Annotated in this window: 53 protein-coding genes, 1 tRNA gene and 1 pseudogene (2 of these 55 only partly in view); 26 read left to right on the forward strand and 29 right to left on the reverse strand. The window is 64.0% G+C overall.

From position 1 onward, the window contains the following. The 7 genes from ubiB to G3N59_RS14945 all read right to left on the reverse strand — a co-directional run. Window positions 1–301, reverse strand: the beginning of a protein-coding gene (gene ubiB, locus G3N59_RS14915) for a ubiquinone biosynthesis regulatory protein kinase UbiB (protein WP_205983389.1). Its footprint begins 1,283 nt before the window's first position; only the first 301 of its 1,584 coding nucleotides appear in the window; the start codon lies at window positions 299–301; its stop codon lies off the left edge, out of view. Window positions 302–304: 3 nt separating this feature from the next. After that, window positions 305–967: an SCP2 sterol-binding domain-containing protein gene (locus G3N59_RS14920; RefSeq protein ID WP_205983390.1), complete on the reverse strand. Its 663-nt coding sequence runs from the start codon at window positions 965–967 to the stop codon at window positions 305–307. A 136-nt stretch (window positions 968–1,103) separates the two neighbouring features. Then, entirely contained in the window at window positions 1,104–2,099 is a 996-nt protein-coding gene (locus G3N59_RS14925; protein WP_205983391.1) for a TIM44-like domain-containing protein, read from the reverse strand. A 36-nt stretch (window positions 2,100–2,135) separates the two neighbouring features. Beyond that, window positions 2,136–2,867, reverse strand: a complete 732-nt coding sequence (gene ubiE, locus G3N59_RS14930) for a bifunctional demethylmenaquinone methyltransferase/2-methoxy-6-polyprenyl-1,4-benzoquinol methylase UbiE (RefSeq protein ID WP_205983392.1) — start codon at window positions 2,865–2,867, stop codon at window positions 2,136–2,138. A gap of 101 nt (window positions 2,868–2,968) precedes the next feature. Then, window positions 2,969–3,382: a DUF971 domain-containing protein gene (locus tag G3N59_RS14935; RefSeq protein ID WP_205983393.1), complete on the reverse strand. Its 414-nt coding sequence runs from the start codon at window positions 3,380–3,382 to the stop codon at window positions 2,969–2,971. Between the two features lie 46 nt (window positions 3,383–3,428). Beyond that, a complete protein-coding gene (locus G3N59_RS14940) occupies window positions 3,429–3,863 on the reverse strand; it encodes an HIT family protein (RefSeq protein ID WP_205983394.1) in 435 nt (144 codons plus the stop codon). A gap of 42 nt (window positions 3,864–3,905) precedes the next feature. Continuing rightward, window positions 3,906–7,952 (reverse strand): FAD/FMN-binding oxidoreductase, encoded by a 4,047-nt coding sequence (locus G3N59_RS14945; RefSeq protein ID WP_205983395.1) that lies wholly within the window; start codon window positions 7,950–7,952, stop codon window positions 3,906–3,908. 639 nt (window positions 7,953–8,591) lie between these two features. Between G3N59_RS14945 and ilvA the strand changes: the two genes are divergently transcribed. The 3 genes and pseudogenes from ilvA to queF all read left to right on the forward strand — a co-directional run bounded on the left by ilvA (window position 8,592) and on the right by queF (window position 11,931). Continuing rightward, window positions 8,592–10,118: a threonine ammonia-lyase, biosynthetic gene (gene ilvA / locus G3N59_RS14950; RefSeq protein WP_241023451.1), complete on the forward strand. Its 1,527-nt coding sequence runs from the start codon at window positions 8,592–8,594 to the stop codon at window positions 10,116–10,118. Window positions 10,119–10,141: 23 nt separating this feature from the next. Beyond that, window positions 10,142–11,029: pseudogene (locus G3N59_RS14955) on the forward strand (5'-nucleotidase); the annotation flags it as partial. Window positions 11,030–11,106: 77 nt separating this feature from the next. After that, on the forward strand, window positions 11,107–11,931 hold the full coding sequence (gene queF, locus G3N59_RS14960; RefSeq protein WP_205983397.1) for an NADPH-dependent 7-cyano-7-deazaguanine reductase QueF: 825 nt from the start codon (window positions 11,107–11,109) through the stop codon (window positions 11,929–11,931). 74 nt (window positions 11,932–12,005) lie between these two features. Here queF and mtgA read toward each other — a convergent pair whose 3' ends face one another. From mtgA to mpl, 5 genes are all read right to left on the reverse strand, one after another. After that, on the reverse strand, window positions 12,006–12,806 hold the full coding sequence (mtgA, locus tag G3N59_RS14965; protein ID WP_205983398.1) for a monofunctional biosynthetic peptidoglycan transglycosylase: 801 nt from the start codon (window positions 12,804–12,806) through the stop codon (window positions 12,006–12,008). A gap of 19 nt (window positions 12,807–12,825) precedes the next feature. Beyond that, on the reverse strand, window positions 12,826–13,671 hold the full coding sequence (gene aroE, locus G3N59_RS14970; RefSeq protein WP_205983399.1) for a shikimate dehydrogenase: 846 nt from the start codon (window positions 13,669–13,671) through the stop codon (window positions 12,826–12,828). After that, the gene (locus G3N59_RS14975; protein ID WP_205983400.1) at window positions 13,668–15,815 is read right to left on the reverse strand and encodes an RNB domain-containing ribonuclease; all 2,148 of its coding nucleotides are present in this window, start codon (window positions 15,813–15,815) and stop codon (window positions 13,668–13,670) included. Before G3N59_RS14975 ends, aroE begins: the two co-directional genes overlap by 4 nt. A 118-nt stretch (window positions 15,816–15,933) precedes the next feature. After that, window positions 15,934–16,509 (reverse strand): YqiA/YcfP family alpha/beta fold hydrolase, encoded by a 576-nt coding sequence (locus tag G3N59_RS14980; RefSeq protein ID WP_205983401.1) that lies wholly within the window; start codon window positions 16,507–16,509, stop codon window positions 15,934–15,936. Beyond that, entirely contained in the window at window positions 16,506–17,909 is a 1,404-nt protein-coding gene (mpl, locus tag G3N59_RS14985; protein ID WP_205983402.1) for a UDP-N-acetylmuramate:L-alanyl-gamma-D-glutamyl-meso-diaminopimelate ligase, read from the reverse strand. The genes G3N59_RS14980 and mpl overlap by 4 nt, the downstream gene beginning before the upstream one ends. Window positions 17,910–18,155: 246 nt before the next feature. On the opposite strand from mpl, the gene G3N59_RS14990 reads away from it, so the two are divergent. The 10 genes from G3N59_RS14990 to G3N59_RS15035 all read left to right on the forward strand — a co-directional run bounded on the left by G3N59_RS14990 (window position 18,156) and on the right by G3N59_RS15035 (window position 26,751). Further along, entirely contained in the window at window positions 18,156–18,797 is a 642-nt protein-coding gene (locus tag G3N59_RS14990) for a UDP-N-acetylmuramate--alanine ligase (protein WP_205983403.1), read from the forward strand. Between the two features lie 20 nt (window positions 18,798–18,817). Continuing rightward, complete coding sequence (locus G3N59_RS14995; RefSeq protein WP_205983404.1) at window positions 18,818–19,384, forward strand: TlpA disulfide reductase family protein; 567 nt, start codon at window positions 18,818–18,820, stop codon at window positions 19,382–19,384. Window positions 19,385–19,578: 194 nt separating this feature from the next. Continuing rightward, window positions 19,579–20,031: a type II 3-dehydroquinate dehydratase gene (gene aroQ, locus G3N59_RS15000; protein WP_205983405.1), complete on the forward strand. Its 453-nt coding sequence runs from the start codon at window positions 19,579–19,581 to the stop codon at window positions 20,029–20,031. Window positions 20,032–20,133: 102 nt separating this feature from the next. Then, window positions 20,134–20,601: an acetyl-CoA carboxylase biotin carboxyl carrier protein gene (accB, locus tag G3N59_RS15005; RefSeq protein WP_205983406.1), complete on the forward strand. Its 468-nt coding sequence runs from the start codon at window positions 20,134–20,136 to the stop codon at window positions 20,599–20,601. Between the two features lie 188 nt (window positions 20,602–20,789). After that, a complete protein-coding gene (gene accC / locus G3N59_RS15010) occupies window positions 20,790–22,157 on the forward strand; it encodes an acetyl-CoA carboxylase biotin carboxylase subunit (protein WP_205983407.1) in 1,368 nt (455 codons plus the stop codon). A gap of 3 nt (window positions 22,158–22,160) precedes the next feature. Continuing rightward, window positions 22,161–23,057 (forward strand): 50S ribosomal protein L11 methyltransferase, encoded by an 897-nt coding sequence (prmA, locus tag G3N59_RS15015; protein ID WP_205983408.1) that lies wholly within the window; start codon window positions 22,161–22,163, stop codon window positions 23,055–23,057. A gap of 119 nt (window positions 23,058–23,176) precedes the next feature. Next, window positions 23,177–24,601 carry a zinc-ribbon and DUF3426 domain-containing protein gene (locus G3N59_RS15020; RefSeq protein WP_205983409.1) on the forward strand — a complete coding sequence of 475 codons (1,425 nt, stop codon included), beginning with the start codon at window positions 23,177–23,179 and terminating at the stop codon, window positions 24,599–24,601. A gap of 111 nt (window positions 24,602–24,712) precedes the next feature. Further along, entirely contained in the window at window positions 24,713–25,213 is a 501-nt protein-coding gene (gene tpx / locus G3N59_RS15025) for a thiol peroxidase (RefSeq protein WP_205983410.1), read from the forward strand. A 76-nt stretch (window positions 25,214–25,289) separates the two neighbouring features. Beyond that, window positions 25,290–26,231: a carbohydrate kinase family protein gene (locus G3N59_RS15030; RefSeq protein ID WP_205983411.1), complete on the forward strand. Its 942-nt coding sequence runs from the start codon at window positions 25,290–25,292 to the stop codon at window positions 26,229–26,231. Window positions 26,232–26,274: 43 nt separating this feature from the next. Continuing rightward, complete coding sequence (locus G3N59_RS15035) at window positions 26,275–26,751, forward strand: glycine zipper 2TM domain-containing protein (RefSeq protein ID WP_205983412.1); 477 nt, start codon at window positions 26,275–26,277, stop codon at window positions 26,749–26,751. Between the two features lie 321 nt (window positions 26,752–27,072). Here G3N59_RS15035 and G3N59_RS15040 read toward each other — a convergent pair whose 3' ends face one another. The 7 genes from G3N59_RS15040 to ccsA all read right to left on the reverse strand — a co-directional run bounded on the left by G3N59_RS15040 (window position 27,073) and on the right by ccsA (window position 35,558). Further along, window positions 27,073–27,717, reverse strand: coding sequence for a histone H1-like repetitive region-containing protein (locus G3N59_RS15040; RefSeq protein WP_205983413.1), 645 nt, complete (start codon window positions 27,715–27,717; stop codon window positions 27,073–27,075). 28 nt (window positions 27,718–27,745) lie between these two features. Further along, window positions 27,746–28,063 carry a hypothetical protein gene (locus G3N59_RS37005; protein WP_241023452.1) on the reverse strand — a complete coding sequence of 106 codons (318 nt, stop codon included), beginning with the start codon at window positions 28,061–28,063 and terminating at the stop codon, window positions 27,746–27,748. Between the two features lie 94 nt (window positions 28,064–28,157). Next, a complete protein-coding gene (locus G3N59_RS15045) occupies window positions 28,158–29,381 on the reverse strand; it encodes a ribonucleotide-diphosphate reductase subunit beta (protein WP_205983414.1) in 1,224 nt (407 codons plus the stop codon). A 688-nt stretch (window positions 29,382–30,069) separates the two neighbouring features. Continuing rightward, window positions 30,070–33,051 (reverse strand): ribonucleoside-diphosphate reductase subunit alpha, encoded by a 2,982-nt coding sequence (locus tag G3N59_RS15050; protein ID WP_205983415.1) that lies wholly within the window; start codon window positions 33,049–33,051, stop codon window positions 30,070–30,072. 556 nt (window positions 33,052–33,607) lie between these two features. Next, complete coding sequence (gene ampD, locus G3N59_RS15055; RefSeq protein WP_205983416.1) at window positions 33,608–34,225, reverse strand: 1,6-anhydro-N-acetylmuramyl-L-alanine amidase AmpD; 618 nt, start codon at window positions 34,223–34,225, stop codon at window positions 33,608–33,610. Beyond that, window positions 34,222–34,551 carry a PP0621 family protein gene (locus G3N59_RS15060; protein ID WP_205983417.1) on the reverse strand — a complete coding sequence of 110 codons (330 nt, stop codon included), beginning with the start codon at window positions 34,549–34,551 and terminating at the stop codon, window positions 34,222–34,224. Before G3N59_RS15060 ends, ampD begins: the two co-directional genes overlap by 4 nt. Window positions 34,552–34,610: 59 nt before the next feature. Further along, window positions 34,611–35,558, reverse strand: a complete 948-nt coding sequence (gene ccsA / locus G3N59_RS15065) for a cytochrome c biogenesis protein CcsA (RefSeq protein ID WP_205983418.1) — start codon at window positions 35,556–35,558, stop codon at window positions 34,611–34,613. A 111-nt stretch (window positions 35,559–35,669) separates the two neighbouring features. Here ccsA and ffh point away from each other — a divergent pair, with 111 nt between their 5' ends. Then, window positions 35,670–37,037: a signal recognition particle protein gene (ffh, locus tag G3N59_RS15070; protein ID WP_027817969.1), complete on the forward strand. Its 1,368-nt coding sequence runs from the start codon at window positions 35,670–35,672 to the stop codon at window positions 37,035–37,037. A gap of 157 nt (window positions 37,038–37,194) precedes the next feature. Then, complete coding sequence (locus tag G3N59_RS15075; protein ID WP_205983419.1) at window positions 37,195–37,746, forward strand: hypoxanthine-guanine phosphoribosyltransferase; 552 nt, start codon at window positions 37,195–37,197, stop codon at window positions 37,744–37,746. Window positions 37,747–37,841: 95 nt separating this feature from the next. Here G3N59_RS15075 and G3N59_RS15080 read toward each other — a convergent pair whose 3' ends face one another. After that, complete coding sequence (locus G3N59_RS15080) at window positions 37,842–38,441, reverse strand: MarC family protein (protein ID WP_205983420.1); 600 nt, start codon at window positions 38,439–38,441, stop codon at window positions 37,842–37,844. Window positions 38,442–38,481: 40 nt separating this feature from the next. Then, window positions 38,482–40,218 carry a proline--tRNA ligase gene (locus tag G3N59_RS15085; RefSeq protein ID WP_205983421.1) on the reverse strand — a complete coding sequence of 579 codons (1,737 nt, stop codon included), beginning with the start codon at window positions 40,216–40,218 and terminating at the stop codon, window positions 38,482–38,484. Between the two features lie 241 nt (window positions 40,219–40,459). Between G3N59_RS15085 and G3N59_RS15090 the strand changes: the two genes are divergently transcribed. Both G3N59_RS15090 and G3N59_RS15095 read left to right on the forward strand, forming a co-directional pair. After that, window positions 40,460–41,134, forward strand: a complete 675-nt coding sequence (locus tag G3N59_RS15090) for an RNA pyrophosphohydrolase (protein ID WP_205983422.1) — start codon at window positions 40,460–40,462, stop codon at window positions 41,132–41,134. A 183-nt stretch (window positions 41,135–41,317) separates the two neighbouring features. Then, window positions 41,318–41,881 (forward strand): CNP1-like family protein, encoded by a 564-nt coding sequence (locus G3N59_RS15095; protein ID WP_205983423.1) that lies wholly within the window; start codon window positions 41,318–41,320, stop codon window positions 41,879–41,881. 90 nt (window positions 41,882–41,971) lie between these two features. Here the strand turns inward: G3N59_RS15095 and proB are convergent, their stop codons facing one another. The 4 genes from proB to rplU all read right to left on the reverse strand — a co-directional run bounded on the left by proB (window position 41,972) and on the right by rplU (window position 45,099). Then, entirely contained in the window at window positions 41,972–43,090 is a 1,119-nt protein-coding gene (proB, locus tag G3N59_RS15100; RefSeq protein WP_205983424.1) for a glutamate 5-kinase, read from the reverse strand. Between the two features lie 82 nt (window positions 43,091–43,172). Beyond that, window positions 43,173–44,288: an Obg family GTPase CgtA gene (gene cgtA, locus G3N59_RS15105; RefSeq protein WP_205983425.1), complete on the reverse strand. Its 1,116-nt coding sequence runs from the start codon at window positions 44,286–44,288 to the stop codon at window positions 43,173–43,175. 209 nt (window positions 44,289–44,497) lie between these two features. Next, window positions 44,498–44,761: a 50S ribosomal protein L27 gene (gene rpmA, locus G3N59_RS15110; protein ID WP_167069419.1), complete on the reverse strand. Its 264-nt coding sequence runs from the start codon at window positions 44,759–44,761 to the stop codon at window positions 44,498–44,500. 26 nt (window positions 44,762–44,787) lie between these two features. Continuing rightward, window positions 44,788–45,099, reverse strand: coding sequence for a 50S ribosomal protein L21 (gene rplU / locus G3N59_RS15115; RefSeq protein WP_007180329.1), 312 nt, complete (start codon window positions 45,097–45,099; stop codon window positions 44,788–44,790). A gap of 286 nt (window positions 45,100–45,385) precedes the next feature. Between rplU and G3N59_RS15120 the strand changes: the two genes are divergently transcribed. From G3N59_RS15120 to G3N59_RS15160, 9 genes are all read left to right on the forward strand, one after another. Next, a complete protein-coding gene (locus tag G3N59_RS15120) occupies window positions 45,386–46,378 on the forward strand; it encodes a polyprenyl synthetase family protein (RefSeq protein ID WP_205983426.1) in 993 nt (330 codons plus the stop codon). A gap of 40 nt (window positions 46,379–46,418) precedes the next feature. Next, window positions 46,419–46,495 (forward strand) — tRNA-Pro (locus G3N59_RS15125). A 199-nt stretch (window positions 46,496–46,694) separates the two neighbouring features. Beyond that, window positions 46,695–48,023 carry an HlyC/CorC family transporter gene (locus G3N59_RS15130; protein ID WP_205983427.1) on the forward strand — a complete coding sequence of 443 codons (1,329 nt, stop codon included), beginning with the start codon at window positions 46,695–46,697 and terminating at the stop codon, window positions 48,021–48,023. A gap of 110 nt (window positions 48,024–48,133) precedes the next feature. Continuing rightward, window positions 48,134–49,432 (forward strand): ATPase, T2SS/T4P/T4SS family, encoded by a 1,299-nt coding sequence (locus G3N59_RS15135; protein ID WP_205983428.1) that lies wholly within the window; start codon window positions 48,134–48,136, stop codon window positions 49,430–49,432. Next, window positions 49,429–50,655: a type II secretion system F family protein gene (locus G3N59_RS15140; protein WP_205983429.1), complete on the forward strand. Its 1,227-nt coding sequence runs from the start codon at window positions 49,429–49,431 to the stop codon at window positions 50,653–50,655. The genes G3N59_RS15135 and G3N59_RS15140 overlap by 4 nt, the downstream gene beginning before the upstream one ends. A 115-nt stretch (window positions 50,656–50,770) precedes the next feature. Continuing rightward, entirely contained in the window at window positions 50,771–51,667 is an 897-nt protein-coding gene (locus G3N59_RS15145; protein WP_205983470.1) for an A24 family peptidase, read from the forward strand. A 12-nt stretch (window positions 51,668–51,679) separates the two neighbouring features. After that, on the forward strand, window positions 51,680–52,282 hold the full coding sequence (coaE, locus tag G3N59_RS15150; RefSeq protein WP_205983430.1) for a dephospho-CoA kinase: 603 nt from the start codon (window positions 51,680–51,682) through the stop codon (window positions 52,280–52,282). 181 nt (window positions 52,283–52,463) lie between these two features. Next, complete coding sequence (gene zapD, locus G3N59_RS15155; protein WP_027817983.1) at window positions 52,464–53,219, forward strand: cell division protein ZapD; 756 nt, start codon at window positions 52,464–52,466, stop codon at window positions 53,217–53,219. 108 nt (window positions 53,220–53,327) lie between these two features. Further along, complete coding sequence (locus G3N59_RS15160) at window positions 53,328–53,525, forward strand: DNA gyrase inhibitor YacG (RefSeq protein ID WP_205983431.1); 198 nt, start codon at window positions 53,328–53,330, stop codon at window positions 53,523–53,525. Window positions 53,526–53,611: 86 nt separating this feature from the next. On the opposite strand, the gene G3N59_RS15165 is transcribed toward G3N59_RS15160, so the two are convergent. From G3N59_RS15165 to secA, 4 genes are all read right to left on the reverse strand, one after another. Continuing rightward, window positions 53,612–54,025, reverse strand: a complete 414-nt coding sequence (locus G3N59_RS15165) for an NUDIX domain-containing protein (RefSeq protein ID WP_205983432.1) — start codon at window positions 54,023–54,025, stop codon at window positions 53,612–53,614. After that, window positions 54,022–54,894: an ATP-binding protein gene (locus tag G3N59_RS15170; protein ID WP_205983433.1), complete on the reverse strand. Its 873-nt coding sequence runs from the start codon at window positions 54,892–54,894 to the stop codon at window positions 54,022–54,024. Before G3N59_RS15170 ends, G3N59_RS15165 begins: the two co-directional genes overlap by 4 nt. Before the next feature lie 31 nt (window positions 54,895–54,925). Continuing rightward, the gene (argJ, locus tag G3N59_RS15175) at window positions 54,926–56,167 is read right to left on the reverse strand and encodes a bifunctional glutamate N-acetyltransferase/amino-acid acetyltransferase ArgJ (protein WP_205983434.1); all 1,242 of its coding nucleotides are present in this window, start codon (window positions 56,165–56,167) and stop codon (window positions 54,926–54,928) included. A gap of 182 nt (window positions 56,168–56,349) precedes the next feature. Beyond that, window positions 56,350–56,602 carry the end of a preprotein translocase subunit SecA gene (gene secA / locus G3N59_RS15180; RefSeq protein WP_205983435.1) on the reverse strand. Its footprint extends 2,552 nt past the window's final position, so only the last 253 of its 2,805 coding nucleotides appear in the window; its start codon lies beyond the right edge, outside the window; its stop codon occupies window positions 56,350–56,352.

The raw sequence follows: 56,602 nt of genomic DNA on the forward strand, positions 1-56,602 counted from the left end.
TGGCCACCTGCGATTCGAACGGCGGCACCTGATCCTGCAGCTTGGCGAGTTCGTTGGCGATGTCGAGCGGCAGCAGATCGCGGCGCGTCGACAGCACCTGACCGAACTTCACGAAAATCGGGCCGAGGCTTTCGAGCGCGAGACGCAGACGCACGCCCGGCGGTTGATCGAATTTACGGCCGATGGTGGTGATACGCAGCAGCACTCTGACGCGCCGGTCATTGATCCGGCTCAACATCATTTCGTCGAGACCGAAGCGGATGACCGTAAAGAAAATCTTCAGGAAACGCAGAAAACGCATGTCTTAATTGCCTTGTAGCGGGCTCGGGCCGCGCGGCGCCGGGGTCTGAAGCTGGCCCTGGCTCGCGCTGCGCGCTTGTGTTTTTTGTTCAAGGCGCTCGATGCGCTTTTCGACGCGCGCCAGTGCATCGCGCGCGCGGGACAGCTCCGCATTGAAGCCGTCGAGCTCGGCGTGCCGCACGAGCTGCGGATTTTCGTCGAGCAGATATTCGGTGACGGAGCCCAGCACGTTGCGCCCGGTGCGCAGCGCCTGCTCGTGCGCGGCGCGCGCGAACGACGCAATGCGCGAGGCCGGCGCATCGCCGATCAGCTTCGCGAGATCCTCCTCGGGCTCCCAGCGCAGATGCTCGGCAAGCTTGCCGATGATCTGCGCGAATTCGGCGTCGCCCTCGATTTTCACGTGCTTCATGATGGCGGACTGGCCGCCCTGCACATACGAGGACAACGCGCCCGCAGGCAGCGAAAGCGCGACATCGGCGTGAGTTGCGTCCTGCTCCTCGACGGCGGCCAGATAGCCGTCAGGCTGCACGAGCAGCGTGAGCACCACGGGCGGACAGGACAGACGCGCGGTCTTGCCGGCGTATGGAGCGAGGCGGTCGCGGGCCCACGATTCGCGGGCGAGCAGGTGATTGACAGCGGCGGCGAAGGGCTTGGCGGCGAGAGTCATCGGCTTGGAAATAAAAAAACCCGCGCGGGCATCGAGCTCGCGCGGGTTCCTATTGTAGCGTTCGAGGCGCAAAGCCGCGCCGCCACAGGGCGCGGGCTGCCGGACCTCGCCCTGCCGTGCTAACCGCGCTAACCCATCAATGCGCTTCGACCTGCTGGATACCCGCGAGCAGCCAGCCTTCGCCCGTGCTGCGCGACTTCGACAGATTCCAGATCTCGACGAACGGCGCCGCCGCCGCGCCCGCCTCTTCGCGGATCAAACCGGAGAAGCGCACGCTCGCGAGGTATTCGTTGCCGCGCTCTTCCACGGCGAGCAGATCGGCGTTGAGCTGCACGACATCGGTCTGGTTGGTCTGCGCGCCGCGACCCGAGAGATCGACGCGGACTTCGGCGAACATTTCCGGCGTGGTGAATTCGCGGATGTCTTCGATATTGCCCACGTCCCACGCGGCCTGCAGGCGCACGAAGTACACCTTGGCGTTACGCAGGAAAGCTTCGGTGTCGAAACCGGCCGGCACGTCGGGCGCGTTGTTGATCTGCGGCGTGGTGAGCGGCTGCGCTTCGGGCGCGAGGTACTGGCCCGTGGGCGGCGTGGTGTAGCGCGGTTCCTGCGGCTGATAGCCACCCGCCTGATTCAGGCTGGCGCCACCGGTTTGATACGCCGGTTGCTGCGTATCGCGACGACGGCTCATGAACTTGCGGATCAGCCAGATGGCGACGAAAGCGATCAGCGCGATCACGATCATGTTGGCCATTGCGCCGGCGAACGCTTCGCCAAGGCCGAAGTGCGACAGCAGCGCCGCGATACCGAGACCTGCCGCGAGACCCGCGATAGGCCCGAGCCAGCGGTTACGCGCCGGTGCGGGCGTGGCTGCCGGCGCCGGTGCGCCGGGCTGGGCGCGCGCGCCCGCTTGCTGCGTGGGGCTGGGTTGTGCCGGCGGCGGCGTGGTGCTGCGCTGCGACGCCACCGAAGACTGACGGCCGAAGCTGCGGCCGCCACCCATGCGTTTTGCTTCGGCGTCGAGCGAAGCCAGGCTGCCCGCGACGATCGCGCCGATCACCGCGAAGGTGCCGATCCGCCTCGCCCAAGACATAGAAAGCTTATTGAAAGCAGTATTGCGAGTCTCGGACATGGCGGAATTTCCTTTAAAGACAGAGAGTTGGGAACATTAGTACTTTGTTCCGACGTGTAAGGCTACCACGCCAGCTGACAAATTGTAATATTTGACGGCGTCGAGGCCGACTTGTTCCATCATCGTCTTCAATGTTTCCTGATCCGGGTGCATGCGGATCGACTCGGCCAGATACTGGTAGCTCTCCGCGTCCTGGGCAAAACGCTGGCCCAGCCACGGCAGCACCTTGAACGAGTAGACGTCGTACGCCTTCTTCAGCGGCTCCCAGACCTTGGAGAATTCGAGCACCATCACGCGGCCGCCCGGCTTGATGACGCGGCGCATTTCCGCCAGCGCACGATCCTTGTGGGTCATGTTGCGCAAGCCAAAAGCCACCGTCACCAGGTCGAAGTAGTTATCCGGGAACGGAATTTTTTCGGCGTCGCAGAGCAGCGCGGGCGTGATCACGCCCTTGTCGATCAGGCGGTCGCGGCCCACGCGCAGCATCGATTCGTTGATGTCGGTGTGCCAGACTTCGCCGCTCGGGCCGGCCTTCTTCGCGAATGCCATCGACAGATCGCCGGTGCCGCCCGCGATATCGAGCACCTTCGCGCCCGGGCGGATGTTCGCCTGCGCGATCGTGAACGCCTTCCAGGCGCGGTGCAGCCCGCCCGACATCAGATCGTTCATCAGGTCGTAGTTCGAGGCGACCGAGTGGAACACGCCGGCCACCTTCTTCGCCTTGTCCTGTTCGTCGACTGTCTGATAGCCGAAGTGGGTTTTGCTCATCGCGCTCGTCCTTTCGCGGGTCTTGAGCCGGATCGTGTCCGGTTCTTTTTGATGGAGTGCGCCGCGCCCCTCGCGCGGCGGCTGGATCGTAACAGGAAGCGTCAGTGGCAGTGGCCGTGGGCGGCAGGTGCTGCTGCCATCGGCGCATCGCGCTCGACGCCCGCGGCCTTGAGCTTCGCGAAATACTCGGCCCAGAGCGCGTCCTGACGCGTCGCCAGCTCGTAAAGCTGGTCCCAGGAATAGATGCCGGTATTGTGGCCGTCGGAGAAAGTAGGCTGCAGCGCGTAGTGGCCGACGCCTTCGAGCGCCGTGATCGTCACTTCACGCTTGCCGGTCTGCAGCGTCTCCTGGCCCGGGCCGTGGCCGCGCACCTCGGCGGAGGGCGAAAAAACCCGCATCAGTTCGAACGGAATGCGGTAACTCTCGCCGTTCGCATACTGCAGTTCGAGCACGCGCGACAGCGCATGCACCACGACGCCGGTCGGCACCGGCGTATCGGATTTCAGTCCACTCATGATCGTCCCTGTTCGATCGATGCGATCCCGGGCCGCGCAGCGACGCTCACGAAGCCTGCGCCTGCTCCATTTCCTGGCGCACCGCCTCGCGCAGCAGCGTCGCCTGCGCACGGCGCTGGCCGAGCATCGCTTCGGACACCGTACGCTGGCGCGGCGACCAGACCGACATCGGAAAATGCGCGTCGTTGGTAAAGCGCGGAATCACGTGCCAATGCACATGCGGCACCTGGTTGCCGAGACTCGCCAGATTCACCTTCGACGGCTGCATGATGCGGCGCAACGCACGCTCGACCGCATAGACCGCGCGCATAAGGTGTTCCCGGTCCGCATCGGCGAGATCCGAGAACTCGGCGACATGCGTATTCCAGATCACCCGGCAAAAGCCGGGATAGTCGACTTCGGCGGTGGCGAGAACGACGCGCATACGCTCGTCTTCCCACAGCACTTCACCGCCTTCCTCATTACAGAATACGCATCCCATCGTCGTCCTCGAACCCGTGTTACGGAAAATTTGGCGCTAGCATTAAACCAGCACGCGCTCGATTCCGCCATTGTTCGCGTGGTTCACGTAGTCGGCCATCCAGTTTTCGCCGAGCACGTGACGGGCGATCTCCACCACGATGTAATCGGCTTCCACGTTGGCGTCCTCGTTGTAACGCGACAGACCCTGGAGGCAGGACGGGCACGACGTCAGAATCTTGACGTCCTGCGGCTTGCCCTGACCGCCCGCTTCCTGCGGCGTAGCCGGTTGCACGCCATTCGCACCGTTGCCGATGATCGGAATGTCGCGCAGCTTGGCTGCACCCTTGCGGATTTCCTCTTCCTTGCGGAAACGCACCTGCGTCGAAATGTCCGGGCGCGTCACCGCCAGCGTGCCCGACTCGCCGCAGCAACGATCGTTCTTCTCGATCTTGTAGCCGTCCTTCTCCGAACCCATCAGCTCATTGACGAGCTTGACCGGGTCGATCGTCTTGATCGGCGTGTGGCACGGGTCGTGGTACATGTAGCGCGTCCCCGACACGCCATCGAGCTTGATGCCCTTCTCGAGCAGGAACTCGTGGATGTCGATGATGCGGCAGCCCGGGAAGATCTTGTCGAATTCATAACCGGCGAGCTGGTCGTAGCACGTCCCGCACGACACCACGACAGTCTTGATGTCGAGGTAGTTGAGCGTGTTCGCCATGCGGTGGAACAGCACGCGGTTGTCCGTCACGATCTGCTCGGCCTTGTCGAACTGACCCGAGCCGCGCTGCGGATAACCGCAGCACAGATAGCCCGGCGGCAGCACGGTCTGCACGCCCGCTTCCCAGAGCATGGCTTGCGTGGCCAGCCCCACCTGCGAGAACAGACGCTCCGAACCGCAGCCCGGGAAGTAGAACACCGCTTCCGAATCCACGCTGGTGGTCTTCGGGTTGCGGATGATCGGCACGATCTTGTTGTCTTCGATGTCGAGCAGCGCGCGCGCCGTCTTCTTCGGCAGGTTGCCCGGCATCTTCTTGTTGACGAAGTGGATCACCTGCTCGACCACCGGCGCGCGGCCCGTGGTTGCGGGCGGATGCGCCGCCTGTTTCCTGACGAACTTCTTGAGCACGTCGTTGCCCAGACGCTGCGCCTTGTAGCCCACGCCCATCATCGCGGTACGCGCGAGATTAATGGTCTGCGGATTGGTGGCGTTGAGGAAGAACATGCCCGCCGCGTTACCCGCGTTGAACTTCTTCTTGCCCATCTTGCGCAGCAGATTGCGCATGTTCATCGTCACGTCGCCGAAGTCGATCTTGACCGGGCACGGCGTCACGCACTTATGGCAAACCGTGCAGTGGTCGGCTACGTCGTTGAACTCGTCCCAGTGCTTGATCGACACGCCGCGGCGCGTCTGCTCTTCGTACAGGAAGGCCTCGACCAGCAGCGAGGTCGCGAGAATCTTGTTGCGCGGGCTGTACAGCAGGTTCGCGCGCGGCACGTGCGTGGCGCACACCGGCTTGCACTTGCCGCAGCGCAGGCAGTCCTTGACCGATTCGGCGATCGCGCCAATATCGGACTGCTGCATGATCAGCGATTCGTAGCCCATCAGGCCGAACGACGGCGTGTAGGCGTTGCGCAGGTCGGCGCCTTCGAGCAGCTTGCCCTTGTTGAAGCGCCCTTCCGGGTCGACGCGCTGCTTGTAGGCGCGGAATTCGGCGATCTCGTCTTCGGTGAGGAATTCGAGCTTCGTAATGCCGATGCCGTGCTCGCCCGAGATCACGCCGTCCAGCGAACGCGCGAGCTTCATGATGCGCGCCACCGCGACGTGCGCGTCCTGCAGCATCTCGTAGTTGTCCGAGTTGACCGGCAGGTTGGTGTGCACGTTGCCGTCGCCGGCGTGCATGTGCAGCGCCACGAACACGCGCCCGCGCAGCACCTTCTTGTGGATCGCCTGAGCTTCGTCGAGGATCGGCTTGAAGGCGCCGCCGTTGAAGATCTGGCGCAGTTCCGCGCGGATTTCCTGCTTCCACGAGATGCGCACCGTGCGGTCCTGCGTCACGTGGAAGACGTTGACGTCGGCCTGCACGTCGCAGCGGTCGGCGAACTTTTCCGCCAGCGCTTCGTAGCCCAGTTGCACGAGATAGTGCTGCGCCTCGCGCAACGGCATGTCGAGCTTTTCGCCCACGAAGGTCCAGCGCTCGCGCACGCGCTTGAGCAGATCGAGCGCCTGCTGCACGCGGTCTTCGAGCAGTTCCGCCGACGGAATCTCGTTCGCGTCGTCGGTCTTGCCGAGCGGCAGCTTGCCGTCCTTGAAGAACGCTTCGAGCGCGTCGACCAGTTGCAGCTTGTTCTTGATCGACAGCTCGATGTTGATGCGCTCGATGCCGTCCGTGTATTCGCCCATGCGATCGAGCGGAATCACGACGTCTTCGTTGATCTTGAACGCGTTGGTGTGCTTTGCGATCGCGGCCGTGCGGCTACGGTCGAGCCAGAAGCGCTTGCGGGCTTCGGCCGACACCGCGACGAAACCTTCGCCGCTCTTGCCGTTGGCCATGCGGATGACTTCCGAGGTGGCGCTGGCCACGGCGTCGGCATCGTCACCGACGATATCGCCGATCAGCACCATCTTCGGAAACGCGTTGCGCTTGCTCTTGGTCGCGTAGCCGACGGCGCGCAGATAGCGCTCGTCCAGATGCTCCAGACCCGCGAGAATCGCGCCGCCCTGCTTCGAGGTCTCGAACAGGTAATCCTTGATTTCGACGATGCTCGGGATCGCTTCGCGCGCCTGGCCGAAGAACTCCAGACAGACCGTGCGCGTGTGCGCGGGCATCTTGTGCAGGACCCAGCGCGCCGACGTGATCAGACCGTCGCAGCCTTCCTTCTGGATGCCCGGCAGACCCGCGAGGAATTTATCGGTCACGTCCTTGCCGAGACCTTCCTTGCGGAACACGCGGCCGGCGATGTCGAGCGATTCCGTGCGCAGCAGCTTTTCGCCCGGCGCGTACTCGCCGTCGAACCACTTCAGTTCGAAACGCGCGACTTCGATGTCGTGAATCTTGCCCATGTTGTGGTCAAGACGCGTGACTTCGAGCCAGTTGCCCTGCGGATCGACCATGCGCCACCAGGCGAGATTGTCGAGCGCCGTGCCCCACAGCACGGCCTTCTTGCCGCCCGCGTTCATCGCCACATTGCCGCCGATGCACGAGGCATCGAGCGAAGTCGGATCGACGGCGAACACGAAGCCCGCCGCGTCCGCCGCTTCGGTCACGCGACGCGTCACGACGCCCGCGCCCGAGAAGATCGTCGCGACCTTGCGGTCGACGCCGGGCAGATCGGTCATCTCGACCGGGCCGAGCTGTTCGAGCTTTTCGGTGTTGATGACCGCCGAGAACGGCGTGAGCGGCACGGCGCCGCCCGTGTAACCGGTGCCGCCTCCGCGCGGAATCACGGTCAGACCGAGTTCGAAACACGCCTTGATGAGACCGGCGATTTCCGCTTCGGTGTCGGGCGTGAGGACCACGAACGGATATTCGACGCGCCAATCGGTCGCATCCGTCACGTGCGAAACACGCGCGATGCCGTCGAAACGAATGTTGTCCTTCTGCGTCTGCTTGCCCAGCACCTTGGTGGCGCGGCGGCGCAGCTCGGCCATCTTGTCGAATTCGGCGGCGAATGCTTCGATCGCGCGGCGCGCCGATGCAACCAGCGTTTCCACGCGCGTGGCGCGCTCCAGCCCGTCCTTGTCGTTATGCTCGACGAGGTCGGCGCGGCGGCGCTTTTCGATTTCGGCGATGCGGTGATTCAGCGCCTCGATCAGCAGCGCGCGGCGCTTGGGGTTATCGAGCAGATCGTCCTGCAGATACGGATTGCGGCGCACGACCCAGATATCGCCGAGCACTTCGTACAACATACGTGCCGAGCGGCCGGTGCGACGTTCGGCGCGCAGTTCGGCGAGCGCGTCCCATGCCTGTTCGCCTAGCAGACGAATGACAATTTCGCGATCCGAAAAGGACGTGTAGTTATACGGAATCTCGCGCAGGCGCGGTTCGATGTCGGCAGCCACGGCTGCGGCTGCGCCGTGAGGATCGAAAACTTGAGGTGCGTTCATGGTTGGACGACTCTTTGAGTCAGTCCCGCTCAGTGGGCTGCCAGATGGGCAAGCGGCCTGCATGACGGAAGCTGACGGGGCGCGTGGGGCGCTATTCTGAAATCGAGTCCGCCGGTGGCTCGCGGATGGCGTGCGGTGGCTGATAGCGGACGAAGGGGGTGGGGAAGCATGGCGGCAGCGCTCACGCCGATGGTTCCCCGGCGCTCGGACTTAGCGACACGATCGTGCGTGGCGGGCATGCCGCTGCGCCGCGGGGCGGGTCTCGCGCCGTGCGGGCATCAAATGGGCTGTCCGAGGTTGCCAGTGCATCTTCCGATCCTTGTTTCAAAAAGCGATTTTAACGCATGATCCGCACGCGCGCTGACGGTGCGCGGGAACCGTAGGGACATATAACTTTCATTTTTTGTCATTTGCACACCTTTCGCACACCCTTTGATTCGCCGTCCGGAAGGTCGGGCAATCGACGGCGGGCGCGTTTGCGTGCGCTCCGTATGCCCGCGCGGCCGCCCCGCCCTCGCAGCCAGCGCGCCGGCCGTTGGCGCTATCATTGATGTTTTCGCGTCTTTTGCCGCTTTTTCGGCATTTCGCGCGTTCTGCGCTTTCCCCCGATCACACTGCCGCGCCCGGCGCGCCCCTCGCATGGCCACCCAAGACGATTACCTGAAGAAAGTCCTCACCGCCCGTGTCTACGACGCCGCCCGCGTGACCGAACTCGAACGCGCACCGAATCTTTCGACGCGTCTACGCAACACGGTCCTGCTCAAGCGCGAGGACAACCAGCCGGTTTTCTCGTTCAAGCTGCGCGGCGCGTACAACAAGATGGCGCATCTGTCGGCGGAACAATTGCAGCGCGGCGTGATTACGGCTTCGGCGGGCAATCATGCTCAGGGCGTGGCGCTCTCGGCGGCGCGACTCGGCGTGAAAGCGGTGATCTGCGTGCCGGTGACCACGCCGCAGGTGAAAGTCGATGCCGTGCGCGCCCACGGCGGCTCGATGGTCGAAGTCGTGCAGGCGGGCGAATCCTACAGCGATGCCTACGCGCACGCCGTCAGTCTTCAGGAAGAACGCGGCCTGACCTTCGTGCATCCCTTCGACGATCCCTACGTGATCGCCGGTCAGGGCACGGTGGCGATGGAAATCCTCAGCAAGCATCAGGCCCCGATTCACGCGATCTTCGTGCCGATCGGCGGCGGCGGTCTGGCCGCAGGCGTGGCCGCGTACGTGAAGGCCGTGCGCCCGGAAATCCGCGTGATCGGCGTGCAGACGGACGATTCCTGCGCGATGGCGCAATCGCTGAAGGCGGGCAAGCGCGTCGAACTCAGCGAAGTCGGCCTTTTCTCGGACGGCACGGCGGTGAAACTCGTGGGCGAGGAAACCTTCCGCCTGTGCCAGGAATATCTCGATGACGTGCTGACCGTCGACACGGACGCCCTCTGCGCCGCGATCAAGGACGTTTTCCAGGACACGCGCAGCGTGCTCGAACCGGCCGGCGCATTGGCTGTCGCGGGCGCGAAGCAATACGCCGAACGCGAAGGCATCGACGGCAAAACGCTGATCGCCATCACCTCGGGCGCGAACATGAATTTCGACCGCATGCGCTTCGTGGCCGAGCGCGCCGAAGTCGGCGAAGCGCGCGAAGCCGTGTTCGCCGTGACGATCCCCGAAGAGCGCGGCAGCTTCAAGCGGTTCTGCGAACTGGTCGGCACGCGCAGCGTCACCGAATTCAATTACCGCATCGACGATGCCGAGCGCGCGCATATCTTCGTCGGCGTGCAGATTCGCAACCGCGGCGAATCAGCGCAGATCGCGCAGAGTTTCGTCGAGCACGGTTTCCCGAGCGTCGATCTCACCGGCGACGAACTCTCGAAGCAGCACATCCGCTACATGGTGGGCGGGCGTTCGCCGCTCGCGCATGACGAACGCCTGTTCCGCTTCGAATTCCCGGAGCGTCCGGGCGCGCTGATGCGCTTCCTTTCGTCGATGGCGCCGAACTGGAATATCAGCCTGTTCCACTACCGCAATCAGGGCGCGGATTACAGCTCGATTCTGGTCGGCATCCAGGTGCCAGCGGCGGAAGACGCGGAGTTCCGCCGCTTCCTCGCGACGCTCGGTTATCCGCACTGGGAAGAGACGCAGAACCCGGCTTATCGTTTGTTCCTCTCGTAATCTCGCTGGCGAGGCTCAAGAACGTGTCCGTTTCGCTCTCCGACAAACTCGTCGTCGCGATCTCGTCGCGCGCGCTCTTCGATTTCGAGGAAGAGAACCGCGTCTACGAGGACGGCGACCTGCGCGCCTACGAGGCGCTGCAGCGCGAGCGTCTGAATCTGCCCGCGCGGCCGGGCGTGGCGTTCGCGCTGATCCGCAAGCTGCTCGCGCTCAACAACGGCGCGCATCACGTCGAAGTCGTGATCCTCTCGCGCAGCGATCCGATCAGCGGGCTGCGCGCGTTCAGTTCCTGCCGCGAGCATCAGCTCGATATCCAGCGCGGCGTGTTTACGCGCGGACGCGAGCCCTGGCATTACCTCAAGCCGCTCAACGCGTCACTGTTTCTCTCGGCGAATCCAGAGGACGTGCGCGGCGCGCTCGACGCCGGATTTCCCGCCGCGCGCGTGTTTCCAGAATCGGCGACAATGGCGGAGCACACGGCGCACGAGATTCGCATCGCGTTCGACGGCGATGCGGTGCTGTTTTCCGACGAAGCCGAGCAGATCTTCCAGCGCGATGGCCTCTCCGCCTTCGTGAGCCACGAACGCGACAACCGCGAACTGCCGCTCGCGCAAGGTCCGCTCAAGCCGCTGCTCGCGGCGCTGAACCGCCTGCAGAAACTCGCGGATGCCAACGCGCAGATGCGCATTCGCACCGCGCTCGTGACCGCGCGTTCGGCGCCCGCGCATGAGCGCGCGATCCGCACGCTGATGGCCTGGAACATCGAAATCGACGAAGCGATGTTCCTTGGCGGACTCGACAAAGGCCCGTTCCTGCGCGAGTTCGAACCCGACTTTTTCTTCGACGACCAGATCCGCCACTGCGAATCGGCCCGCTCGGTCACAGCGACCGGGCACGTGGCGAGCGGCGTGGCCAATCCCGTGGACGCCGTGCGCGCAGCAATGCGCGCGGGCGCCACGAACGACGCATCAACCGAAACCAGCGCACCATGACTCCCGAACAATCTCCGCTCGGCAAGGCTTCCAGCTACACCGAGCAATACGACGCCAAGCTGCTGTTCCCGATTCCGCGCATCGGCGCGCGCGAACAGATCGGCATCGGCGCGCAACTGCCCTTCTTCGGCACCGATATCTGGAACGCCTACGAGCTTTCGTGGCTCAACGCGCGCGGCAAGCCGCAGATCGCCATCGCGACGTTCTTCATTCCCGCCGATTCGCCCAACATCGTCGAATCGAAGTCGTTCAAGCTGTATCTGGGCTCGTTCGCGCAAACGAAGTTCGAATCCGCCGATGAAGTGCGCGACATTCTCAAGCGCGATATTTCGGCGGCCAGCGGCGCGTCGGTGTCGGTGAAACTCGACCAGCCGGGCGCGTTCGGCAAGATTGCGTTCGAGGAATTCGAAGGCCTGTCGATCGACCGTCTCGATCTGGACGCCGAGATCTATCACCCGGACGCCACGCTGCTGAAGGCCGCGCACGAGGAATCGCCGGTGGAGGAAACGCTGGTGTCGAACCTGCTGAAGTCGAACTGCCCGGTGACCGGCCAGCCCGACTGGGGCAGCGTGCAGATTCATTACGTAGGACCGCAGATCGATCAGGCCGGGCTGCTGCGCTACATCATCTCGTTCCGCAATCACACGGGCTTCCACGAGCAATGCGCCGAGCGCATCTTCATGGACATCCTGCGCGAGTGCAAACCGGACCGCCTCGCGGTCTACGCGCGTTACACGCGTCGCGGCGGGCTGGACATCAACCCGTTCCGCACCAACTTCAATATGCCGATGCCGGACAACGCGCGTCTCGCGCGTCAGTAAGCGCCAATAGTCGTGAGTTGAAGCAAAAAAGCGCCGGTTTCTGCCGGCGCTTTTTCATTGCTGCTTTGTCTCACTTATTGCTGGGATTGAGGCAGTTCCGCCGCGCCCATCCGGCGCGCGATCACACCCGCCCGCTGCGACAGATACGCGGAATTGCGATGATCGTCGAAGTACTTGGGACGCGGCAGCATCACCGCCAGCCGCGCCGACTGCCACGCTGTCAGCTTCGTCGCGCTGGTCTTGTAGTAATGCTGCGCGGCGGCCTGCGCGCCGTAGATGCCGTTACCCCACTCCACCGAATTCAGATAGATCTCGAAGATGCGCTCCTTGTCGAGCAGCGTCTCCAGCATCCACGTGATGATCAGTTCCTGACCTTTGCGGATATAGCTTTTCTCGCGCGAAAGAAACAGGTTGCGTGCGAGTTGCTGCGTGATCGTCGATCCGCCGCGCACGATGTGGCCACGCTTCTTGTTGCGCTCCCACGCCTGCAGGATGGCGTCGGTTTCGTAGCCGTTGTTATTGACGAAGTTGGCGTCCTCGGACGCGATGATCGCGCGCTTCAGATTGCGCGAAATCTGCTCGTACGGCACCCACTGATGCTGGATGGCGAGCCCGGGGTGATCGGCCGCGAGATATGCGGCGTCCGAGCGCATGAAGGCTGTTGTCTGCGGATCGACAACATTCCAGGCGGCAATCTGCGCGAAGTAGAAGCCTTGCAGCGCGAGCCACGCCACCACGAACACAGAAGCCGCGTAGCTCAGCCAGCGCAGCGCGCCCGGCCGCTTGCCGCGCGGCTCGCCGGCGCGTGGAGTACCGCGTGCAAACTGACGCCCGGCGATGCCGTCGGTGCGCGGCGCGGCCGCTTCTCTGCGCATGGCGTGGCGCTGCGTGGGCTTAAACCTGCGCCGCCAGCTGCGCGCGCAGCGCGGCCAGCACGGGCGCACCGTCCGGACGCACGCCGCGCCAGACGAAGAACGACTCGGCGGCCTGCTCGACCAGCATGCCCAGACCGTCCGCGGCGCGCGCGCCGAGCGATTCGGCGTGACGCATGAAGACCGTCGGCTCGGCGCCGTACATCATGTCGTAGGCCAGCGTGCCCGCGCCGAACGCGCGCGCGTCGCACTCGGGCAGCGCGGCATCCAGACTGCCTGCCGTGGCGTTGACGATGATGTCGTAAGGCTTCGCATCGACAGCCTGCGGGCCGCCGCCGTTGATCAGGCAGCCGAACTCGCGCGCCGCGCCTTCGAATTGCTCGATCAGCGCATGCGCTTTCTGTGCCGTGCGATTGACGATGGTGATTTCGAGCGGATGACGTTCGAGCATCGGCAGTACGACGCCGCGCGCCGCACCGCCCGCGCCGAGCAGCAGCACGCGCGCGCCTTTGAAGGCCACGCCCAGATTCACTTCGATGTCGCGAACGAGGCCGAAACCGTCGGTGTTATCGCCGAAAATGCCGTCTTCGTCGAAACGCAGCGTGTTGACCGCGCCCGCCGCCGCCGCGCGCGGCGACAGACGATGCGCGAGCGCATGCGCTTCGAGCTTGAACGGCACGGTCACGTTCAGGCCACGGCCGCCGGCCGCGCGAAACGCCTGCACGTGCTCGACGAAACCATCGAGCGGCGCGAGCAGCCGGTCGTACTCGACCGGCTCGCCCGTTGCGGCCGCGAACTGCGCGTGAATCGACGGCGACTTGCTGTGCGCGATCGGGTTTCCGACTACCGCGTATCGATCGGCGCTCATTCGCGCGGCTCCGTGGCGTGGTGCTCGGCTTGTTCGGCTTGCTGTGCTTCCTCGCCGCCTTCCTGCGTGGCGCCTTCTTCGGCGTTGGCATCGCTGGCAGCGTCAGATTCGGCTTGCGCTTCGGCTTCGCTTTGCGCCGAATCGTCGGCGGCGTCGATCAGTTCTTCGTCTTCGCCCGACTCTTCTTCCGCCTGCTCGCCGCTCGTTACGACCGGCGCGTCGAGCACGCGCAGCATACGCACCGAAGCCTCGATCGTCAGTTCGTCGATCGACAGCACTTCCATCATCAGACGCGTACCGCGCGCGTGCACGCCGAGTGCGGGCACGTGCATGAGCAGCGGCACTTCCTCGAAGCGCACCAGATCGTCCTTGACGACCGTGGCCGGGAATTCGCGACGCGGCTCGCCGCCGCCTTCACCGCGCATTTCCTGCTGGAGCCAGCGCAGGCACCAGAAGTACTCCATGCGGCGCTGATGATCGGCATAGGCCGTATAGGTTTCGTCGAAGCCCTGCACGACGGCGAACAGATCGGCGTCCTTGGGCTTGAACGGCGCGACCAGCTTGGCGGCGACGCCATGCTCCACGCACGCGAGCAACTGCCACTGGTTCACGAGGTCGACGTACCGGCGCAGCGGCGAGGTGCTCCACGCATACTGCGCGACGCCCAGGCCTTCGTGCGGCGCGGCGTTGGTCTGCATGCGCGTGCGCTTCGGGCCCGACGGCGCGCCGAACGCGCGCTGCGAGCGGTAGATGCCCGGCACGCCATGATCGTTGAGGAACGCGCCCCACGTGGAGTTCGCGAGAATCGCCAGTTCGGCGACGATCATGTCCAGCGGCGAACCGCGGCGGCGCGGCGTGATGTTGACGTGCTCGCCTTCCACGTAGAAGTTGTAGTCGGTGTTGCGCTGCACTTCGCGGCGCAGACCGTAGCCCGCGCGCGCCTGCTGGCGCTTCTCGAACAGCGCCTGGGCGAACGGCCACAGAATCGCGATGTCTTCCTTGTGCGGATACTCGCCCGTGCCCGCAGCCAGCGTCTCTTCCGTCACGACTTCGTCGAGCGTGTTGTGGCGCAGGTTGTTCTTCACGAACACGCGCTCGGCACGCGTTTCCGTGGCGACGATTTCCTGCGTCTCGCGATTCACGATGCTGTAGAGCGACAGCGCCGGACGCATGCCGCCTTCCTTGAGCGTAAAGGCATCGACGAAATCGTCGGGCAGCATGGTGATCTTGTCGCCCGGCATGTAGACCGTGGACAGACGCGTGCGCGCGACCGTATCGGCCGTGTCGCCACGCGCGATGCCCAGCGCCGGCGCCGCGATGTGGATACCGATGCGCACGCGGCCATCGGCCAGATGCTCGATGGAGAACGCGTCGTCGATTTCGGTCGTGGTGACGTCGTCGATCGAGAAAGCCTGCACATGCGGGGCCGCATCGGGCAGATCGTCGGGCAACGCGCCCACTTCGACCGGCGGGAAACCCGTGCCGTGCGGGAAGAATTCAGCGAGGAATCGCGCTTCGTGCAGGGCGCGCGGCGAGGCAATGCCGCCGCATTCCAGCATCAGGCGCGGCATCGAAATGCCACGCGCAGCGGCCGCCGCTTCGAGCGCCTTGTACTCGATCGAGTTCTTGTCCGGCCTGGTGAGCAGACCCAGCGCCTTGTCCTTGAGCGCTTCCGGCAGCTTGCCGGCCTTCATCTCGTCTTCGTAGCCGGCCTGCACGAGCGCCTGCTGGCGCTTGCGCTCCAGCGACGCCAGCGCCATCTTGAGCTGCTCTTCAGGCGCGCGCTGATACTGGCCGCGGCCCTTGCGGCGGAAGTACACGGGCGAGCCGTGCAGACGCAGCACGAGCGCAGCGCGCTCGACCGGGCCGTAAGTCTCGCCGAAGTACTCGCTCGCGAGCGCCGTATAGACAAATTCGTCGGCGGGCGCGCATTCCCACAGGAAATCGAGATCGATCTCCTGCGCGGCGGCGTCGGCCTGTTCCAGCAGATCGCCGGCGGCGGGCTTCTCGAATTCGATCAGCACGTCTTTTGCGCGCACCTTGGCGCGGCGTCCGCCCGGCAACTCGACCTGGAACGCATCGCCCTGCTTCGACAGCACGCTGCCGGCCTTGAAACTGCCCGATTCCTCAAAGAAAACGTTCACTCAACACTCTCGTTCAGTCTTGCTCTCACCGGCCAGGCGCGGCGCGCCCAGGCGGTGCTGCTGTATACATATAGACGCTCGCGCGAAACGCGAACGGCGCGACGCCCAAGGTTTTTCCCTAAACTGCGTCGCAGAACCGGATGACTTCGTCGACGTAATCGGCGAATTCGCTGATGCCGTGGTCACTGCCTTCGATCAGGTGCGTGACGACACCGGGATAGTGCGCCAGCATCTCGCGGTAATCGAGCACTTCGTCGCCGGTCGCGGCGATCAGATAGTAGCGCTGCGGCTGGGTGATCTGCATAACGGCCAGCGCACGCAACTCGTCAAGATGACGCGGCTCGACGACGATACTGCCGCCGCCGTGCCAGAGCGGCTGCTCGCCCAGATACTTCGACAGATCGCGATCCGGCACGACCGCCGGATTCAGCAGCGCGGCGCGCCAGCCGTGCTTTTCGGCCAGATACGTGGCGAAAAAGCCGCCCAGCGAGCTGCCGATCAACGTAATACGCTCGCCGGCTTTGGCGTGGGCGCGGATTTCGCTTTCGATCTGCGCGACGGCTTCGGCGGGCGAAACCGGCAGCGTCGGGCACAACCACTCGCCCTTGCGGCCCAGTTCGGCCATGCGCGCCGCCATCAGGCGCGCCTTGAACGACTGCGGCGAGGAACGGAAACCGTGCAGATAGACGATCACGTCGCGCTCCGCGCCGCGAGCGCATCGAGCAGCTTCTGATGCACGCCGCCGAATCCGCCGTTGCTCATCACCAGTACCTGGTCGCCCGGACGCGCGGCGGCGCAAACCGCCTTCACCAGCGCGTCGAGGTCGTGGTAGGCGTGCGCCTTCTCGCCAAGCGGCGCGAGCGCGCCCGCCAGATCCCAGCCCAGTGCGTCCTTGCCGCTGGGCGCGCCGTAGCCGAACACGAGATCGGCATCGGCGAGACTGGCCGGCAGTTGCGCCTTCATCACGCCGAGCTTCATGGTGTTCGAGCGCGGCTCCAGCACGGCGAGAATGCGCGTGGGTTTGCCGGACTCGTCATGACCGACGCGCGTGCGCAGGCCGGCGATCGTCGTTTCGATCGCCGTGGGATGGTGCGCGAAATCGTCATAGACGGTCACGCCGTCGACGCTGCCGCGCACTTCCATGCGGCGCTTCACATTGCGGAAACCGCCGAGCGACTGCGCCGCCTGCGCGGGCGGCACGCCCACGCTGCGCGCGGCGGCAATCGCCGCGAGCGCATTCAGGCGGTTGTGCTCGCCCTGGATCTGCCAGTCGACCACGCCCACGCGCTCGCTGTCGTGATAGACGGCAAAGCGTTCGTCCACGGTCGCGCCTTCTTCGGCCGGCAGCGCCTGCCAGCCGCCATCGACGCCGAAACGCTCGACATCGCTCCACACGCCGCGCGTCAGCACGCGATCGAGCGCTTCGCTGCGGCCGTTCGAGACCACGCGGCCTACGCCTGGCACCGTGCGGATCAGATGATGGAACTGCGTTTCGATCGCGGCGAGATCGGGGAAGATGTCGGCGTGATCGAATTCGAGATTGTTCAGCACCGCGGTGCGCGGGCGGTAATGGACGAACTTCGAACGCTTGTCGAAGAACGCCGTGTCGTATTCGTCGGCTTCGATCACGAAGAAGCTCGAATCGGTCAGCCGCGCGGAGATGCCGAAGTTCAGCGGCACGCCGCCGATCAGGAAGCCGGGATTCATGCCCGCGTCTTCGAGCAGCCACGCGAGCATCGAGCTGGTGGTGGTCTTGCCATGCGTGCCCGCCACGGCGAGCACCCACTTGTCGCGCAGCACGTGTTCGCCGAGCCACTGCGGGCCGGACGTGTACGGCAGGCCGCGATTGAGGATCTCCTCCATCAGCGGATTGCCGCGCGACACCACGTTACCGATCACGTAGAGGTCCGGGTTCAGCGCCGTCTGGCTCGCGTCGTAACCTTCGATCAGGCGGATACCCTGCGCTTCGAGCTGCGTGCTCATCGGCGGATAGACGCCCGCGTCGCAGCCGGTGACCGTGTGGCCCGCACTGCGCGCGAGCACGGCGAGACCGCCCATGAACGTGCCGCAGATGCCGAGGATATGGATGTGCATAAGCCTGTCGCGCCGCGCGGGCGTCGTGAACGGGTTGATCGGTTTTTTGGGATGGGTGAAGCGGGACGGCGGCGCTGACAGGCAGAACCGCCGGGGCAAAGAACGGTATTGTACCCGAGCCATTGGGCCTTTTTCGCCGCAGCGGGCCAGGAGGCGGTCGTGGCGGCTTATGGTCCGGCCCCACGGCTGACGCGCTGCGCGGGGCCGCCGCCGGGTGGGCCATGCGTTCTCTAGTATGATTAGCGCATGATTCGCAGAGCTCATTTCGATCCCCAGCGCGTGCGCGAGGAAATCGCCATCGCGGCAGCAAGAATGATTGCCGAGGACGGCCTGGATTACGCCACCGCCAAGCGCAAGGCCGCGCGGCAGGTGGTGGGGGACACCCGTGTCGAAGGCGTCTGGCTCCCCGACAACGACCAGATCGAGGAAGAAATCCGCGAATATCAGGCCCTGTTTCAGGGCGACAGCCAGCCGGCGGTGCTGCGGCGTTTGCGCGAGATCGCGCTCGACTGGATGCTCAAGCTCGCGGCCTTCAACCCGTTCCTCACGGGCGCGGTGCTCAACGGCACGGCGGGCGAGCACTCCGACATCCATCTGCAGATTTTCTGCGACGACGCCAAGGGCGTCGCCATCTGGCTGCTGAACGCGAACGTGCAATATGACGTGTCGGAAACCCGCCACTTCGCCGCGCGCGGCTATGTGGAAACGCTGAGCTTCCTGTGGAAGCCGTCGCGTGTCGAGGAACCGGTCGGCATTCACGTGGCGCTCTACAATACCGACGACCTGCGCGGCGCCGTGCGCGCCGATGCACGCGGGCGTCTGCCGCGCGCCAATGCGCAGACACTCCAGGCGCTGATCGACGAAAGCGGCGCCACCTCCACCACCTGACTCATATAGACAGCGCAGCAATGAACACAAAGCGGATTCTGGCCGGCGTCGCAGTGGCGGCGGTCGCAGCCTGCGGCGGCATTCTCGCAGGGCACTTTGCAAACGGCGGCGCTGGCAGCACCGCCGCCATCACGAACGCGGACGCGGCAACGGTCAACGGCAAACAAAGCGCGATCGAGCAACTCTGGACGGCCGCCGTCACCAACCCGGACGGCAAGCCGCAGTCGCTCGCCATCTATAAAGGTCATCCCATTGTGGTGAACTTCTGGGCGTCGTGGTGCGGCCCGTGCGTCGAGGAAATGCCCGAGCTTTCCGCGCTGCATCGCGAATACGCGAAAAAAGGCATCCAGTTCGTGGGCCTCGGCGTGGATTCGGCGGCCAACATCAAGACTTTCCTGAGCAAGGTCAAGGTCGATTACCCCATCTATATCGCCGGTTTTGGCGGCGCTGACGTCGCGCGCGCCTTCGGCAATAACGCCGGCGGCTTGCCTTACACGGTCGTAATCGACGCGAACGGCGCCGTTCGGTCGACAAAATTAGGCCAAATCAAACCGGACGAGCTTCGGCACACACTTGACGCACTTTGACGCGGCTGAAACTTTGACCGGGGCTTAGCAGCCGTACGGCACTTTTTGCTGCCGGAATTGACGCAATTGACTGAAGATGAACCTCTCCGAGCCTTACCCGGCGAACTGAGGGTCATATCAACCGTTTGGAAAACTAGACAAATTTCTCTAATCGGCGCTAAAGTTCGCGCAATTCCACGGAAAAAGAAGCGACCATGACGCGACTGCTGGTTTTGCACGGACCCAACCTCAATCTTCTCGGCACCCGGGAACCGGAGGTCTATGGGCGCGTGACGCTGCCGCAGATCGATCAGGCGCTCGTCGACCGTGCCGCCGACGCAGGCGTGGAGCTGGCGACGTTCCAGAGCAATCACGAAGGCGCGCTGGTCGACCGCATCCAGGCGGCCCGCACGGAACAGACGGACTTCATCCTGATCAACCCGGCGGCGTACACGCACACCAGCGTGGCGATCCGGGATGCGCTGGCAGGCGTGGGCATTCCGTTCGTGGAGATCCATCTCTCGAACGTGCATCGCCGCGAAGCCTTCCGGCATCACTCGTATTTTTCCGACCAGGCCGAAGGCGTTATCTGCGGCCTCGGCTGGAAGGGTTATCTCTACGCGCTCGAATACGCGCTCGACCGGCTCGCTGCCCGGTCGGCCACGTAACTTCGGCGCCGGATAACCGACGCACTCTGAAAGACAACTCTTATCCCGTGCCGGGACGCGCGCGCCCCGGCACCTCACGTATTCAAGCAAAGGGGCTGCACCATGGATCTACGTAAGCTGAAGACTCTGATCGACCTCGTCTCCGAATCGGGCATCTCGGAACTCGAAGTCACCGAGGGCGAAGGCAAGGTGCGCATCGTCAAGAACGCGCCGCCGGTCTACGTACAACCGACCGCAGCACAATTCGCAGCGCCGATGGCCGGCATGCCCGCCGCCGCACCGGCAGCAGCCGGGGAAGCCGCAGCGCCCGCCGCTGCCGCGCCGGCCGTGCCGCAAGGTCACGTCGTGACGTCGCCGATGGTCGGCACGTTCTACCGCGCGCCGTCGCCGGGCGCCGACCCGTTCGTGCAGGTTGGCGACACGGTCAAGGAAGGCCAGACGCTGTGCATCATCGAAGCGATGAAGCTCCTCAACGAAATCGAGTCGGACGTCGCGGGCGTGGTCAAGGAAATCCTCGTCGAGAACGGCCAGGCGGTCGAATACGGCCAGCCGCTCTACGTGGTCGCGTAAGCACACCCACCCGCAGATCACGAGAGATCGCATGAGCGCGCCGGCGCTTCGCGCGACATCCCTCTGGCGCCGCACCGCCCTCGCCGGTCGCGGCGCGTGCGGCCACCCGCGCCGCGCGCTCCTCCGGTCCTCCATGGCGGCCCGCCTGCACGGTCATGCGGCGCCCATTGATGAGTCGAATACCCACCATGTTTGAAAAAATCCTTATTGCCAATCGTGGCGAAATCGCGCTGCGCATTCAGCGCGCGTGCCGCGAACTCGGCGTCAAGACGGTCGTCGTCTATTCGGAAGCCGACAAGGAAGCCAAGTACGTCAAGCTCGCCGATGAAGCCGTCTGTATCGGCCCGGCGCCTTCGAACCTGAGCTACCTGAACATGCCGGCGCTGATCAGCGCGGCGGAAGTCACCGATGCCGAGGCGATTCACCCCGGCTACGGCTTCCTGTCGGAGAACGCCGACTTCGCCGAGCGTGTCGAGCAATCGGGCTTCACCTTCATCGGTCCGCGCCCGGAAACGATCCGCATGATGGGCGACAAGGTCACGGCCAAGCAGACCATGATCAAGACCGGCGTGCCCTGCGTGCCGGGCTCGGAAGGCGCCCTGCCGGACGATCCGAAAGAAATCGTCAAGATTGCGCGCACGATCGGCTACCCGGTCATCATCAAGGCTTCGGGCGGCGGCGGCGGTCGCGGCATGCGCGTCGTGCACACGGAAGCGGCGCTCGTGAACGCGGTCAACATGACGCGCGAAGAAGCGGGCCGCGCCTTCGGCAACCCGCAGGTGTACATGGAGAAGTACCTTGAGAATCCGCGTCACATCGAGATTCAGGTGCTTTCCGACTCGTTCAAGAACGCCGTGTGGCTCGGCGAGCGTGACTGCTCGATGCAGCGCCGCCACCAGAAGGTGATCGAGGAAGCGCCGGCGCCGGGTATCGCGCGCCGCCTGCTCGACCGCATCGGCGATCGTTGCGCCGACGCCTGCAAGAAGATGGGCTACCTCGGCGCGGGCACGTTCGAATTCCTGTACGAAAACGGCGAGTTCTACTTCATCGAAATGAACACGCGCGTGCAGGTCGAACACCCGGTCACCGAGCAGATCACCGGCATCGACATCGTGCAGGAACAGATCCGCATCGCCGCCGGCGAGAAGCTCTCGTTCCGCCAGCGCGACATCCAGTTGAAGGGCCACTCGATCGAGTGCCGTATCAACGCGGAAGATCCGTTCAAGTTCACGCCGTCGCCGGGCCGTCTGACCTCGTGGCACATGCCGGGCGGTCCTGGCGTGCGCGTCGATTCGCATGCCTACAATGGCTATTTCGTGCCGCCGAACTATGATTCGATGATCGGCAAGCTGATCACCTACGGCGCGACGCGCGAACAGGCGATCCAGCGCATGCGTATCGCGCTGTCGGAAATGGTCGTCGAAGGCATTTCGACCAACATTCCGCTGCACCGTGAACTGATGCTCGACGCCAAGTTCGTCGAAGGCGGCACGAGCATTCACTACCTCGAAAGCCGACTGGCCGAGCGCCAGGCTGTGAAGAAGGACGAAGCGTAATTCATGAGCTACCGGGAACTGATCGTCGAGCTCGAGCGTGATCGCGCGGAGGAACTCTCCGACGCGCTGCTCGATCTCGGCGCCCTCTCGGTGTCGGTGGAAGACGCCGACGCCGACACGCCCGACGAGCAGCCGCTCTTCGGCGAGCCGGGCCTCACGCCCGAGCGCACCGCGTGGCAGCATTCGCGCGTGATCGCGCTGATCGGCGAGGATCAAGACCCCGCCGTGCTGCTCGCGGCCGCATCGAACGAACTGGGCCTGCCCGAGACGCCGAAGCACACGCTGCGCGAAGTCGAGGAACAGGACTGGGTGCGTCTGACGCAGTCGCAGTTCGAGCCGATTCCGATCGGCCAGCGCATCTGGGTCGTGCCCTCGTGGCATGACGCGCCGGACCCCGACGCACTCGTGCTCGAACTCGATCCGGGCCTTGCGTTCGGCACGGGCAGCCACCCCACCACGCGTCTGTGCATGGAGTGGCTGGAGCAGCACGTCGAGACCGGCAAGTCGCTGCTCGACTACGGCTGCGGCTCGGGCATTCTCGCGATTCTCGCGCAGAAGTGCGGCGCGAATCCGGTGATCGGCATCGACATCGATCCTCAAGCGGTCGAATCGGCGCGTCACAACAGCGAGCGCAACCGCGCGGATGTCACCTACGGCCTGCCGGACGACCTGCAGGCAGGCGAGTTCGACATCGTCGTGGCAAACATTCTTTCGAATCCGCTCAAGCTGATGGCGTCGATGTTGAGCTCGCGCGTGAAGCCGGGTGGCCGCATTGCGCTGTCGGGCATCCTCGCCCGCCAGGCCGAGGAAGTGGCGCAGGTGTACGCGCAGTGGATCGATATTTCGGTCTGGCGCGAGCACGAAGGCTGGGTCTGCCTGGCCGGTACGCGTCGCGCATAAGCGTACATTTCGCACCTCAAAAGCCGCCCGCCCGATGGGTGCGGCGGCTCAAGTCGTTAAGCGTCGTGGATTGCCATTAGAATGGCGGGTATCGCCAACCATCCGGGTCCACGGCACACATGCTCCTGGCCACGCGCTGCCCCTTCTGCGAAACCGTTTTCCGTATCCAGCCGGCTCAGCTCGCCGTGCGTCGCGGCCTCGTGCGCTGCGGCCATTGCCAGGAAGCGTTCGACGCATCGGGTAGCCTGTACGACATGCCCGAAAACGGCGATTTCGCGCTGGCCACGCCAGTTGCCGCCGATATCGCCGCCAGCCTGACATCGCAGCATGCGGCACAGGCGGCTGCGGCACAGCATGCGGTGCATGCGGTCAATGAGGCGCCGGTTGATGTGCAAACTGAAGTGCCCGCTGAAGTGCAAACTGAAGCGCCCGTTGACGTTCGCACTGAATCGTCGGTCGAAACCGCAGCGCATGCGGCTGAACCGGTAGCACCGCAGGTCGAGGCCGCATCCGAAGCAACTCCCGAGGCAAACCGCGAGCCCACACTGGCTCCCGCCTCCCCCGCTCGTCCGCCGAATTTTTCGAATCCGATCTGGGACCCGTGGGCGCCGCTGCCGGACAGCCATCTCGATCCCAAACTGCAGTACAACGCCGAGCATCTGCCGCAGGCCAGCCTCGCCGCAGCCGCCGTGGCAAAGAGCCAGGCGGCGCGCGAAGTCGAAATGCGCGTGATCCACGACGACGAGCCGACGCTGTCCGCGACCCTGTCCGCTGCACCTGCGACCGCATCTGAAATCGATACGCCGGCCGAGCCCTTCCCGCCCGCCACGCGCTGGACGCGTTCCGAGCCCGAACTGGTGCCGCCGGAGCCGGTCGCGCCGGCCCGCGCTCACGCGGGCGCCGAGCCAACCCTTTCGTCCAACGAAACAATCCGCACCCAGGGCAACGATCCCGAGCCGCAACTGCGTCGCGCCGTCACCGCGCCCGCCTTCACCGCGCTCGAGCCCAACGACGGCGCCGAGCCCTTCGCGGTCACCCGCGAAGCGCCTGCGCGCGCGAAGCGGCATACGGGCTGGCGCATCTTCGGCTGGCTGCTGGCGCTCGTGCTGATCGCCCTGCTCGCGACGCAGCTGATCTGGTGGCAACGCGAAAGCGTGATGGTCTACTGGCCCGCGTCGCAGCCGCTTTATCAGCAGGCCTGCGCGCAGCTTGGCTGCCACGTGAGCCCGCCGCGCGACATCGACGGTCTGCAGGTTCAGCCATCCGATCTGCGTCAGGTCGACGATCCGCATCATCTCGAACTGAAGGTGCCGCTGCGTAATCGTTTCCAGGTGGCGCTCGCGTATCCGGCGATCGAACTGACGCTGCTCGACCGCCAGAACAACGTCGTACTGCGCCGCGTGCTGTTCCCGCAGGACTACGCGCCGCCCGGCACGCGCGTCGACGCCGGGCTCGCCGCGCACACCACGCAGACGATGATCGTGCGGCTCGACACCGGCAACGTGGTCGCCTCGAATTTCCGCATCGAGATTTTCTATCCGTAACTGCGCATCCCTCGCACGAGCGCCCGCAGCCTGCGCGCTCGCGCAACCCCGGCGCCCGGCCGCGCCGGGCACGCCACTCACCACAACAGCTTTGAATCCGGAGAGCACATCATGAGTCAAGTCACGCTAGGCGGTAACCCGATCGACGTCGCAGGCACGTTCCCGACGCCCGGCCAGAAGGCCCCGACGTTCTCGCTCGTCGGCAAGGATCTGAAGCCCGTCGCCCTCGCCGATTTCGCCGGCAAGCGCAAGGTTCTGAACATCGTCCCGAGCCTGGACACGCCGACCTGCGCCACCTCCACGCGCAAGTTCAACGAAGCAGCGGCCAACCTCGAGAACACGGCTGTCGTCGTGATCTCGGGCGACCTGCCGTTCGCAGCCGGCCGTTTCTGCACGACCGAAGGCATCGAAAACGTCGTGACGGCTTCGACCTTCCGTGGCCATGAGTTCGCGCAAGCGTACGGCGTGGACATCACGAGCGGCCCGCTGACCGGCCTGACGGCACGCGCCGTGGTCGTGATCGACGCGAACGACAACGTCGTGTACGCAGAGCGCGTCGGCGAAATCAAGAACGAGCCGAACTACGACGCAGCACTCGCCGCACTGAAGTAATCACGGACGGCGGTGCGCGCGATACAAGCGCAGCGCGCCGCCCTCTTTCACCACACGCATCACAGGAATTTTCGCCTTGGCTACGCTTATTTGCGGCTCGCTCGCCTACGACAGCATCATGACCTTCGAAGGTCGCTTCCGGGAACACATCCTGCCCGAGCAGGTGCACATCCTGAACGTGAGCTTCCTCGTGCCGACGATGCGCCGCGAATTCGGCGGCTGCGCGGGCAACATCGGCTACTCGCTGCACCTGCTGGGCGGCGATGCGCGCGTCATGGGCACGCTTGGCGCGAACGACGCGCAACCGTATCTCGAACGCTTCGACGCGCTCGGCATCAACCGCACGCACGTGCAGGCGCTGCCCGACATGTGGTCGGCGCAGGCGATGATCACGACCGATCTCGAAAACAACCAGATCACCGCGTTCCACCCGGGCGCGATGATGCAATCGCACGTGAACAAGGCGGACGAAGCGCCCGGCATCAAGCTCGGCATCGTCGCGCCGGACGGCTTCGACGGCATGGTCCAGCACGTCGAGCAATTCGCGAGCGCAAAAATCCCGTTCATCTTCGATCCGGGTCAAGGTCTGCCGCTGTTCGACGGTGCGTCGCTGCGCCGCGCGATTGAACTTGCGACCTATCTGACGGTCAACGATTACGAAGCTAACCTTGTGAGCCACCGCACGGGCTGGTCGATCGAAGAAATGGCCAGCAAGGTCGAGGCGCTGATCATCACGCGCGGCGAACACGGCTCGCAGATCTACCATGGCGGCACGATCGAAGAGATTCCCGCCGTGCAGGCCGAGCGGGTGCTCGACCCGACGGGTTGCGGCGACGCTTTCCGCGGCGGTCTGCTCTACGGCATCGAGAACAACCTCGGCTGGGCCACCACGGGTCGCCTGGCAAGCCTGATGGGCGCGCTCAAGATCGAGCAGCAAGGTCCGCAGAACTATGCGCCCACGAAGGCGCAGATCAAGGAACGATTCAAGGCCGCGTTCGGTTACGAACTGCCGCTTTGAGTGCGCAGCGCCGCGGGAACGGCGTGCATTGGAGTTACGGGAAATGAAAACAACAAGTCGTCTGATTGTCGCCGTCATGATCGCGGGCTCGCTCGCCATGACGGGTTGTGCCTATAACAGCAGTTCCGCCGATGTCTACACCGCCTCGCAGGCGCAGCGTGAAGCCACCGTCCGCATGGCTACGGTCGAAAGCGTGCGTGCCGTGAAGATCAGCTCGAACAACGGGCAGCCCAGCGGTCTGGGCGCAGTCGGCGGCGGCGCGCTGGGCGCGGTGGCCGGCAGTGCGATCGGCGGCGGCCGCGGATCGATCGTCACCGGCATCATCGGCGGCATCGCGGGCGCGGTGGCGGGTAACGCAGTCGAGAATGGCGTCGCGATGCGCGACGGTCTGGAAATCACCGTGCGCCTCGATAACGGCGACTATCGCGCCATCACGCAGTCGGCTACGGGCGAAGTGTTCCAGGCGGGCGAGCGTGTGCGTCTGCTGTCGAGCGGCGGCGTGACGCGTGTGACGCACTAAGCGCACACCAGGCAGCATCCGCCAGGCGCTCGACAGCGCGTGGCGTTCGAATACCGGTTTCCCCTGTACCGCAGCGGCGCATGCGCCTCACCTGCGGAACCTCAGGCGCATGCTCTCCCCTGTGCATGCGCCTTTTTTCATGCCTGCGTACAGCGCAATGCGTACAGGAAACGCGCCGCCAAAAACCTGCGGACGAAAAAAATCCCGTCGCGGAGAACCCTGCGACGGGATTGCAGATCGAGCCGCGCGGACAAACCGCGTGGCCCGACCACCCAGGCGCGCGTTGTTTAACTGACTCTCGCGCGCTTAGGCATGTACTACTTACGGACGGCTGCCCGTGGGGAACGGCCATGCAGCAGCCGGGTTCAGTGCCGTCTTGACCGTTGCTGCGGGTGCAGCCGGTTGTGCTGCAGCAGCAGGCGCAGCAGCGGCGGCCTTCTTCGCCGGTGCCTTGCGAGCAGCCTTCTTCGCCGGTGCGGCCTTCTTCGCAGCAGGCGCAGCCTTCTTCGCAGCAGGCGCAGCCTTCTTCGCAGCGGCCTTCTTCGCGGGAGCAGCCTTCTTCGCAGCAGGCGCGGCCTTCTTGGCAGCTGCCTTCTTCGCCGGTGCAGCCTTCTTCGCAGGCGCTGCCTTCTTCGCAGCAACCTTCTTCACGGCGACTTTCTTCGCTGCAACCTTCTTGGCTGCGGCCTTCTTCGCCGGTGCTGCCTTCTTCGCAGCAACCTTCTTCACGGCGACTTTCTTCGCTGCAACCTTCTTGGCTGCAACCTTCTTTGCCGGTGCTGCCTTCTTCGCCGGCGCTGCCTTCTTTGCAGCAACCTTCTTCACGGCGACTTTCTTCGCAGCAACCTTCTTCACGGCTGCAACCTTCTTCACTGCGGCCTTCTTCGCCGGTGCTGCAGCCTTCTTCACTGCAACCTTCTTCACTGCGGCTTTCTTGGCCGCCGGTTTCTTCTTGGCAGTTGCCATTTTTTTCTCCTTCAGGTTCAGATGAGAGTCAGTTCAAACTACACCCTTCGTCAAAACCCGCTTCCCGCAAACGCTTCTCAGGGCGCACGCTACAAAGCGGGCTATTCATCGGCGTACGCTGATCCCGCGCGCTTACGCTAATGAATGCGGTAAGGCGCGCCGTGCTGAAAAGCACGGCGCGCCGAGTCATTCCGGCGTCGGCTACCGACACCGGGCAACGTTCGTTGAGGGCGCAAGCCACATGGCTCGCGCCTTTTTCCGGGGGGAAGTTTGCCCATCCCTCTGAAGGGTTTGCAAAGTGCCTTGCACGTAAGTGAGCCACCAGGGCTCCGGGCACGCTTTGCATCAGGCGTTCCTGCTCCTAATCGTCATGCCGGCGAAGGCGCTCGCGTAGCGCCTTGCGGCAACCCCAAATGACTGACTGACGCAGTGCGTCCGGATTACTCCCAGGACAGCGCACCGCCCGTCTGGTATTCAATCACGCGCGTCTCGAAGAAGTTGCGTTCCTTCTTCAGGTCGATCATTTCGCTCATCCACGGGAACGGGTTCTCTTCGTTCGGGAACAGCGCGTCGAGGCCGATCTGCTGGCAGCGACGGTTGCAGATGAAGCGCAGATAGCTCTTGAACATCGAAGCGTTCAGGCCGAGCACGCCACGCGGCATGGTGTCTTCCGCGTAACGGTATTCGAGTTCGACGGCTTGCTTGAACAGTTCGGTGATTTCCGCGCGGAACGCCGGGGTCCACAGCTGCGGGTTTTCGAGCTTGATCTGGTTGATCAGGTCGATGCCGAAATTGCAGTGCATCGACTCGTCGCGCAGGATGTACTGATACTGCTCCGCGGCGCCCGTCATCTTGTTCTGGCGGCCGAGCGCGAGAATCTGCGTGAAGCCCACATAGAAGAACAGACCTTCCATGATGCAGGCGAACACGATCAGCGACTTGAGCAGCGTCTGGTCGGCTTCGAGCGTGCCGGTCTTGAACGCGGGGTCCGTGAGCGTCGTGATGAACGGGATCAGGAACTCGTCCTTGTCGCGGATCGACTTGACCTCGTGGTACGCGTTGAAGATTTCGCTCTCGTCCAGGCCGAGCGATTCAACGATGTACTGGTACGCGTGCGTGTGGATCGCCTCTTCGAATGCCTGGCGCAGCAGGAACTGGCGGCATTCGGGCGCCGTGATGTGCCGGTAGGTACCGAGCACGATGTTGTTGGCGGCGAGGGAGTCGGCGGTCACGAAGAAGCCGAGGTTGCGCTTCACGATGCGGCGCTCGTCCTCGGTCAGACCATTCGGGTCTTTCCACAGGGCGATGTCGCGCGACATGTTCACTTCCTGCGGCATCCAGTGATTGGCACAGCCAGCCAGGTACTTCTCCCAGGCCCACTTGTACTTGAACGGGACCAACTGATTGACGTCGGTCTGACCGTTGATGATGCGCTTGTCGGCGACATTCACGCGGCCTTCGGTCGAGACCGGCGTCTGCTGCGGCGGTGCGACTGCGAAGTCGGCGGCGAAGATGTTCTGCGCCGAAGAGGACTGAGGAGCGGAGTGCAGTGCGGACTGCATGCCCGGAACAGAGGCAGCCTGACCCGCGAGGTTGCGCATTGCGTTTTGCTGCGCACCGCTCGACGGAGTTACGGCCGTGTTCTCGTCATCCCAGTTGAGCATAAATGTCACCATCAATTTAGAACGGTTTGTACCATCTTTTCGTGAGCGGTAAAAGGGTTCGCACACGAAAAAACCTGTTTTCGATTCGCGTTGCGACCTCGATACAACACTTTGTTATCGCATCGTGTCGATCGACTCGCGTGAACAGTGCACAAGCTTCGCTTCTGCGTTGCTCGAGCGTCACTGTCGCGACGCGATTCGTGGTCTTCGCGCAATCGTGAGCGCCGGTGAAAGAGCTTCAGCATCGCGCGTGTTTCACGCTTCGTCTGCTGTCACTTCTCACTGCGCTTTTCATCTCGATTCGCTTCGTGCCTGCTGCGTGGCTTGCATGCTTCGCTGCTTGCTTCGCTACCTGCTTCGCGCTACTGCAACGGCAGACTTCGCTGCGTCTCGCCGTGTGTTCCGCGCACCTCGCGCGCCTCGCGAAAAACCCCAGGGATTCCTGAAGCCTGCCGCACGCGACGTGAGAACACCCTGCGAGCAACACGCGTGCCGCCGTGCATTTCACACATCGCGAGGAGTGCACCGGAGAGACAGGCGGCGCGCGTTGCGCACGCCGCCCTTTCAAACGCTACGACTACGACTATTGTTTACTACGCGTACTGCTGAACTGAACTGCCTGGGTCCTGCGTCATGCGCGCAGTGTTGCACTGCGCGCTGACGCTTTATGGCAGCTCTACCTGCAACCTTACTGGCAAGCCTCGCACTCTTCGAAGCCGGCATCGCCCGGACGCATCATGCACACCGGACCTTCTGCTTCCGGTGCGGCTTCGACTGCTTGTTCAGGAGCCGATTGCATCACCGTCGAGCCGCCGTTGCCGGCTGCGCCACCTGCTGCACCGAAGCCAGCACCACCTGCTGCGCCGCCGCCGTTCGAACCGCCCGTCGGCACTGCGTTGAGCGCGCCGTGTGCGACCGTCGACTTCTCGACGTGCGTGGCGGCCATCGTGCGCAGGTAGTACGTGGTCTTCAGACCGCGCACCCATGCGAGCTTGTAGATCTCGTCGAGCTTCTTGCCCGATGCGCCGGCCATGAAGATGTTCAGCGACTGCGCCTGGTCGATCCACTTCTGACGACGCGATGCCGCTTCGACGAGCCACGTCGGATCGACTTCGAACGCCGTGGCGTACACCGCGCGCAGATCGGCCGGGATACGGTCGATGCGCGAGAGCATGCCGTCGAAGTACTTCAGGTCGGCGACCATGACTTCGTCCCACAGGCCGCGCGCCTTCAGGTCACGCACGAGGTAGTCGTTGACCACCGTGAATTCGCCCGAGAGGTTCGACTTCACGTAGAGGTTCTGGAACGTCGGCTCGATACACGGCGACACGCCGATGATGTTCGAGATGGTCGCGGTCGGTGCGATCGCGACGCAGTTCGAGTTACGCATGCCGTGCGTAGCGATGCGCTCGCGCAGCGAGGTCCAGTCCATCGTTTCGCTCGTGTCGACTTCGACGTAACCGCCGCGTGCTTCTTCGAGCAGCTTGAGCGTGTCCTGCGGGAGGATGCCGCGATCCCACAGCGAGCCACGGTAGGTCGAGTAACGGCCGCGCTCGGCTGCCAGTTCCGTCGACGCCCAGTAAGCGTAGTAGCAGACCGCTTCCATCGAACGATCGGCGAACTCGACGGCTTCCTGCGAAGCAAACGGCGTGCGCAGAACATGCAGGCAGTCCTGGAAGCCCATGACACCCATGCCGACCGGACGGTGCTTCAGGTTCGAGTTACGCGCCTTCGCCACCGCGTAGTAGTTGATGTCGATGACGTTGTCGAGCATGCGCATCGCAACGCTGATGGTGCGCTTGAGCTTGTCGTGGTCCAGAGCGAACGTGCCGTCGGCCTGTTCGATCATATGCGCGACGAGGTTCACCGAGCCCAGGTTACACACGGCGATTTCCGTGTCGCTGGTGTTCAGCGTGATTTCCGTGCACAGGTTCGACGAGTGGACGACGCCGACGTGCTGCTGCGGCGAGCGCACGTTGCAAGGATCCTTGAACGTGATCCACGGGTGGCCCGTTTCGAACAGCATGCCCAGCATCTTGCGCCACAGTTGCGCAGCCGGCAGCTTCTTGAACAGCTTGATCTCGCCGCGTGCGGCCTTGTCTTCGTAAGCGACGTAAGCCTTCTCGAAATCGGCGCCGAACAGGTCGTGCAGATCCGGGCAGGTCGACGGCGAGAACAGCGTCCAGTCACCGCCTTCCATCACACGCTTCATGAACAGGTCGGGAATCCAGTTCGCCGTGTTCATGTCGTGCGTGCGGCGGCGATCGTCGCCGGTGTTCTTGCGCAGCTCGAGGAATTCTTCGATGTCCAGGTGCCACGTTTCCAGGTACGCGCAGACCGCGCCCTTGCGCTTGCCGCCCTGGTTGACCGCGACGGCCGTGTCGTTCACGACCTTCAGGAACGGCACCACGCCTTGCGACTTGCCGTTCGTGCCCTTGATGTGCGAACCGAGTGCACGCACGCGCGTCCAGTCGTTGCCCAGACCGCCGGCAAACTTCGACAGCAGTGCGTTGTCCTTGAGCGCTTCGTAGATGCCGTCGAGATCGTCGGCGACCGTCGTCAGATAGCACGACGACAGCTGCGAGCGGTGCGTACCCGAGTTGAACAGCGTGGGCGTCGACGACATGAAGTCGAACGACGAGAGCACGTTGTAGAACTCGATCGCGCGCGCTTCGCGGTCGATTTCGTTGAGCGACAGACCCATGGCGACGCGCATGAAGAATGCCTGCGGCATTTCGATACGCGTACCGCCGATGTGCAGGAAGTAGCGGTCATACAGCGTCTGCAGGCCGAGGTAGCCGAACTGCAGGTCGCGGCCCGCGTCGAGCGCGTTACCGAGACGCTTGAGGTCGAACTGCTGGAGCTTGTCGTCGAGCAGGCCGGCTTCGACGCCGCGCTTGATGAACTGCGGGAAGTATTCAGCGTAGCGCCAGCCCATGTCGGCTTGCGTGACTTCTTCTTCCAGAATTTCGCGACGGATCGTGTGCAGCAGGATGCGCGACGTGACCTGGCTATATGCCGGGTCCTTTTCGATCATCGTGCGCGCGGCCAGGATCGCCGAATCATAGACCTGCGACATCGGCACGCCGTCGTACAGGTTCTTGATCGTTTCCGCGACGATCGGCTCCGGGTTCACGGCTTCGCCCAGGCCTTCGCAGGTCGAAGCGATCAGCGCGCGCAGCGCGTTCATGTCGAGCGGACGCGTAACGCCGTTGTCGGTCACGTTGATGCCAGGCGCTGCTGCCGCTTCCGGCGCATGCGTGCGTTCCTGGCTGCGCTTCTCGCGATACAGGACGTAGGCGCGCGCAACGTTGTGCTCGCCGCCGCGCATCAGCGCGAGTTCGACCTGATCCTGAATGTCTTCGATGTGGAACGTGCCGCCGTTCGGACGGCTGCGCACCAGCGCGCGCACGACGTTCTGCGTGAGCTGCTCGACGAGTTCGCGCACGCGTGCCGACGCTGCACCCTGCCCGCCGTTCACGGCCAGGAAAGCCTTGGTCATGGCGAGGGCGATCTTCGACGGCTCGAAGCCGACAACGCTGCCGTTACGGCGGATCACCTTGTGGTCGGCGAACTGCGTTGCGCCGGTCTGGCCGTCCTGCGGCTGACCACCCAGCTGCGCGGCGGGCGCGCCTTCATACCGGGTCGAGACGTTATCGGTCGTTTGCATGTGCAAAGCTCCTGGTCCTGGAAATGTGCGAAGGAAATTCGCGAATTAATACGGATGCCGCGCCCCCGAGTGCGCGGACGATTTTGCGGAGAGAACGAGCCAGCCTGGCGAGTTGGCCGGATGCGGCAAGGCAGATGAACCACGTAGCGTTCCGGTTTTCATCGTGTATGCCGCGATCATTGGCTGTACCTTTCTCTCGATATCAGCCGGTGCGCGGGCCTTCTGGCCAGCTGCACCGCACAAGTTTTTCGTATGCCGCTAATGCGCGCGGCGCCATGCTCACCAGAGCGGGGCGCCGCAGAACAACACAACATATGGTGTAAAGCCGTGCTTCGGGTACGAAGTATAGTGGAAGCGCCGCGCAGTCAAAGAAGAAAATGCGAAGAAAATTTAGGCTTGGAGTCTTGACAGCGCGTAAAGCCTAGACGGCGCGGGCATTTGAGCGCGACGTCGATTTTCGTGCGGCGAAAAAGCCCATACGCCGCACTACGGTTAGCGCGGCCAAAGGTCTTCCGTTTAGTTGCGCTTCACTGCGTCACGACGCCGCGAACACCGTTTACGATCCGTCGCGCCCATGAAGATAGGGAAAGAACACGTCGCCCAGTTGCGTCTCGCGCTGCAGACGCGTCCAGTCGAAATGCGGTCCCGGATCGGTCTTGCGTCCCGGCGCGATATCCGAGTGACCGGCGAGCGCATCGATCGGATAGTGCGCGCACAGCGCGCGCACGAGGGGCGCGAGTGTCGCATATTGCGCGGCTTCGAAGGGCTGGGTGTCGCTGCCTTCGAGTTCGATACCGATCGAGAAATCGTTACAGCGCTCGCGCCCGAAGAAGCTCGACAGGCCCGCATGCCACGCGCGCGCGTCGCACGAGACGAACTGTTCGAGCGCGCCATCGCGATGAATCACGAAATGCGCGGAGACCCTCACGCCGCGCAGATGCGCATCGAAATACGGATGCGCATCGCAGTCGAGGCGATTGAGGAACAGATCCGCGATCTCGGGACCACCGAAGGTATCGGGCGGCAGGCTGATGTTGTGCACGACGATGAGCGTCGGCACCGCGCCGTTGGGGCGCGCTTCGAAATTCGGTGACGGCAGCCGTTGAGCCGCAGCCACCCAGCCTTGCGTATCGACGTCGAAAGCAGGCGCTTGCGGCGAACCAGCGTGACTCATCGCGCGGGACGGTTCTGGCTGGTCTTGCGCGCGTCGTAGGCGCGGGCGTGCGCGGCGCTGCAGAAGGTCTGCTCGCCCACGCTCACCGACTCGCTGCGCGGCGCGTGCACGCCGCACTCGGCACAGCGCACCATCGGCTCGGCCAGCACGGCAGTGCCGGTTTCCGCACCGGCAGCACCGCCGTTCGCACGCCGCGCGCCCTGCCCCGGCTGACGCGGATCGACGCCAGGACGCGATTGCGACGATTGCGTCTGCGCACGGCGCAGCGTTTTGAAGAACCACTGTCCGACGAAGAACAGCAGGATCAGGAGAAGAATCTGTCTCATTAATTCAGCGTATGAAGCGGTGCGCGTCGCCGCGAACGGCGCCGCGCATCAGGCGACCATCAAACGACGGGACGATGCAGCAGCACTTCGAACACGAAGCGGCTACCGACATAAGCAAGCAGCAGCGCGACGAACGACGCGATCACCCAGCGCAGCGCCGAGCGGCCACGCCAGCCCGAAATCTTGCGCGCCGTGAGCAGCGTGCCGAACATCAGCCACGAGAGAAACGCGAACACGGTCTTGTGATCGAGCGACAGCGGACGGTCGATCAACTGCTCGCTGAACACGATGCCCGACACCAGCGTGGCCGTGAGCAGCACGAAACCCGCGCCGATCAGACGGAACAGCAGCTTTTCCATCGTCAGCAGCGGCGGCAGCGTTTCGATCCAGTTCGACAGCCAGCCGCCGCCCTTGTTGCCGGCGTTGCGCTGGAAGCCCGCGCCCTTGAGCGCATGCAGACGACGCTCGACGGCGAGCATCAGCACCGCATGGAGCGCGGCGATCGCGAACAGACCATAGGCCACATTGGCGATGACGAAGTGCAGCTTGAAGAGCGGCGCGGCCGCATACGGCAGCACGCGCACGCCACCGAACAGGAGCGGCAGGATCGACGCCAGCGCCGCCAGCGGCAACAGCAGAAGACGCAGACCGTCGAGCGCGAAGAAAAAGCTCTCGATCCAGTAGATCACCGCGCCGAGCCAGAACATCGCCGACAACGCAAACGCGAAGCCGAAGATCATTTCGTTGGCGGGGAAGATCGTCATATGCAGCAGCAGACCGTGCGCCGCGAGCGCGACGAACAGCAAAGCGCGCGAGAGCACGCCGAAGCTGCGCGCACGCGCGGCGTCGAGATCCGCGCCGGGCAGGCCCGTGGGGCCGGCCGTCACCGGAACCGGCGGCACGCTGCCGAAAAGCGGCTCGACGCTGGCGCGGCGCAATGCGCGCCAGTCGGCGGCGCACAGACCGCCGTACAGGAGCACGGTGAAGGCATACAGTACAATATCCATGTTCGAAGTTTACTATAGGCCCCCTGGCCGCGCGGCAAACACACAGAAGCGCGACGAAACGCGGCGCTGCCGCTGCGTGCACCACCGGGCCTCACTGCTCACCGCCTCCCCATGCTCGACAATCTCACTCAACGGATGGCGCGCGTCGTCAAGACGCTGCGCGGCGAAGCCCGGCTGACCGAAGCCAATACGCAGGAAATGCTGCGCGAGGTCCGTCTCGCGCTGCTGGAAGCGGACGTGGCGCTGCCCGTCGTGCGCGAATTCATCGCCAAGGTCAAGGAAAAGGCGCTGGGCGAGGAAGTCATCAGCAGCCTCTCGCCGGGCCAGGCGCTCGTCGGCGTGGTGCAGCGCGAGCTGACCGCCGTGATCGGCGGCGACTACGAAGGCAAGGCCGTCGAGCTGAATCTCGCCGTCACGCCGCCCGCCGTCATCCTCATGGCCGGTCTGCAGGGCGCGGGTAAGACCACCACGGTCGGCAAGCTGGCCAAGCTGCTGCGCGAGAAGTACAAGAAGAAGGTCCTGACCGTTTCCTGTGACGTCTACCGCCCTGCCGCTATCGCGCAGTTGAAGACGGTGACGGAACAGGTCGGCGCCGACTTCTTCCCCTCGCAGCCCGATCAAAAGCCGGTCGATATCGCCGCCGCCGCCGTGGACTGGGCCAAGCGCCATTACCACGACGTCCTGCTCGTCGACACGGCCGGCCGCCTCGGTATCGACGAGGCGATGATGAACGAAATCACCGCGCTGCACGCCTCGCTCAAGCCGGCTGAAACGCTGTTCGTGGTCGACGCGATGCTCGGTCAGGACGCGGTCAACACGGCCAAGGCGTTCAACGACGCCCTGCCGCTCACCGGCGTGGTGCTCACCAAGCTCGACGGCGACTCGCGCGGCGGCGCGGCGCTGTCCGTGCGCCACATCACCGGCAAGCCGATCAAGTTCGTCGGCGTGGCGGAAAAGCTCGACGGTCTGGAAGTGTTCCACCCGGACCGCATGGCCAACCGTATTCTCGGCATGGGCGACATTCTCGCCCTCGTCGAAGAAGCGCAGCGCGGCGTTGACGTTCAAGCCGCCCAGAAGCTCGCCGACAAGGTCAAGAAAGGTGGCGACTTCGACCTCAACGACTTCCGCGCCCAGCTCACGCAGATGAAGAGCATGGGTGGCCTGTCGTCGCTGATGGACAAGCTGCCCGCGCAGTTCCAGCAGGCCGCCTCGGGCGCCAACATGGGCCAGGCCGAAAAGCAGATGCGCCGCATGGAAGGCATCATCAATTCGATGACCGCCCAGGAGCGCGCCAAGCCCGATCTCATCAAGGCCACGCGCAAGCGCCGCATCGCAGCGGGCGCGGGCGTGCAGGTGCAGGAAGTGAACCGTCTGCTCAATCAGTACGACCAGATGCGCACCATGATGAAGAAGCTCAAGGGCGGCAACCTGCAAAAGATGATGCGCGGCATGAAGGGCATGATGCCCGGCATGCGCTGATTCACGATCTTTTCTGTTCCGGGCTGCGCGGCATCAACGCGCGCAACCCGATACGACGCGGCGCGCGAGCTGGACAATGAAGCGCGGGTTTTTGCTGTAGCGCGCGCCGTCGTTATTTTCCACACTGAATAGCTACAGCCACTGCCCCGCCAGAGTCATGAATCGCGAAGAAGCCCTCCATATTTTCAGCCACTCCGAAGAAATCGTTTCGGTGAGTGAGGTCAACGCGTCGATCGGCCGGATGGCCGAAGCCATTCGCGCCGATGTCAGCGAGGAATTCCCGCTCGTGCTGTCGGTGATGGGCGGCGCGGCGGTGTTCACCGGCATGCTGTTGCCGCACCTCGATTTCCCGCTCGAGTTCGACTACATCCACCTCACGCGCTACCGCAACGCCATCAAGGGCAGCGCGGAAATGCAGTGGCGCGTGGCGCCGCGCGAGTCGGTGAAGGATCGCGTCGTGCTCGTGCTCGACGACATTCTCGACGAAGGCGAAACCATGGCCGCGATCCGCGACCGCATCATGGACATGGGCGCGAAGCGTTTTCTGTCGGCGGTGCTGTGCGAGAAGATCATTCCGAAGGCGAAGCCGCTGCATCCGGACTACTGCGGCTTTTCGGTGCCGGACCGCTATGTGTTCGGCTGCGGCATGGACGCGAAGGGTTACTGGCGTAACCTGCCGACGATCCGCGCGCTGACCGAAGGTGCGTAACCCGGTCGCGTAAACGATGCGCCTACCGGGCGCAGCATGAAAAAAAAGCGACCCGCGGGTCGCTTTTTTGTTGCCGTCGAGGCGGCGAAACGCAATCAAAGGTGATGCACGAACGCGGCAATCCCCGCGAGGATCATCTCCACCGAAATCGCCACGAGCACCAAACCCATCAAGCGCTCGAAAGCCGTCACCACGCGCTCGCCCAGCCACTGCTGGATGCGCTCCGCGAGCACCAGCACGATCGCGCAGATCGCCATTGTCACGATCAGCGCGCCAATCCACTCGAACAGTTTGCCCGGCGCCTGCGACGTCAGCAGCATCACCGTGGCCAGCGCCGACGGCCCCGCCAGCGCGGGAATCGCCAGCGGCACGATCAGCGGCTCGCCATCTTTATCGCCGCCGCCGAACGGGCCGCCCGGATGCGGGAAGATCATGCGCAGCGCGATCAGGAACAGCACGATGCCGCCGCCGATGCGCAGCGACGTATCCGTGAGCCCCATCATCCGCAGGAAGCCGTTGCCGGCCACCATGAAGATCAACAGGATCACGAAGGCAATCGCCACTTCGCGCAGGATCACGATCGCCCGGCGCTCCCGCGCCACGTGATGCAGGCAACCGATGAAAAGCGGAATATTGCCGAGCGGATCGGTGATGAGCAGCAGCAGGATCGTCGCGGACAGGAAGCTGTACTCCACGTTCGCAGCGCTCCTTAGCTGAGGTTCATCGAAACAGGCATCAGGCCTTCAGTGCGGCCAGCACCTTCTGCGCCACGGTCTGCGCGGCTTCTTCAGCCGGCAGCAGCGTCGCTTCGGTGTCGCGGCGGCCCTGATACTCGATCTTGCCTTCCTTCAGACCACGATCGCCGATCACCAGACGATGCGGCACGCCGATCAGTTCCCAGTCGGCGAACATCACGCCCGGGCGCTCGCCGCGATCGTCGAGGATCACGTCGATGCCGGCAGCAACCAGTTCGTTGTACACACGTTCGGCGTGCTCGCGCACGAGCTCGCTGCGATCCATGCCCATCGGGCACACGACCACCTGGAACGGCGCAATCGATTCCGGCCAGATGATGCCCTTGTCGTCGAAGTTCTGCTCGATCGCCGCACCCAGAATACGCGTGACGCCGATACCGTAGCAGCCCATCTGCATCGGCGCGGGCTTGCCGTTTTCCGCGAGGAACGTCGCGCCCATTGCTTCCGAATACTTGGTGCCGAGCTGGAACACGTGGCCCACTTCGATACCGCGGCAGATGTCGATCACACCCTTGCCATCCGGCGACGGATCGCCCTTCTTGACGTTGCGGATGTCGGCGACGACCGGCTCCGGCAGATCGCGGCCCCAGTTCACGCCCGTGGTGTGGAAGTCGACGTCGTTCGAACCGACCACGAAGTCGCTCATGTTCGCGACCGTGCGGTCCGCGATCACCTTGACCGGCTTCTTCGTATTGAGCGGGCCGAGGTAGCCCGGCGGCGTGCCGAACCATTCGACGATTTCGGCTTCGGTCGCCATGCGGAAACCCGACAGACCCTCGATCTTGCTCGCCTTGATCTCGTTCAGATCGTGGTCGCCACGCAGCATCAGCAGCCAGATCGTGGGTTCGGCGCCTTCGTTGTCGGTCGCGAGAATGATCGACTTGATGGTCTTTTCGAGCGGAATGTCGAGCAGCTTCGCGACGGCTTCGCACTTCGCAGCGCCGGGCGTCGAGGTCTTCGTGAGCGCTTCGCTGGCCGCGGCGCGCTCGGCGATCAGCGGCAGGGCTTCGGTGGCTTCGACGTTGGCGGCGAATTCCGAGGTCGGGCAATAAGCGATATCGTCTTCGCCGGTTTCGGCGATCACGTGGAATTCGTGCGAGCCGCTGCCGCCGATCGAGCCGTTATCGGCCACGACCGCGCGGAAATTCAGACCCAGGCGCGTGAAGATGCGCACGTAGGCGTCGTACATCTTCTCGTACGAGAGTTTCAGGCCGTCCACGTCCTTATCGAACGAGTACGCGTCCTTCATGATGAATTCGCGGCCGCGCATCACGCCAAAACGGGGACGGATTTCGTCGCGGAACTTCGTCTGCACCTGGTAGAAGTTCACCGGCATCTGACGGTAGCTCTTGATCTGGTTGCGCGCGATGTCGGTGACGACTTCTTCGTGCGTCGGCCCCATCACGAAATCGCTTTGCTTGCGGTCCTTGAAGCGCAGCAGTTCCGGCCCGTATTTTTCCCAGCGACCCGATTCCTGCCAGAGTTCGGCCGGCTGCACCGCCGGCATCAGCAGTTCGATGGCGCCCGCGCGGTTCATTTCCTCGCGCACGATCTGCTCGACCTTGCGGATCGAACGCAGGCCGATCGGCAGATAGTTGTAAATGCCGCCCGCAACGCGACGGATCATGCCGGCGCGGATCATCAACTTGTGGCTGACGATTTCGGCGTCAGCCGGCGCTTCCTTGAGGGTGCCGATAAAGAAACGGGAGGCTTTCATTCAGGGTTTTTTCCAAAAGCGGCGGCAACGGGAGGCCGCCCGAAAGTGTCCAACGGTGGAGATCACAGACCCGACATTATGACAACGCCCCGGGCGCCGCGCAGGTGAGACTGGCGAGCGGCACAACAGACGCATTTTTGCGCCTTCATGGCAAAACGCTCCAAACTTCTGGCCGCCGGGTGCGTGAGGACCGTTATCTGTTTATAATCAAAGCAATTTTAAAGGATTCGAAGGTGGTTGTATGCTGGATCGTGAGGGGTTTCGCCCGAACGTCGGCATCATCCTCTTGAACGCGCGAAACGAGGTGTTTTGGGGTAAACGGGTTCGCGAACATTCCTGGCAGTTTCCGCAAGGGGGCATCAAATATGGTGAGACCCCCATGCAGGCAATGTTTCGGGAGTTGCACGAAGAAACCGGTTTGCATCCGGAGCACGTCAAGATCGTCGGTCGCACGCGCGACTGGCTGCGTTATGAGGTGCCGGACAAGTTCATCAAGCGCGAAGTGCGCGGCCATTATCGCGGTCAGAAACAGATCTGGTTTCTGCTGCGCATGGTCGGGCGCGATTGCGATATCTGCCTGAGGGCAACAGAGCATCCCGAGTTCGATGCATGGCGCTGGAATGAATACTGGGTGCCGCTCGAAGCGGTCATCGAGTTCAAGCGCGATGTCTACCAACTGGCGCTCACCGAGCTGTCGCGCTTTTTGCGACGCCCGGCGATGCCGCGTGTCGAGCGTGTAAGCGCCCACGGCCCGCACGGTCATGAAGTGCGCTATCCGCGCCTCATCACGTCCGCGCATGCCGAGGCGGTACAGCTCGAGCCCACGTTCGTGGATGACTCGATCCACGTCTCGCTGGATCGCGACTGCGACCCCGCGGGGAGTATGATCGAGCCTGCGCCGGACGAGCATGGTTAATCCGTGGGCGGGTCACCGGGTTGTTATCCGGTCATTGCCCCGCCTGCTCGCGACGTCGCACCCAACGCCCGGACCGGCCTCGCCGCCGTAGCGCACGAGTTGCGCTGCGTGGCGCATGGCGGTCCGCATCCGCGGCGCCGCGCATTCGTGCGCGCAGCGCCGGTGCATCGAAGGAATATCGATTTGAAACGACTGGCTCTTGCTGCGGTGTGCGCCGCGGCCGCAAGTAGCGTCCTGCTGTCCGGTTGCGGCAGTTCCGGCCCCACCAACAAGGACGACAGCGCCTTTACCTATCTGCTCGACCGCAAGGGCGAATGGAAGGAAAACACGCTCGAAAGCCTGCCGGCCCTGCCCGGCGCGAACGCGCAGCTCTACGGCTTCGACGTCTCGAACAACACGCCGCTGAAGTTCGCCGTCGATCCGGCCTCGCTGAGCGTCGGCACCGATGGCGTGGTGCGCTACACGATCGTCATCACGAGCCCGAACGGCGCGCGCAACATCAACTACGAAGGCATTCGCTGCGACACCTACGAGTGGCGCCTCTACGCGAGCCTGAACGCCGACCACAACGGCTGGGACCAGACCGTCGCCAACGACTGGTCGCGCATCGAAAACGGCACGCTCAACGCGTACCAGTCGAGGCTCTATCAGGACTACTTCTGCGCCAACAAGATGCCGATCGCGAAGGCATCGGTGATCGGCGAGAACATTCGCTTCGGCCGCACGCAATCCACACTCGTGCGCTGATATCCGCGCGCGACGCCAATAAAAAAGCCGCAGCAGTCATCGACTGTTGCGGCTTTTTCTTTGTGCACTGAGCTTGCGTACTTAGGCTTTTTAGATCAGCACGAGATTGTCGCGATGGATCAGTTCCGGCTCCAGCATATAGCCGAGCACGCCTTCGATCTCGCCGCTCGGGTGACGCTGGATCAGCTTCGTTTCCGCGCTGCTGTAGTTGGTCAGGCCGCGTGCGACTTCCTGACCGGACGGATTCAGACACGCGATCACTTCGCCACGCGCGAACGCGCCCTGCACGCCCACCACGCCGATCGGCAGCAGACTCTTGCCGTCAGCCGTGAGCTTTTGCACCGCGCCGTCGTCGATCACGACATGACCGCGCACCTGCAGGTGATCCGCCATCCATTGCTTGCGCGCCGCCATGCGCGCCGTGCGTGCGATCAGTTGCGTACCGATCGCCTCGCCCTGCGCGAGACGCACGAGCACCTGCTCTTCGCGCCCGCTCGCGATCACCGTATTCGCGCCGCTGTGCGCCGCGCGCTTGGCCGCGAGAATCTTGGTGAGCATGCCGCCACGGCCGATGCTCGACCCCGCGCCGCCCGCCATCGCTTCCAGTTCCGGCTTGCCGGCATCGGCTTCCTGCACGAGCGTGGCCGCCGGATCTTTACGCGGATCGGCCGTGTAGAGACCGCTTTGATCGGTGAGGATCACCAGCGCGTCGCCTTCGATCAGGTTCGCCACGAGCGCGCCAAGCGTGTCGTTATCGCCGAACTTGATTTCGTCGGTGACGACCGTGTCGTTCTCGTTGATGATCGGCACTACGCCCAGACGCAACAGCGTAAGCAGCGTCGAGCGCGCGTTCAGATAACGTTCGCGGTCGGCCAGGTCGGCGTGCGTGAGCAGAATCTGCGCGGTGCGGATGTCGTGCTCCGCGAAGCGGCTCTCGTACACCTGCGCGAGGCCCATCTGGCCCACTGCCGCAGCCGCCTGAAGTTCGTCGATTTCGCGCGGACGCTTCGTCCAGCCCAGACGCTGCATGCCTTCGGCAATCGCGCCCGAACTCACGAGCACGACTTCCTTGCCCTGCGCACGCAGCGCCGCGATCTGCGCGGCCCAGCGGCCGATGGCCGCATGATCGAGCCCGCGGCCATCGTTCGTGACGAGGCTGGAACCGACTTTCACTACCAGACGCCGGGAATCGGCGATGACGGAACGCATGCTGCGCGGTCTCCCCAAATGACTGATGACGCGTGAAGCAACCGGCGCGGCCCGAGGGCCGCTTGCCGGCTCGAACGATGAATTACTCCTGCGGCTCCTGCGCGGCGCCGCCATTCTGGCCAGACGCGGCATCGCGGAAGCGCACGTCGGAGGCGAGATCTTCCGCTTCCTCTGCACGGCGCGCGTCCGAATGCTCGGAGATGTAGTCGTAGATCGCGTAGCAGAGATTTTCGCAGCCCTGCCCCGTGAGTGCCGAAATCTCGAACACCGGGCCGTCCCACTCGAAGCGCTCGACGAAGTCGGCGATACGCGCGGCACGTTCTTCTTCCGGCACCATGTCGAGCTTGTTCAGCACGAGCCAGCGCGGCTTCTCGAACAACATTTCGTCGTACTTGCGCAGTTCGCCGACGATGGCCTTCGCTTCCGCGACCGGATCGACCGCTTCATCGAACGGTGCGAGGTCGACAAGATGCAGCAGCAGGTTGGTGCGCTGCAAGTGACGCAGGAACTGGTGACCGAGGCCCGCGCCTTCCGCTGCGCCTTCGATCAGGCCTGGAATGTCGGCGATCACGAAGCTCTTGCTCGGACCCACGCGCACCACGCCCAGATTCGGCGCAAGCGTCGTGAACGGGTAATCGGCGATCTTCGGCTTCGCGTTCGACACCGAGGAAATAAAGGTGGACTTGCCCGCATTGGGCATGCCGAGCAGACCGACGTCGGCCAGCACCTTCAGCTCGAGGCGCAGCATGCGGCGCTCGCCCGCCTTGCCGTCGGTCTTCTGACGCGGCGCGCGGTTGGTCGACGACTTGAAGTGCAGGTTGCCGAGGCCGCCCGCGCCGCCTTGCGCCACCATCACGCGCTGGTCGTGCTCGGTGAGGTCGGCGATGAACTCGCCGGTTTCCATGTCGGTGATGGCCGTGCCCACCGGCATGCGCAGCGTGATGTCGTCGCCGCCCTTGCCATAGCAGTCAGCGCCACGGCCATTTTCGCCGTTACGCGCCAGATGCTTCTTGGTATAGCGGTAGTCGATCAGCGTATTGATATTGCGGTCGGCAACCACGTAGACGCTGCCGCCTCGCCCGCCGTCGCCGCCATCCGGCCCGCCGAACGGGACGAATTTCTCGCGTCGCATCGACGCGCTGCCATCGCCCCCATCGCCGGCGATGACTTCGATCTTCGCTTCGTCAATGAACTTCATGCGTTACTCCGTCCCGTAATCGGTGAATCGTCGGTAATTCGTTATTGTGCCCACGTATTGTGCTCGCCGGGGCCATGCTTGCCCACCTGGCCGAACGGCCAACGGCGATCCCAACGCGTTGCGCCCTTGCGTGGACCTGGGCGCAGATAAAGAAAAAGCCCCGCAAACTTCGCGGGGCCTTCCTTGCGTCGATTGCTAGCAGCTAAAACTTACGCTGCTACCGGTACGACGTTGACCATGTGCTTGTTGGCTGCGCCCTTGATCGCGAACGAGACGTGGCCGTCGACCAGCGCGTAAAGCGTGTGGTCCTTGCCGATGCCAACGTTCAGACCCGGGTGCATACGCGTACCGCGCTGGCGAACGATGATGCCGCCTGCGAGGATAGCCTGGCCGCCGAACACCTTAACGCCAAGTCGTTTCGACTCTGAGTCGCGGCCGTTACGTGACGACCCGCCTGCCTTTTTGTGTGCCATTTGTTTGCTCCTTTACCGGCGTGCGCTTACGCGTTGATAGCGTCGATGCGCAGTTCGGTGTAGTTCTGGCGGTGGCCGCCATGCTTCTGGTAGTGCTTCCGGCGACGCATCTTGAAGATGGTCACTTTGGCGTGTCGGCCTTGCGACACAACGGTGGCCTTGACGGAAGCCCCACTGACCAGCGGCGTACCGAACTTAATCGATTCGCCTTCGCCCACTGCGAGAACCTGGTCGAGCGTGATTTCTGCGTCAATGTCAGCCGGTATCTGTTCTACTTTGAGTTTTTCGCCAACGGCAACTTTGTACTGCTTGCCGCCGGTTTTTATGACCGCGTACATTGAGAACCTCACTCTAAAATATCTTTTCAGACGCACTGCGCGCCCGAAACCTTAGATTATACATAGAGTTAGCTGCACGGTCAAAAGGTATTGACAAGCACGCGCGCCGTGTTCCTGCGCGCCGCGCGACAAGGCTTTGCGGCAGGTTTGATGATGACTTCGCGCCGTAGCGAAGCGCCCGTCCCACCACACAAAAATAGAGGGAAGCATCGGCCGGACGGCAGAGCTACATAGGGCCCGCGACCGATTCGCCTTATAATCCGCGGCACTACCTATATTTGCCATCATGTCGTCCACCGCCACCCCTACCCCCAGCGCAGCGACCTTGCTCGCGCCCATCGCCAGCGACATGGAGCAGGTGAATCGTGTCATCCGGCAGAGTCTGGCGTCCGAGGTGATGCTGATCAACCAGATCTCCGAGTACATCATCAGTGCGGGCGGCAAGCGGCTGCGTCCGGCGCTGCTGCTGCTCGTGGCTGGCGCGCTCGGCGATCGCAGCTCGCATCGTCATACGCTCGCGGCTGTCGTCGAGTTCATCCACACGGCCACCCTGCTGCACGACGACGTCGTCGACGAATCCGACCTGCGGCGCGGCCGCCAGACGGCCAATGCGCTGTTCGGCAACGCGGCCAGCGTGCTGGTGGGCGACTATCTGTACTCGCGCTCGTTCGAGATGATGGTGGGTGTCGGCAAGATGCGCGTGATGGAAATCCTCTCGCAGGCCACCACGATCATTTCCGAAGGGGAAGTGCTGCAACTCCTGAACATGCATGATGCGGACGTCGATACCGAACGCTATATGCAGGTCATCCGTTACAAGACGGCCAAACTGTTCGAGGCAGCGGCACAACTGGGCGCCGTGCTTTCGGGGGCGGATGCCCGCACCGAAGAAGCCGCGGCGGAATACGGCCGGCGCATGGGCACGGCGTTCCAGATCATGGACGACTGGCTCGACTACACCGGCACGGCCGAATCGATGGGCAAGAACGCCGGCGACGATCTGCGCGAAGGCAAGCCCACGCTGCCGCTGATCTGGCTGATCGAACACGGCACGGCTGCGGAAGCGGCGCTCGCGCGCGAAGCCATCGAGCAAGGCGGCACCACGCGTTTCGACGAAATCTTCGACGCCATCACGCGTTCGGGCGCGCTCGACCACACGCTCCAATGCGCGAAAGCAGAGGCTCAAGCAGCGGCCGATGCAATTTCTTCATTTCCCTCTTCCCAATACAAAGAGAGCCTGCTAGAATTATGTTCTTACTCGACGACACGCCAGTCTTAACGAAGACGAAGCAAGCCGGAAGAGTAAAAGCAGTAAAATTCGGGGTGTAGCTTAGCCTGGTAGAGCGCTACGTTCGGGACGTAGAGGCCGGAGGTTCGAATCCTCTCACCCCGACCAGAATTCAAAAAAAACCGCACACGTGTTGTGCGGTTTTTTTTCGTCTGCGTTTTTTGTCTGTCCGGTCCCTTGCGCAAGCGCGCACAAAGCCCAGCCGATGCCGCCCCTGGCCGGACGGCCAACGCCCTCCCCGCCACGGCTGACGCGCGGCACCCCTCTGTTATAGTTTCCTCACCCGATCCCCTCACTTTCTCCAAGCGTGGACCACCTTCCCTTATGGGCGCAGATTTGCGCCGTCTTCGTCCTGCTCATCTGCTCCAGCTTCTTCTCCATCTCCGAAACGGCAATGATGGCGCTCAACCGCCATCGGCTGAAATATCTCGCGACCCACAACGCGCTCGGCGCAAAGACCACGCAGAAACTGCTCGCGCGCACCGACCTGCTGCTGTCCGTCATCCTGATCGGCAACAACCTGTTCAACACGATCATTCCGGTGCTCACCACCTCGATCGCGCTGCACACCTTCGGTCATAACAACCTCGTGCTGTCGATCGCGACCGGCATCGTCGCGTTTCTGATCATCGTGTTTGCGGAAATCACGCCGAAGATCGTCGGCGCCACGTTCCCGGAAAAAATCGCGCTGCCCGCCAGCCTGCTGATTGCGCCGCTCATGCGCGTGACGAAGCCCATCATCTGGTTCGTCAACATGTTTGCGAACACGATCCTGCGCGTGCTGCACATCAATACGAGCAAGGCGCACGACCAGCGGCTCTCGACCGAAGAACTGCGCACCATCGTGCTGGAGTCCGGCAGCTTCATGCCGACCAAGCACCGCAGCATCCTGTTGAACCTGTTCGATCTCGAAAACATCACCGTCGATGACGTGATGATTCCGCGTCGCCGTATCGAAGCTCTCGACTTCAACGCGCCTCTGGAAGAGATCCTGCATCAGCTCGAAACCTGCTATCACAACAAGCTGATCGTCTATCAAGGCGATATCGACCGCGTGCTGGGCGTGCTGCATGTGCGCAAGACGCTGGCCGCCCTGCACAACCAGGATTTCGAGCGCGAGACGCTGCGCGAACTGCTGGCTGAACCGTACTTCGTGCCCACCGGCACGCCGGTGTTCCAGCAACTTCAGTACTTCCAGGAAAGCCGTCACCGTATTGCGCTGGTGGTGAACGAGTATGGCGAGATGGAAGGACTGCTCACGCCGGAAGACATCATCGAAGAGCTGATCGGCGAATTCACCACCACCATGCCGCGCAGCGGTACGGGACGCGGCGGCTGGAACGATCAGGGCGAGTGCATCGTGCCAGGCAGCATGCCCTTGCGCGAACTCAACCGCTGGCTGCATATGAAGCTGCCGACCGACGGGCCGAAGACGCTCAACGGTCTGATCCTCGAAGTGCTCGAAGAGATTCCCGAAGGCGACGTGTGCGTGCAGATCGGCGACGTGAAACTCGAAGTCATGCGCGCCGACGACCAGGCCGTGCGCACGGTCAAACTCTTCAAACCGGGCACGACGCCGGGTAAAGGCGCGCGCGCCACGCTCGAGAAAGCGAAGAAACTGTTGCCGGGCCGCTAGACCCGTTCGCCTCGCGCGCATCGTTAGCCATTCGGCCGAGTGGTGCGCGACTTCACATCAGCCGATCATGAAGCCGTCTCTCGCACACGGCGGCTTCGGGCCGGCAATCGATGTTTTCCATTCCTGATCGTTTTAGTGCGCACGGTGTCCGCCGCGCACCGGCTATCGCGCAACGCGCGGCCGATGGCGCGGCGAGCGGTGGCTTTGGCGCCGCCGCTTCGCCTGCGCCAGCAGCGCCCGTCTCTTCCGACGACGCGCCCGCCGTTCGCCTGCTCGCCGATACATTGCGCGAAGCCGCGCGCCGCAATGCCTCCGATCTGCACATCGAACCGCAGGAACAAGGCTGGCGCGTGCGCTTGCGTATCGACGGCGTGCTGCACGAAATCGCGCGGCCGCCCGCTCATCTGCGCGACGCGTTCGTTACGCGCATCAAGGTGCTCGCGCGTATGGATATTGCGGAGCGGCGCATTCCTCAGGACGGGCGTCTGCGGCTCGCGCCACGTGGCGAAGCGCAGCCGCAGGAAGACTATCGTGTGAACTCGTTGCCCACGCTGCATGGCGAAAAGCTCGTGCTGCGCCGGCTCGAAGCGTTACCCGCCGATCTCTCGCTGAATGCGCTCGGCCTCGACGATACGCAACGAGCAACGCTGAGCGCGGCGATCGGCGCACCGCACGGTCTCGTTCTCGTAACAGGCCCGACCGGCAGCGGCAAAACTCTCTCGCTTTACTGCTTCCTGCAAAAGCTCAACGACGCCTCGCGCAATCTCTGTTCAGTCGAAGATCCCGCCGAAATCCAGCTCGCCGGCATCAATCAGGTCAACGTGCGCGAGAAGGCCGGGCTCACCTTTGCGCTCGCGCTGCGCGCCCTGCTGCGCCAGGACCCGGACGTCATCATGATCGGCGAGATACGCGACGAGGAAACTGCCAGCGTCGCGGTGAAAGCAGCGCAAACGGGCCACCTCGTGCTCTCCACACTGCACACCAACGACGCGCCTGCGGCAGTCGCGCGCCTGATCGACATCGGCGTCGAACCGTATAACCTCGCAGCCGCATTGCGGCTCGTCACGGCGCAGCGGCTCGTGCGGCGCCTGTGCATGCAGTGCCGCCAGCGCGCGAACGAATCGGCGGCAACGTTGCGCGCCGCCGGTCTCGCCGATGTGCAACCGTATCTCGCGAAGGGCTGCGAAGCGTGTCATGGCATCGGCTATCGCGGTCGCGTGGGCATTCATGAAGTGTTGCCCGTGAGCGCCGCCATGCGCGACATGATCGTCGAGCGGCGCAGCGCGCACGACATCGCGAAACTGGCGCGCTCCGAGGGCGTCGCTACGCTGCGCGATGCCGCGCTGGCGCGGGTGCGCGACGGCACGACGAGTCTCGCCGAAGCACTCGCCGCGACGGACGCCTCATGATCGCGCGCAAACCAACGCAGCCACACGCCGCGCCGGATTCGCGCTTCGCGTGGCGCGGTCTCGATACCGCAGGCGTCGCGCGTCACGGCACGCTGATCGCGTTCGACGCTACGGCGGCGCGCGTGGCGCTCAAGCGCGAGCGCATCACCGCCACACTGATCGAGCGGCGCGGCCCGGCGCCTTCGCCACGCGCCAATCAGGCGGACATCACCCGCTTCACGCGTCAGCTCGCCAGTCTGCTGCGCGCGGGTCTACCGCTTGCCGGTGCGCTCGATCTGCTTGCGCAGGCAAGCGGGCCGCACGGGCTGCCGCGCATTGCTGCGGCGCTCGCGCGTGAGATCACTGCAGGCAAGCGTTTCGCGGATGCACTCGCGCAATATCCGTCGCGCTTCGGCTCGCTCTATTGTCAGCTCGTGGCTGTAGGCGAGGCGTCGGGCGCGCTCGCCGGGGTACTCGCCCGCGTCGCCGACGATCGGGAACGTGCCGCCGCGCAACGCTCGAAGGTGCGCGCCGCGCTCACCTATCCGGTCGCCGTGCTGCTGCTCGCCTTCGCGATCACAGCCGCGTTGCTGGTCTGGGTCGTGCCCACGTTCAAGCAGATCTTCGATGGATTCGGCGCGACGCTGCCCGCGCCCACACAATTCGTCCTGATGCTCTCGGCGGCGGCGACGCGCTGGAGCGTGCCCACGGCGGCGCTCTGTACCGCCGGCGTTTTCGCACTCCATACCTTGCTGCGCCGCTCCGAAGCTGCGCGCATCGCATTCGGACGCATCGTGCTCGCGCTGCCGCTCTTCGGCACTTTGCTCACGACCTTGTGCGCCGCGCGCTGGAGCCGCGCGCTCGGCACGCTTCTAGGCGCCGGTACGCCGCTCGCCGATGCCTTCGAATCGCTCACGCACGCAAGCGGTAACGCGTTCTTCGATCAGGCAAGCGCGAGCATCAGCGCGCGGCTTCGGCATGGCGAACGTCTTGCGTCGGCCATGCGCTCGGCGGGCTGCTTTCCCGACGATGTGATCCAGCCCGTCGCGGTCGCGGAGGAATCCGGCGCGCTCGACGCGATGCTGCTCGACGTCGCCGCGCTCGCCGACCGTCAGGTGGACGAAAAAATCGCGCTTGTGGCGAGTCTGTGCGAGCCGCTCATCATCGTGGTGCTCGGTGCGCTGGTCGGCGGCCTTGTGGTTGCGATGTATCTTCCCATCATTCAACTGGGCAACGTGGTGTAGCATCGCTGCCAGATTACGGTTCCCGCTCATGTCCGTCCTTTTATCGTCCGCCGCCGCTTCCACGCCACTCGCGTCATCCTTCAACGGATCGCAGGTCACGTCCGCTTCGTCCGTCATGTCTGTCGATGCGGCCGCACCTTTGTCCGTCGCGCTGGGCACTTTGCCGCCTGGCCTGCTGATGGGCTTCGCGATCGTGATCGGCCTCGTGATCGGCAGTTTTCTCAACGTGGTGATACACCGCCTGCCGATCATGCTGGAGCGCGCCTGGCGCGCCGACGCCGCCGAAGTGTCCGGTCACGCATCCGAAAGCGGCGACCTGTTCAACGACGGTCTGCCGGCGCGCTACAACCTCTGGCTGCCGCGCAGCGCCTGCCCGCATTGCGGCCACGTATTGCGCGCCTGGGAAAACATTCCGCTCGTGAGCTGGCTCATGTTGCGTGGCCGCTGCTCGCAATGCGGCACGCGCGTGAGCGTGCGCTACCCCGCCATCGAACTCGCCAGCGCAATCTGCGCGGCGGGCACGCTGCTCGCATTCGGCCCTACGGGCAAGGCGCTTGCGGCGTTCGTGCTGTGCGCGTCGTTGATTGCCGCAAGCGCGATCGATCTCGAACATCACCTGCTGCCCGATTCGATTACGCTGCCGCTCGTGTGGGCCGGCCTGCTGGTGAATCTCGTCGATACCTTCACCGATCTGCAAAGCGCCGTGATCGGCGCAGTCGCCGGCTATCTCGCGTTGTGGACCGTGTACTGGATCTTCCGTCTGCTGCGTGGCGTCGAAGGCATGGGGCATGGCGATTTCAAGCTACTCGCGGCACTCGGCGCATGGCTCGGCTGGGCCGCGCTGCCGCAGATCATCGTGATTGCCGCGGTGGCCGGCGCAGCAGTCGGTCTCGCGGCAACGGTGAGCGGACGTATGCGCTTCGAAGAGCCGCTGCCGTTCGGACCGTATCTGGCAGCAGGCGCGTTCTTCACGCTGTTCGCGGGCACGCCGTTTTATGGCGCTTTTGTGTGAGGCAATAAATCGATGATTGCGGTCGGATTGACGGGCGGTATCGGCAGCGGCAAATCCACGGTTGCGGACCTGTTCGCCGCGCGCGGCGTACCGCTCGTGGACACGGACGTGATCGCGCATCGCGTCACCGCCCCGCAGGGCGTCGCCATGCCACAGATCGCCGCGCAATTCGGCCCTGAATTCGTCGCCGCCGATGGCTCGATGGATCGCGCGCGCATGCGTGCACTCGTGTTCGGCGACGAGGCCGCGCGCAAGCGGCTCGAAGCGATCACGCATCCGCTGATCCGCGCGGAAACCGAGCGCGAAACGCGCGAGGCCAAGGGCCCTTACGTGATGCTGGTGGTGCCGTTACTGGTCGAATCCGGCGCGTGGAAATCGCGCGTGGATCGCGTGCTGGCTGTCGATTGCAGCGTTCAAACGCAGATCGCGCGCGTGATGCGCCGCAACGGTTTCACGCGCGAGCAGGTGCAGGCGATCATCGCACGTCAGGCCACGCGCGAAGCACGTCTTGCCGCCGCCGACGATGTGATCGTCAACGACGACACCACGCTCGATGCACTCGCACAGGACGTCGAACTACTCCATCGGCGCTATCTCGCGCTTGCAGGCGCTTAACCGCGCTCACCGCCACTGCGTTTTTGCAGCACGCAATCGCAAAATCGAGTCGAAATTCGCAGGAATCTGCAGGAAAACACGGATGTGACAGCGTTGCACGGGCAAGCGCGATTGCGACCGTAGTCCCACGGCATTAGAATGTCCTGCAATCCTTCACCGACCACGCCCGAGGCGAGCGCGCTTGATTCTTTACGAGTATCCCTTCAACGAGCGAATCCGGACGCTGCTGCGCCTCGAAGACCTGTTCGAGCGTTTTACGTTTTTCCTGACTCAGGAAGATCCGAGGGAACATCACGTCGCGCTCACGACGCTGTTCGAAATCGCGGAAGTCGCAGGCCGCGCCGATCTCAAATCGGACCTCATGAAGGAGCTCGAAAGGCAGCGTCAGACGCTCGCGCCGTTTCGCGGCAATCCCGGTATCGAACAGAATGCGCTGGAAAGCGTGCTCGGCGAAATCGAGCAGACGCTTGCGGGCCTCACGCAGATGCAGGGCAAAACCGGCCAGCATCTTGCAGACAACGAGTGGCTCACCAGCATCCGCAGCCGCGCGATCATTCCGGGCGGCACCTGCAAGTTCGATCTGCCCTCGTATTACGCGTGGCAACAGTTGCACGCAGATCAACGCCGCCAGGACATCGCCAAGTGGGTCACGCCGCTGCTGCCGCTGCGCGACGCCGCCAGCATCGTGCTGCGTCTCGCGCGCGAATCCGGCCAGGCGTCGAAGGTGATGGCGATGCAGGGCAGCTATCAGCAGATGCTCTCGGGCCGCACTTACCAGTTGATGCAGGTGCGCGTGGCACCCGATTTGCGCGTGATTCCCGAAGCCAGCGCCAACAAGTACATGCTGTGGGTGCGCTTCACGGTGCAGGACGGCGATCTGCGCCCGCGCGCCGTCGATCAGGACGTGCCGTTCCAGCTCACGCTCTGCAGCCTGTAAGCAGCGGCCGGCAGAATCTGGCACCATCCGCTGATTGCCTTTGCGCCATTTTTCAATCGCGCGGCGCCTACTGAAACGGCGCCGCCTCGCTACTGATCAGTCGACCGAATGACCACCGTTGTCAAATGCCCGTCCTGCGGTAAGGACGTCCGCTGGGTGCCGGAAAGCCGCTTCCGCCCGTTTTGCTCCGAACGTTGCAAGCAGATGGATCTCGGCGCCTGGGCCGCTGAAAAGTACCGGATCGGCGGCAACGAGGAAGACACGCCGCCCGACGACGAAGCACCGCCCACCGATACGCGCCAGTAAGCCGCGCACCGATAAAAAAAGCCGCCGCACATAGAAGTGCGGCGGCTTTTGTACTTTTTGCCGGCGGTTTCTGCGCAAAGCTGGCCTTAATCCGCCGCCAGCCACTCCAGCACGGGAATCGTCGCGGGCAGCAATGGCTCCACGCTCGCCGGCAGCGCCTGCCATGCCAGCGCCTGACCTTCGCGGCCGTGCGGCTCGCCGGTCCACTCGGTCACCTTGCAGAAGTACAGACGCACGTAGGCATGCGGATAATCGTGCTCGAGCGTATGCCAGCGATGGCAAGCCTTCACGTCGATCCCCAATTCCTCGTGCAGCTCGCGCGCAAGCGCCGCCTCGACCGACTCGCCCTGCTCCAGCTTGCCGCCAGGAAATTCCCAGTAGCCCGCGTAGGGTTTGCCTTCGGGGCGCTGCGCCAGCAGATAACGGCCGTCGGGCTGCACCAGCACGCCGACCGCAACTTCCGTGACGGGGCGCGCCGCGGTTTTGACTTGCTCGCTCATGCTTGTTCCGTCTTCTTGCCCGACCAGTCGCGCGCGAATTGCCACGCCACACGGCCCGAACGCGAACCGCGCTCCAGCGCCCAGACCAGCGCGTCGCCGCGTGCGCTTTCGACTTCGGCGTCATCGCAGCCGAAGTGACGCAGCCAGTGTCCGACGATCGTCAGATAGTCGTCCTGCTTGAACGGATAAAAACTCACCCACAGACCGAAGCGTTCCGACAGCGAAATCTTCTCCTCCACCACTTCGCCCGGATGAATCTCACCGTCGGGCATGTGCTTGTAGGACTCGTTGTCGCTCATGTACTCGGGCAGCAGATGGCGGCGATTCGAGGTCGCGTAGATCAGCACGTTGTCCGACTGCGCGGCCACCGAACCGTCGAGCGCCACTTTCAGCGCCTTGTAGCCCGATTCGCCGTCTTCGAACGAGAGATCGTCGCAGAACACGATGAAGCGCTCGGGGCGCGTCGAGATCAGATCGACGATATCGCCCAGATCGTGCAGATCGTCCTTGTCGACTTCGATCAGGCGCAGACCGTCCTGCGCGTAGGCGTTCAGGCAGGCCTTGATCAGCGACGACTTGCCGGTGCCGCGCGCGCCCGTCAGCAGCACGTTGTTCGCGGGCTTCTTCTGCACGAACTGGCGCGTGTTGCGATCGATGAGATTTTTCTGGCGATCGATGTTCTGCAGATCGTCGAGCGAAATCAGCGAAACGCCGGGGACCGGTTGCAGGTAGCCGCGGCCCTGGCGCGTGCGCCAGCGGAACGCGACTGCCGAGTTCCAGTCCACATCGGGCGCTGCCGGCGGCAGCACGGCTTCGAGTCGGCCGAGCAGCGCTTCGGCGCGGGTCAGAAACTGTTCGAGCTTGTCCATTGCGTCTTGTCTAGAAAGATCGGAAACCCGATCAGGAACGATAGTCGGCGTTGATGCTCACGTAGTCGTGCGAGAGATCGCAGGTCCAGACGGTGGCTTCGGCGTTACCGCGGCCGAGCACCACGCGGATCAGGATCTCGCTCTTCTTCATCACGCGCTGGCCGTCTTCTTCCTTGTATTCCGGGTTACGGCCGCCGGCCTTCGCCACCAGCACGTCGTCCAGGTACAGATCGATCTTGTTGACGTCCAGATCGGTCACGCCCGCATAGCCGATCGCGGCCAGGATACGGCCCAGGTTGGGGTCCGATGCGTAGAACGCGGTCTTCACGAGCGGCGAGTGGCCGATCGCGTAGGCGATCTGGCGGCACTCGGCGACATCCTTGCCGCCTTCGACCTGAATCGTCATGAACTTGGTCGCGCCTTCGCCGTCGCGCACGATCAGTTGCGAGAGCGTCTGCGCCACTTCCGTGACGGCGTCGCGCAGTGCGGCGTACGCCGGCGAATCGGTCGACGTGATGGCCGGCAGGCTCGACTTGCCCGAAGCGATCAGGATGAACGAGTCGTTGGTCGAGGTGTCGCCATCGATCGTGATGCAGTTGAACGAGCGATCGGCCACGTGCTTGACGAGTTCGTCCATGACCGGCTGCGCCACGTTCGCGTCGAACGCGAGGAAGCCCAGCATGGTCGCCATGTTCGGCTTGATCATGCCCGCGCCCTTGCTGATGCCGGTGAGCGTGACCGTGTGGCCGTCGATCGTGACCTGGCGCGACGCGGCCTTCGGCAGCGTGTCGGTCGTCATGATCGCGTGCGCGGCGTCGAACCAGTTCGCTTCCTTGCGGTTCGCGAGCGCAGCGGGCAGACCGGCCTTCAGGCGGTCGATCGGCAGCGGCTCGAGAATCACGCCGGTCGAGAACGGCAGCACCTGCGAGGACTCGATGCCCGCGAGGCGCGCGAGTTCGTCGCAGGTTTCGCGCGTGTGCTTCATGCCCGGCTCGCCCGTACCCGCGTTGGCGTTACCCGTGTTGATGACGAGCGCGCGGATGCCCGCGCCACCTTCGCGCACCTTCGCGAGATGTTCGCGGCACACCGTCACCGGCGCGGCGCAGAAGCGGTTGAGCGTGAACACGCCCGCGACGCTCGCGCCTTCTTCGACGGAAATCACCAGCACATCCTTGCGGTTGGGCTTGCGGATATGGGCTTCCGCCCAGCCGAGCGTCACGCCGGCGACCGGATGAAGTTGTGCGGGATCGATCGAGGGGAAATTGACAGCCATGGTGGCGACCTGTCGAAAAGGCAATGCCGGCCGCGACGTTTCTGTCAGCCTGGCCGGCATTGAGGATTCAAAACGCAAGGCCCGTCAGGGAGAGCGGGCCACCGGAATCTACGCGCAAGCGCGTCACGAAGCGAACGGCGCGATCATCGAACCCGGTTCGATACACGCGCCGCCGCGCTCCATCACGCGATCTTGCCGTGGCACTGCTTGTACTTCTTGCCGCTGCCGCACGGGCACGGATCGTTGCGACCGACCTTCGGCACGCCGTCAGCGTCCAGCGCCTCGTGGCTCATGGCCGCGCCGACCATCGCTGCCGCGGCGTCCGCGACCGGTGCCGCCGCGCCCACCGGCGCTGCTTCGGCGCCCGTTTCGGCGAACTCGGCGTGACGGAATTCGACGTTCTCCAGATGGCCGCCCTGCTCTTCCATCTGTTCG

It is taken from the genome of Paraburkholderia sp. Ac-20340 (assembly GCF_017104965.1).
Taxonomy (GTDB): domain Bacteria; phylum Pseudomonadota; class Gammaproteobacteria; order Burkholderiales; family Burkholderiaceae; genus Paraburkholderia.

Excerpts from the sequence above, each read along its gene's own strand:
- G3N59_RS14920 (WP_205983390.1), bottom strand. The coding sequence starts at position 967 with ATGACTCTCGCCGCCAAGCCCTTCGCCGCCGCTGTCAATCACCTGCTC.
- G3N59_RS14925 (WP_205983391.1), bottom strand. The coding sequence starts at position 2,099 with ATGTCCGAGACTCGCAATACTGCTTTCAATAAGCTTTCTATGTCTTGG.
- ubiE (WP_205983392.1), bottom strand. The coding sequence starts at position 2,867 with ATGAGCAAAACCCACTTCGGCTATCAGACAGTCGACGAACAGGACAAG.
- G3N59_RS14935 (WP_205983393.1), bottom strand. The coding sequence starts at position 3,382 with ATGAGTGGACTGAAATCCGATACGCCGGTGCCGACCGGCGTCGTGGTG.
- G3N59_RS14940 (WP_205983394.1), bottom strand. The coding sequence starts at position 3,863 with ATGGGATGCGTATTCTGTAATGAGGAAGGCGGTGAAGTGCTGTGGGAA.
- G3N59_RS14945 (WP_205983395.1), bottom strand. The coding sequence starts at position 7,952 with ATGAACGCACCTCAAGTTTTCGATCCTCACGGCGCAGCCGCAGCCGTG.
- ilvA (WP_241023451.1), top strand. The coding sequence starts at position 8,592 with ATGGCCACCCAAGACGATTACCTGAAGAAAGTCCTCACCGCCCGTGTC.
- queF (WP_205983397.1), top strand. The coding sequence starts at position 11,107 with ATGACTCCCGAACAATCTCCGCTCGGCAAGGCTTCCAGCTACACCGAG.
- mtgA (WP_205983398.1), bottom strand. The coding sequence starts at position 12,806 with ATGCGCAGAGAAGCGGCCGCGCCGCGCACCGACGGCATCGCCGGGCGT.
- aroE (WP_205983399.1), bottom strand. The coding sequence starts at position 13,671 with ATGAGCGCCGATCGATACGCGGTAGTCGGAAACCCGATCGCGCACAGC.
- mpl (WP_205983402.1), bottom strand. The coding sequence starts at position 17,909 with ATGCACATCCATATCCTCGGCATCTGCGGCACGTTCATGGGCGGTCTC.
- G3N59_RS14990 (WP_205983403.1), top strand. The coding sequence starts at position 18,156 with ATGATTCGCAGAGCTCATTTCGATCCCCAGCGCGTGCGCGAGGAAATC.
- G3N59_RS14995 (WP_205983404.1), top strand. The coding sequence starts at position 18,818 with ATGAACACAAAGCGGATTCTGGCCGGCGTCGCAGTGGCGGCGGTCGCA.
- aroQ (WP_205983405.1), top strand. The coding sequence starts at position 19,579 with ATGACGCGACTGCTGGTTTTGCACGGACCCAACCTCAATCTTCTCGGC.
- accB (WP_205983406.1), top strand. The coding sequence starts at position 20,134 with ATGGATCTACGTAAGCTGAAGACTCTGATCGACCTCGTCTCCGAATCG.
- accC (WP_205983407.1), top strand. The coding sequence starts at position 20,790 with ATGTTTGAAAAAATCCTTATTGCCAATCGTGGCGAAATCGCGCTGCGC.
- prmA (WP_205983408.1), top strand. The coding sequence starts at position 22,161 with ATGAGCTACCGGGAACTGATCGTCGAGCTCGAGCGTGATCGCGCGGAG.
- G3N59_RS15020 (WP_205983409.1), top strand. The coding sequence starts at position 23,177 with ATGCTCCTGGCCACGCGCTGCCCCTTCTGCGAAACCGTTTTCCGTATC.
- tpx (WP_205983410.1), top strand. The coding sequence starts at position 24,713 with ATGAGTCAAGTCACGCTAGGCGGTAACCCGATCGACGTCGCAGGCACG.
- G3N59_RS15035 (WP_205983412.1), top strand. The coding sequence starts at position 26,275 with ATGAAAACAACAAGTCGTCTGATTGTCGCCGTCATGATCGCGGGCTCG.
- G3N59_RS15040 (WP_205983413.1), bottom strand. The coding sequence starts at position 27,717 with ATGGCAACTGCCAAGAAGAAACCGGCGGCCAAGAAAGCCGCAGTGAAG.
- G3N59_RS37005 (WP_241023452.1), bottom strand. The coding sequence starts at position 28,063 with ATGCAAAGCGTGCCCGGAGCCCTGGTGGCTCACTTACGTGCAAGGCAC.
- G3N59_RS15045 (WP_205983414.1), bottom strand. The coding sequence starts at position 29,381 with ATGCTCAACTGGGATGACGAGAACACGGCCGTAACTCCGTCGAGCGGT.
- G3N59_RS15050 (WP_205983415.1), bottom strand. The coding sequence starts at position 33,051 with ATGCAAACGACCGATAACGTCTCGACCCGGTATGAAGGCGCGCCCGCC.
- ampD (WP_205983416.1), bottom strand. The coding sequence starts at position 34,225 with ATGAGTCACGCTGGTTCGCCGCAAGCGCCTGCTTTCGACGTCGATACG.
- G3N59_RS15060 (WP_205983417.1), bottom strand. The coding sequence starts at position 34,551 with ATGAGACAGATTCTTCTCCTGATCCTGCTGTTCTTCGTCGGACAGTGG.
- ccsA (WP_205983418.1), bottom strand. The coding sequence starts at position 35,558 with ATGGATATTGTACTGTATGCCTTCACCGTGCTCCTGTACGGCGGTCTG.
- ffh (WP_027817969.1), top strand. The coding sequence starts at position 35,670 with ATGCTCGACAATCTCACTCAACGGATGGCGCGCGTCGTCAAGACGCTG.
- G3N59_RS15075 (WP_205983419.1), top strand. The coding sequence starts at position 37,195 with ATGAATCGCGAAGAAGCCCTCCATATTTTCAGCCACTCCGAAGAAATC.
- G3N59_RS15085 (WP_205983421.1), bottom strand. The coding sequence starts at position 40,218 with ATGAAAGCCTCCCGTTTCTTTATCGGCACCCTCAAGGAAGCGCCGGCT.
- G3N59_RS15090 (WP_205983422.1), top strand. The coding sequence starts at position 40,460 with ATGCTGGATCGTGAGGGGTTTCGCCCGAACGTCGGCATCATCCTCTTG.
- proB (WP_205983424.1), bottom strand. The coding sequence starts at position 43,090 with ATGCGTTCCGTCATCGCCGATTCCCGGCGTCTGGTAGTGAAAGTCGGT.
- cgtA (WP_205983425.1), bottom strand. The coding sequence starts at position 44,288 with ATGAAGTTCATTGACGAAGCGAAGATCGAAGTCATCGCCGGCGATGGG.
- rpmA (WP_167069419.1), bottom strand. The coding sequence starts at position 44,761 with ATGGCACACAAAAAGGCAGGCGGGTCGTCACGTAACGGCCGCGACTCA.
- rplU (WP_007180329.1), bottom strand. The coding sequence starts at position 45,099 with ATGTACGCGGTCATAAAAACCGGCGGCAAGCAGTACAAAGTTGCCGTT.
- G3N59_RS15120 (WP_205983426.1), top strand. The coding sequence starts at position 45,386 with ATGTCGTCCACCGCCACCCCTACCCCCAGCGCAGCGACCTTGCTCGCG.
- G3N59_RS15135 (WP_205983428.1), top strand. The coding sequence starts at position 48,134 with ATGTTTTCCATTCCTGATCGTTTTAGTGCGCACGGTGTCCGCCGCGCA.
- G3N59_RS15140 (WP_205983429.1), top strand. The coding sequence starts at position 49,429 with ATGATCGCGCGCAAACCAACGCAGCCACACGCCGCGCCGGATTCGCGC.
- G3N59_RS15145 (WP_205983470.1), top strand. The coding sequence starts at position 50,771 with ATGTCTGTCGATGCGGCCGCACCTTTGTCCGTCGCGCTGGGCACTTTG.
- coaE (WP_205983430.1), top strand. The coding sequence starts at position 51,680 with ATGATTGCGGTCGGATTGACGGGCGGTATCGGCAGCGGCAAATCCACG.
- G3N59_RS15160 (WP_205983431.1), top strand. The coding sequence starts at position 53,328 with ATGACCACCGTTGTCAAATGCCCGTCCTGCGGTAAGGACGTCCGCTGG.
- G3N59_RS15165 (WP_205983432.1), bottom strand. The coding sequence starts at position 54,025 with ATGAGCGAGCAAGTCAAAACCGCGGCGCGCCCCGTCACGGAAGTTGCG.
- G3N59_RS15170 (WP_205983433.1), bottom strand. The coding sequence starts at position 54,894 with ATGGACAAGCTCGAACAGTTTCTGACCCGCGCCGAAGCGCTGCTCGGC.
- argJ (WP_205983434.1), bottom strand. The coding sequence starts at position 56,167 with ATGGCTGTCAATTTCCCCTCGATCGATCCCGCACAACTTCATCCGGTC.